At 66.4% G+C, this 56,249-nt stretch carries 52 protein-coding genes, 1 tRNA gene and 1 riboswitch (2 of these 54 cut by a window edge); of the genes, 31 read left to right on the top strand and 22 right to left on the bottom strand.

What is annotated here, in order from left to right; genetic code table 11:
• The 4 genes from QW861_RS21395 to boxB all read left to right on the top strand — a co-directional run.
• Positions 1 to 759 carry the 3' end of a benzoate-CoA ligase family protein gene (locus tag QW861_RS21395; RefSeq protein ID WP_316193457.1) on the top strand. It extends 780 nt beyond the left edge of the window, so the window shows 759 of its 1,539 coding nt (coding positions 781–1,539); its start codon lies beyond the left edge, outside the window; its stop codon occupies positions 757 to 759.
• Between the two features lie 136 nt (positions 760 to 895).
• The gene (locus QW861_RS21390; protein WP_316193456.1) at positions 896 to 1,699 is read left to right on the top strand and encodes an alpha/beta hydrolase; all 804 of its coding nucleotides are present in this window, start codon (positions 896 to 898) and stop codon (positions 1,697 to 1,699) included.
• A 95-nt stretch (positions 1,700 to 1,794) separates the two neighbouring features.
• Positions 1,795 to 3,483 (top strand): 2,3-epoxybenzoyl-CoA dihydrolase, encoded by a 1,689-nt coding sequence (gene boxC, locus QW861_RS21385; protein ID WP_316193455.1) that lies wholly within the window; start codon positions 1,795 to 1,797, stop codon positions 3,481 to 3,483.
• A gap of 118 nt (positions 3,484 to 3,601) precedes the next feature.
• The gene (boxB, locus tag QW861_RS21380; RefSeq protein WP_316193454.1) at positions 3,602 to 5,053 is read left to right on the top strand and encodes a benzoyl-CoA 2,3-epoxidase subunit BoxB; all 1,452 of its coding nucleotides are present in this window, start codon (positions 3,602 to 3,604) and stop codon (positions 5,051 to 5,053) included.
• Between the two features lie 121 nt (positions 5,054 to 5,174).
• Here the strand turns inward: boxB and QW861_RS21375 are convergent, their stop codons facing one another.
• On the bottom strand, positions 5,175 to 5,984 hold the full coding sequence (locus QW861_RS21375; RefSeq protein WP_316173221.1) for an SDR family oxidoreductase: 810 nt from the start codon (positions 5,982 to 5,984) through the stop codon (positions 5,175 to 5,177).
• A gap of 117 nt (positions 5,985 to 6,101) precedes the next feature.
• Positions 6,102 to 7,160, bottom strand: a complete 1,059-nt coding sequence (locus QW861_RS21370) for a polysaccharide deacetylase family protein (RefSeq protein ID WP_316193453.1) — start codon at positions 7,158 to 7,160, stop codon at positions 6,102 to 6,104.
• Between the two features lie 164 nt (positions 7,161 to 7,324).
• Here QW861_RS21370 and QW861_RS21365 point away from each other — a divergent pair, with 164 nt between their 5' ends.
• The 4 genes from QW861_RS21365 (at position 7,325) to QW861_RS21350 (ending at position 11,923) form a co-directional block, all read left to right on the top strand.
• Entirely contained in the window at positions 7,325 to 8,719 is a 1,395-nt protein-coding gene (locus QW861_RS21365; RefSeq protein ID WP_316187461.1) for an OmpA family protein, read from the top strand.
• A gap of 4 nt (positions 8,720 to 8,723) precedes the next feature.
• Complete coding sequence (locus tag QW861_RS21360; protein WP_315717139.1) at positions 8,724 to 9,029, top strand: hypothetical protein; 306 nt, start codon at positions 8,724 to 8,726, stop codon at positions 9,027 to 9,029.
• A 502-nt stretch (positions 9,030 to 9,531) separates the two neighbouring features.
• The gene (locus QW861_RS21355; protein WP_315751236.1) at positions 9,532 to 10,587 is read left to right on the top strand and encodes a lysylphosphatidylglycerol synthase domain-containing protein; all 1,056 of its coding nucleotides are present in this window, start codon (positions 9,532 to 9,534) and stop codon (positions 10,585 to 10,587) included.
• A 28-nt stretch (positions 10,588 to 10,615) separates the two neighbouring features.
• Positions 10,616 to 11,923 (top strand): ATP-binding protein, encoded by a 1,308-nt coding sequence (locus QW861_RS21350; protein ID WP_315717141.1) that lies wholly within the window; start codon positions 10,616 to 10,618, stop codon positions 11,921 to 11,923.
• A gap of 122 nt (positions 11,924 to 12,045) precedes the next feature.
• On the opposite strand, the gene QW861_RS21345 is transcribed toward QW861_RS21350, so the two are convergent.
• On the bottom strand, positions 12,046 to 12,561 hold the full coding sequence (locus QW861_RS21345) for a GcrA family cell cycle regulator (protein ID WP_315717142.1): 516 nt from the start codon (positions 12,559 to 12,561) through the stop codon (positions 12,046 to 12,048).
• A gap of 477 nt (positions 12,562 to 13,038) precedes the next feature.
• On the opposite strand from QW861_RS21345, the gene QW861_RS21340 reads away from it, so the two are divergent.
• The 3 genes from QW861_RS21340 (at position 13,039) to QW861_RS21330 (ending at position 16,433) form a co-directional block, all read left to right on the top strand.
• Complete coding sequence (locus QW861_RS21340) at positions 13,039 to 14,250, top strand: aspartate aminotransferase family protein (RefSeq protein WP_315751238.1); 1,212 nt, start codon at positions 13,039 to 13,041, stop codon at positions 14,248 to 14,250.
• Between the two features lie 8 nt (positions 14,251 to 14,258).
• Positions 14,259 to 15,185, top strand: coding sequence for an ornithine carbamoyltransferase (gene argF, locus QW861_RS21335; protein WP_315717175.1), 927 nt, complete (start codon positions 14,259 to 14,261; stop codon positions 15,183 to 15,185).
• A 252-nt stretch (positions 15,186 to 15,437) separates the two neighbouring features.
• Complete coding sequence (locus QW861_RS21330) at positions 15,438 to 16,433, top strand: Hsp33 family molecular chaperone (protein ID WP_315717144.1); 996 nt, start codon at positions 15,438 to 15,440, stop codon at positions 16,431 to 16,433.
• Positions 16,434 to 17,272: 839 nt separating this feature from the next.
• On the opposite strand, the gene apaG is transcribed toward QW861_RS21330, so the two are convergent.
• Positions 17,273 to 17,665: a Co2+/Mg2+ efflux protein ApaG gene (apaG, locus tag QW861_RS21325; protein WP_315717145.1), complete on the bottom strand. Its 393-nt coding sequence runs from the start codon at positions 17,663 to 17,665 to the stop codon at positions 17,273 to 17,275.
• Between the two features lie 324 nt (positions 17,666 to 17,989).
• Between apaG and QW861_RS21320 the strand changes: the two genes are divergently transcribed.
• The 3 genes from QW861_RS21320 to QW861_RS21310 are packed head-to-tail and all read left to right on the top strand — an operon-like array spanning position 17,990 to position 21,250.
• On the top strand, positions 17,990 to 19,318 hold the full coding sequence (locus QW861_RS21320; protein WP_315751240.1) for an OpgC domain-containing protein: 1,329 nt from the start codon (positions 17,990 to 17,992) through the stop codon (positions 19,316 to 19,318).
• A complete protein-coding gene (locus QW861_RS21315) occupies positions 19,318 to 20,076 on the top strand; it encodes an SGNH/GDSL hydrolase family protein (protein WP_315717147.1) in 759 nt (252 codons plus the stop codon). The genes QW861_RS21320 and QW861_RS21315 overlap by 1 nt, the downstream gene beginning before the upstream one ends.
• Positions 20,077 to 20,089: 13 nt before the next feature.
• Positions 20,090 to 21,250: a GDSL-type esterase/lipase family protein gene (locus tag QW861_RS21310; protein ID WP_315751241.1), complete on the top strand. Its 1,161-nt coding sequence runs from the start codon at positions 20,090 to 20,092 to the stop codon at positions 21,248 to 21,250.
• Positions 21,251 to 21,327: 77 nt separating this feature from the next.
• Here the strand turns inward: QW861_RS21310 and QW861_RS21305 are convergent, their stop codons facing one another.
• Complete coding sequence (locus tag QW861_RS21305) at positions 21,328 to 22,536, bottom strand: O-succinylhomoserine sulfhydrylase (protein ID WP_315751242.1); 1,209 nt, start codon at positions 22,534 to 22,536, stop codon at positions 21,328 to 21,330.
• Positions 22,537 to 22,612: 76 nt separating this feature from the next.
• A riboswitch (SAM riboswitch) is annotated at positions 22,613 to 22,692 on the bottom strand.
• 112 nt (positions 22,693 to 22,804) lie between these two features.
• Between QW861_RS21305 and QW861_RS21300 the strand changes: the two genes are divergently transcribed.
• Positions 22,805 to 23,911 carry a 2'-deoxycytidine 5'-triphosphate deaminase gene (locus QW861_RS21300; protein WP_315751243.1) on the top strand — a complete coding sequence of 369 codons (1,107 nt, stop codon included), beginning with the start codon at positions 22,805 to 22,807 and terminating at the stop codon, positions 23,909 to 23,911.
• 130 nt (positions 23,912 to 24,041) lie between these two features.
• Positions 24,042 to 25,520: an MATE family efflux transporter gene (locus QW861_RS21295; protein ID WP_315717151.1), complete on the top strand. Its 1,479-nt coding sequence runs from the start codon at positions 24,042 to 24,044 to the stop codon at positions 25,518 to 25,520.
• 4 nt (positions 25,521 to 25,524) lie between these two features.
• Here QW861_RS21295 and QW861_RS21290 read toward each other — a convergent pair whose 3' ends face one another.
• From QW861_RS21290 to QW861_RS21270, 5 genes are all read right to left on the bottom strand, one after another.
• Positions 25,525 to 25,926: an SRPBCC family protein gene (locus QW861_RS21290; protein WP_315751245.1), complete on the bottom strand. Its 402-nt coding sequence runs from the start codon at positions 25,924 to 25,926 to the stop codon at positions 25,525 to 25,527.
• 10 nt (positions 25,927 to 25,936) lie between these two features.
• The gene (locus QW861_RS21285; RefSeq protein WP_315751247.1) at positions 25,937 to 26,296 is read right to left on the bottom strand and encodes a VOC family protein; all 360 of its coding nucleotides are present in this window, start codon (positions 26,294 to 26,296) and stop codon (positions 25,937 to 25,939) included.
• A 52-nt stretch (positions 26,297 to 26,348) separates the two neighbouring features.
• Complete coding sequence (locus QW861_RS21280; RefSeq protein WP_315751249.1) at positions 26,349 to 27,188, bottom strand: AraC family transcriptional regulator; 840 nt, start codon at positions 27,186 to 27,188, stop codon at positions 26,349 to 26,351.
• Between the two features lie 77 nt (positions 27,189 to 27,265).
• Positions 27,266 to 27,838 (bottom strand): methylated-DNA--[protein]-cysteine S-methyltransferase, encoded by a 573-nt coding sequence (locus tag QW861_RS21275; RefSeq protein ID WP_315717155.1) that lies wholly within the window; start codon positions 27,836 to 27,838, stop codon positions 27,266 to 27,268.
• Positions 27,839 to 28,060: 222 nt separating this feature from the next.
• Positions 28,061 to 28,480, bottom strand: a complete 420-nt coding sequence (locus QW861_RS21270; RefSeq protein WP_315717156.1) for an SPW repeat protein — start codon at positions 28,478 to 28,480, stop codon at positions 28,061 to 28,063.
• A 230-nt stretch (positions 28,481 to 28,710) separates the two neighbouring features.
• Here QW861_RS21270 and QW861_RS21265 point away from each other — a divergent pair.
• A tRNA-Gly gene (locus QW861_RS21265) sits at positions 28,711 to 28,784 on the top strand.
• Between the two features lie 34 nt (positions 28,785 to 28,818).
• Here the strand turns inward: QW861_RS21265 and QW861_RS21260 are convergent.
• Positions 28,819 to 30,684, bottom strand: coding sequence for an AMP-dependent synthetase/ligase (locus tag QW861_RS21260; RefSeq protein ID WP_315751250.1), 1,866 nt, complete (start codon positions 30,682 to 30,684; stop codon positions 28,819 to 28,821).
• A 176-nt stretch (positions 30,685 to 30,860) separates the two neighbouring features.
• Complete coding sequence (locus tag QW861_RS21255; RefSeq protein WP_315751251.1) at positions 30,861 to 31,226, bottom strand: nuclear transport factor 2 family protein; 366 nt, start codon at positions 31,224 to 31,226, stop codon at positions 30,861 to 30,863.
• 165 nt (positions 31,227 to 31,391) lie between these two features.
• Between QW861_RS21255 and QW861_RS21250 the strand changes: the two genes are divergently transcribed.
• The 6 genes from QW861_RS21250 (at position 31,392) to QW861_RS21225 (ending at position 36,718) form a co-directional block, all read left to right on the top strand.
• The gene (locus QW861_RS21250; protein ID WP_315751253.1) at positions 31,392 to 31,751 is read left to right on the top strand and encodes a hypothetical protein; all 360 of its coding nucleotides are present in this window, start codon (positions 31,392 to 31,394) and stop codon (positions 31,749 to 31,751) included.
• A gap of 713 nt (positions 31,752 to 32,464) precedes the next feature.
• Entirely contained in the window at positions 32,465 to 32,989 is a 525-nt protein-coding gene (locus QW861_RS21245) for a hypothetical protein (protein ID WP_315751255.1), read from the top strand.
• A gap of 130 nt (positions 32,990 to 33,119) precedes the next feature.
• Entirely contained in the window at positions 33,120 to 33,308 is a 189-nt protein-coding gene (locus tag QW861_RS21240) for a hypothetical protein (RefSeq protein ID WP_315751257.1), read from the top strand.
• Between the two features lie 21 nt (positions 33,309 to 33,329).
• Positions 33,330 to 33,923: an SCO family protein gene (locus tag QW861_RS21235; RefSeq protein WP_315717162.1), complete on the top strand. Its 594-nt coding sequence runs from the start codon at positions 33,330 to 33,332 to the stop codon at positions 33,921 to 33,923.
• A 98-nt stretch (positions 33,924 to 34,021) separates the two neighbouring features.
• Positions 34,022 to 34,930: a transporter substrate-binding domain-containing protein gene (locus tag QW861_RS21230; protein ID WP_315751259.1), complete on the top strand. Its 909-nt coding sequence runs from the start codon at positions 34,022 to 34,024 to the stop codon at positions 34,928 to 34,930.
• A 141-nt stretch (positions 34,931 to 35,071) separates the two neighbouring features.
• Positions 35,072 to 36,718 carry a lysine--tRNA ligase gene (locus tag QW861_RS21225; RefSeq protein WP_315751260.1) on the top strand — a complete coding sequence of 549 codons (1,647 nt, stop codon included), beginning with the start codon at positions 35,072 to 35,074 and terminating at the stop codon, positions 36,716 to 36,718.
• A 198-nt stretch (positions 36,719 to 36,916) separates the two neighbouring features.
• Here QW861_RS21225 and QW861_RS21220 read toward each other — a convergent pair whose 3' ends face one another.
• On the bottom strand, positions 36,917 to 37,678 hold the full coding sequence (locus QW861_RS21220; RefSeq protein WP_315751261.1) for a carbonic anhydrase family protein: 762 nt from the start codon (positions 37,676 to 37,678) through the stop codon (positions 36,917 to 36,919).
• 253 nt (positions 37,679 to 37,931) lie between these two features.
• On the opposite strand from QW861_RS21220, the gene QW861_RS21215 reads away from it, so the two are divergent.
• Both QW861_RS21215 and QW861_RS21210 read left to right on the top strand, forming a co-directional pair.
• Positions 37,932 to 38,276, top strand: coding sequence for a DUF952 domain-containing protein (locus QW861_RS21215; RefSeq protein ID WP_315751262.1), 345 nt, complete (start codon positions 37,932 to 37,934; stop codon positions 38,274 to 38,276).
• Positions 38,273 to 39,367 carry a quinone-dependent dihydroorotate dehydrogenase gene (locus tag QW861_RS21210; protein WP_315751263.1) on the top strand — a complete coding sequence of 365 codons (1,095 nt, stop codon included), beginning with the start codon at positions 38,273 to 38,275 and terminating at the stop codon, positions 39,365 to 39,367. Before QW861_RS21215 ends, QW861_RS21210 begins: the two co-directional genes overlap by 4 nt.
• A 71-nt stretch (positions 39,368 to 39,438) precedes the next feature.
• Here the strand turns inward: QW861_RS21210 and QW861_RS21205 are convergent, their stop codons facing one another.
• The 5 genes from QW861_RS21205 to QW861_RS21185 all read right to left on the bottom strand — a co-directional run bounded on the left by QW861_RS21205 (position 39,439) and on the right by QW861_RS21185 (position 44,937).
• On the bottom strand, positions 39,439 to 40,734 hold the full coding sequence (locus QW861_RS21205; protein ID WP_315751511.1) for an MATE family efflux transporter: 1,296 nt from the start codon (positions 40,732 to 40,734) through the stop codon (positions 39,439 to 39,441).
• Positions 40,735 to 40,841: 107 nt separating this feature from the next.
• Positions 40,842 to 41,576, bottom strand: coding sequence for an MBL fold metallo-hydrolase (locus QW861_RS21200; protein ID WP_315751264.1), 735 nt, complete (start codon positions 41,574 to 41,576; stop codon positions 40,842 to 40,844).
• A gap of 13 nt (positions 41,577 to 41,589) precedes the next feature.
• Entirely contained in the window at positions 41,590 to 41,898 is a 309-nt protein-coding gene (locus tag QW861_RS21195; protein ID WP_315717950.1) for a DUF6460 domain-containing protein, read from the bottom strand.
• A gap of 121 nt (positions 41,899 to 42,019) precedes the next feature.
• Positions 42,020 to 43,894: an ATP-dependent DNA ligase gene (locus QW861_RS21190; protein ID WP_315751266.1), complete on the bottom strand. Its 1,875-nt coding sequence runs from the start codon at positions 43,892 to 43,894 to the stop codon at positions 42,020 to 42,022.
• Complete coding sequence (locus QW861_RS21185) at positions 43,891 to 44,937, bottom strand: ligase-associated DNA damage response exonuclease (protein WP_315751513.1); 1,047 nt, start codon at positions 44,935 to 44,937, stop codon at positions 43,891 to 43,893. The genes QW861_RS21190 and QW861_RS21185 overlap by 4 nt, the downstream gene beginning before the upstream one ends.
• 115 nt (positions 44,938 to 45,052) lie before the next feature.
• Here QW861_RS21185 and QW861_RS21180 point away from each other — a divergent pair, with 115 nt between their 5' ends.
• The 4 genes from QW861_RS21180 to pdeM all read left to right on the top strand — a co-directional run bounded on the left by QW861_RS21180 (position 45,053) and on the right by pdeM (position 51,047).
• Positions 45,053 to 45,979 carry a class I SAM-dependent DNA methyltransferase gene (locus tag QW861_RS21180; protein ID WP_315751268.1) on the top strand — a complete coding sequence of 309 codons (927 nt, stop codon included), beginning with the start codon at positions 45,053 to 45,055 and terminating at the stop codon, positions 45,977 to 45,979.
• Between the two features lie 108 nt (positions 45,980 to 46,087).
• Entirely contained in the window at positions 46,088 to 47,317 is a 1,230-nt protein-coding gene (locus tag QW861_RS21175) for an ABC transporter substrate-binding protein (RefSeq protein WP_315717947.1), read from the top strand.
• A 294-nt stretch (positions 47,318 to 47,611) separates the two neighbouring features.
• Positions 47,612 to 50,344, top strand: a complete 2,733-nt coding sequence (locus QW861_RS21170; RefSeq protein ID WP_315751270.1) for a ligase-associated DNA damage response DEXH box helicase — start codon at positions 47,612 to 47,614, stop codon at positions 50,342 to 50,344.
• Between the two features lie 49 nt (positions 50,345 to 50,393).
• Positions 50,394 to 51,047 carry a ligase-associated DNA damage response endonuclease PdeM gene (gene pdeM, locus QW861_RS21165; RefSeq protein ID WP_315751515.1) on the top strand — a complete coding sequence of 218 codons (654 nt, stop codon included), beginning with the start codon at positions 50,394 to 50,396 and terminating at the stop codon, positions 51,045 to 51,047.
• A gap of 246 nt (positions 51,048 to 51,293) precedes the next feature.
• Here the strand turns inward: pdeM and QW861_RS21160 are convergent, their stop codons facing one another.
• A complete protein-coding gene (locus QW861_RS21160) occupies positions 51,294 to 52,160 on the bottom strand; it encodes a LysR family transcriptional regulator (RefSeq protein WP_315717945.1) in 867 nt (288 codons plus the stop codon).
• Positions 52,161 to 52,257: 97 nt separating this feature from the next.
• Between QW861_RS21160 and QW861_RS21155 the strand changes: the two genes are divergently transcribed.
• Positions 52,258 to 53,178, top strand: a complete 921-nt coding sequence (locus QW861_RS21155) for a DMT family transporter (protein WP_315717944.1) — start codon at positions 52,258 to 52,260, stop codon at positions 53,176 to 53,178.
• Positions 53,175 to 53,954 (top strand): MBL fold metallo-hydrolase, encoded by a 780-nt coding sequence (locus QW861_RS21150; protein WP_315751272.1) that lies wholly within the window; start codon positions 53,175 to 53,177, stop codon positions 53,952 to 53,954. The genes QW861_RS21155 and QW861_RS21150 overlap by 4 nt, the downstream gene beginning before the upstream one ends.
• 11 nt (positions 53,955 to 53,965) lie before the next feature.
• On the opposite strand, the gene QW861_RS21145 is transcribed toward QW861_RS21150, so the two are convergent.
• The 3 genes from QW861_RS21145 to QW861_RS21135 all read right to left on the bottom strand — a co-directional run.
• Positions 53,966 to 54,745: a TIGR02186 family protein gene (locus tag QW861_RS21145; RefSeq protein ID WP_315717942.1), complete on the bottom strand. Its 780-nt coding sequence runs from the start codon at positions 54,743 to 54,745 to the stop codon at positions 53,966 to 53,968.
• A complete protein-coding gene (locus tag QW861_RS21140) occupies positions 54,742 to 55,668 on the bottom strand; it encodes a sulfite exporter TauE/SafE family protein (RefSeq protein ID WP_315717941.1) in 927 nt (308 codons plus the stop codon). Before QW861_RS21140 ends, QW861_RS21145 begins: the two co-directional genes overlap by 4 nt.
• A 96-nt stretch (positions 55,669 to 55,764) precedes the next feature.
• Positions 55,765 to 56,249, bottom strand: the 3' portion of a protein-coding gene (locus tag QW861_RS21135) for a hypothetical protein (RefSeq protein WP_315751274.1). Its footprint extends 82 nt past the window's final position; 485 of the gene's 567 nt are visible here — the last part of the coding sequence; its start codon lies off the right edge, out of view; the stop codon is at positions 55,765 to 55,767.

The following is a 56,249-nucleotide window of genomic DNA, read 5'->3' as shown; positions in this document are numbered from 1 at the left end:
CCGACCTTGTTCGCCGCGATGCTGCACGATGAGTCGCTGCGCCATGAGAAGGCCGGCAGCGCTCTGCGCATCTGCACCTCGGCCGGCGAGGCGCTGCCGGAATCGGTCGGCAGTGCCTGGAAGGCGCGGTTCGGCGTCGACATTCTCGATGGTGTCGGCTCGACCGAGCTGCTGCACATCTTCCTGTCCAACGTGCCCGGGGACATCAAATACGGCTCATCGGGGCGCCCTGTGCCGGGCTATCAGGTTCGTCTTGTCAACGAGGCCGGCCAGGACGTGCCGGACGGCGAGGTCGGCGAGATGCTGGTGCATGCACCGTCCGCCGGTGAGGGCTACTGGAATCAGCGCCACAAGACCCGCTCGACGTTCGAGGGCTATTGGACGCGCACCGGCGACAAATATGTGCGCGACGCCGATGGGCGCTACACCTTCTGCGGCCGCTCCGACGACATGTTCAAGGTCTCCGGCATCTGGGTGTCGCCGTTCGAGGTCGAGAGCGCGCTGATCACGCATCCCGCGGTGCTCGAGGCTGCCGTGGTGCCGGAAGCCGATCCGGAGGGGCTGTTGAAGCCGAAGGCCTATGTCGTGCTGCGCCCGAGCGTCGATCGCTCGACCCTGCACGAGGCACTGAAGGAACACGTCAAGCAGAAGATCGGCCCGTGGAAATATCCGCGCTGGATCGAGGTGGTGGAATCCTTGCCGAAAACCGCGACCGGCAAGATCCAGCGCTTCAAGCTGCGTGAGGGGGCGGGTCAGTAGTTGGCCCCCACTCGCGGGAGTGGTCCTGCTCTTGGTTGTCGTCATGGCCGGGCTTGTCCCGGCCATCCATTCCGCCTCGACAAGAAAGACGTGGATGTCCGGGTCAAGCCGGGCATGACGAAGGAGAGAGTGACCCGTGCAGCTTTCATCGAACGGCTTCCTCACCATCGATTCCGCCGATCTCGAATATCGCCTGATCGGTGCACGGCCCTCTGACGCTCCTTGCATCGTGCTGCTGCATGAAGGGCTCGGCTCGGTCGGGCTGTGGGGCGACTTTCCCGACAAGCTCCGGCAAGCCACCGGTGTTTCCGTGTTCGTCTATTCGCGCGCCGGCTACGGCGACTCCAGCCCGGTGTCTCTGCCGCGGCCGCTCGACTACATGCAGCGCGAGGCGTGCGACGTGCTGCCGAAGCTGCTCGATGCGATCGGCTTCTCGCGCGGGCTCCTGGTCGGCCATTCCGATGGCGCGACGATCGCGGCGATCTACGCCGGCAGCCGAGCCGATCATCGCCTAGATGGCGTCGTGCTGATCGCGCCGCATGTCATCGTCGAGGATGTCTCCGTCTCCTCGATCGCCGCCATCAAGACGACCTACGAGACATCGGAGCTGCGCGCCAAGCTGTCGCGCTGGCACAAGAACGTCGACAACGCGTTTTACGGCTGGAACGGCGCCTGGCTCGATCCGGCATTCCGGGCCTGGGATATCACCGGCGACCTCGCGTACATCCGCGTTCCCGTGGCCGTGATCCAGGGCGTCGACGACCAGTACGGCACCATCCGCCAGGTCGAGATCATCCAGGAGGAGTGCTACTGCCCGGTCGAAGTGACGATGCTGCCCAACACCGGCCATTCCCCGCATCGCGAGGCGCCGGACGCCACCTTGCGGGTCATTGCCGAGTTCGCGGCCGCGACCTTGCCGGCCCCGGCATCACGAACATGAAACAAAGTGCATGTTTCGGCTTTTTGTCGTAGACGCCAGCCATAACATGAATTATTGTGCATCTCAACGATAAGCACTCCAACGAAGGGTGACACATGGCCGGGGAAGACCGCGTGCTCGCGGGAGGCAAGACGTTCATCGATTTTCAGACCGATCCCTCCCGCTACAAACATTGGAAGCTCTCGATCGATGGCGAGGTGGCGACGCTCGCCATGGACGTCGACGAGAATGGCGGCCTGTTCGAGGGCTACCAGCTCAAGCTCAATTCCTATGATCTCGGCGTCGACATCGAGCTCGCCGATGCCGTGCAGCGGCTGCGTTTCGAGCACCCGCAAGTGAAGGTCGTGGTGCTGCGCTCGGCCAAGCCGCGCGTGTTCTGCGCCGGCGCCAACATCCGCATGCTCGCGGGCGCGACCCACGCCCACAAGGTGAACTTCTGCAAGTTCACCAACGAGACCCGCAATGGCTTCGAGGATTCATCCGAGAATTCCGGCCAGCGCTTCATCACCGTGGTGAACGGCACCGCGGCCGGCGGCGGCTATGAGCTCGCGCTCGCCACCGATCACATCATCCTCGCCGACGACGGATCGTCTTCGGTGTCGCTGCCGGAGGTGCCTCTGCTCGCGGTGCTGCCCGGCACCGGCGGCCTGACGCGCGTCGTCGACAAGCGCAAGGTGCGCCGCGACCGTGCGGACGCGTTCTGCACGACGGAAGAGGGCGTCAAGGGCAAGCGCGCCGTGCAATGGCGCCTCGTCGACGAGATCGCGCCGAACTCCAAGGTCGACGCCAAGGTCGCTGAGCGCGCCAGGGAGTTCGCGGCGGCCTCCAAGCGCAACGGCAGCGGCAAGGGTGTCGCGCTCACGCCGCTGAAGCGCATCATTGACGCGAGCAGCGTGCGTTACGGCTTCGTCAATGTCGACATCGACCGCGCCGCCCGCATCGCCACGATCACGATCACGGCTCCCGAAGCTGCGCCGCCGGCCGACATCGACGGTATGATCGCGCAGGGAGCCTCCTTCTGGCCGCTGCAGGTCGCGCGCGAGCTCGACGATGCCATCCTGCATCTGCGCATCAACGAGCTCGGCATCGCCATGCTGGTGTTCAAGTCGCATGGCGATCGCGACAAGGTGCTCGTGCATGACGCGTTCCTTGAGGCCAACAAGGCGCACTGGCTGGTCAACGAGGTCAGGCATTACTGGAAGCGGGTGCTGAAGCGCATCGACGTCACCTCGCGCACGCTGGTCACGCTGGTCGAGCCCGGTTCCTGCTTCGCCGGAACGCTCGCCGAGTTGGTGTTCGCTTCCGACCGCTCCTACATGCTGATCGGCACCATCCAGGGCGACAACCGCCCGGCGCCGGCGATCGAACTGTCGGCGATGAATTTCGGTCCCTATCCGATGAGTCACGGCCTGACCCGGCTGGAGTCGCGCTTCCTCGCCGATCCCACCGATCTCGCGCGTGTGCGTGAGCAGGTCGGCAAGCCGCTCGAAGCCGATGAGGCCGAGGAACTCGGCCTCGTGACCTTCGCGCTGGATGACATCGATTGGGAGGACGAGATCCGCGTCTTCCTCGAGGAGCGCGCCAGCTTCTCGCCGGACAGCCTCACCGGTCTCGAAGCCAATCTGCGCTTCGCCGGCCCTGAGACGATGGAATCGAAGATCTTCGCCCGCCTCACCGCCTGGCAGAACTGGATCTTCCAGCGGCCCAACGCGGTCGGCGAGGAGGGCGCACTCCGGCGCTACGGCACCGGCGAGCGGCCGCAATATGACATGGCGCGCGTGTAGTTATCATCCGTCATGGCCGGGCTTGACCCGGCCATCCGCGAGCTAATCGAGACGAACGACGTGGATGCACGGCACGAGGCCGGGCATGACCACCGGGAAGATTTCAGGGAGGCACGCCATGAACATGAACATCATGAACGTCGACTACTCGACCAAGATTCCGAACAACGTGAATCTCGCCGAGGACCGCCAGGTCCTCAAGGCGCTGGAAGGCTGGCATCCCGGCTACGTCGACTGGTGGAACGACATGGGCCCCGAGGGCTTCCAGCAGTCGCTGGTGTACTTGCGCACGGCCTATTCGGTCGATCCGCGCGGCTGGGCGAAGTTCGATTACGTCAAGATGCCCGACTATCGCTGGGGCATCCTGCTGGCTCCGCAGGAAGAGGATCGCAAGATCCCGTTCGGCGAGCACTATGGCGAACCGGCCTGGCAGGAGGTTCCCGGCGAATATCGCGCGCTGATGCGCCGCCTGATCGTGATCCAGGGCGACACCGAGCCGGCCTCGGTCGAGCAGCAACGCCATCTCGGCAAGACGGCGCCGTCGCTCTACGACATGCGCAACCTGTTCCAGGTCAACGTCGAGGAGGGCCGTCACCTCTGGGCGATGGTCTACCTGCTGCAGAAATATTTCGGCCGCGACGGCCGCGAGGAGGCCGACGAGCTGCTGCGCCGCCGCTCGGGCGATGCGGACAGCCCGCGCATGCTCGGCGCCTTCAACGAGAAGACGCCGGACTGGCTGTCGTTCTTCATGTTCACCTACTTCACCGACCGCGACGGCAAGATGCAGCTGCACTCGCTCGCGCAGTCCGGCTTCGATCCGTTGTCGCGCACCTGCCGCTTCATGCTGACGGAGGAGGCGCATCACATGTTCGTCGGCGAGACCGGCGTCGGCCGCGTGATCCAGCGCACGGTCGAGGCGATGCGCGAGGCCGGGATCGACGATCCCACCGACATCGCCAAGGTCCGCGCGCTGGGCGTGATCGACCTGCCGACCATCCAGAAGAAGTTGAACCTGCACTACACGCTGTCGCTCGACCTGTTCGGCTCGGAGGTCTCGACCAACGCGGCCAATGCCTTCAATGCCGGCATCAAGGGCCGCTATCACGAGACCCAGATCCAGGACGATCACCAGCTCAAGAACTCGACCTATCCGGTGCTCAAGCTGGTCGACGGCGAGATCAAGCGGGTCGACGAGCCGGCGCTGACCGCGCTCAACATGCGCCTGCGCGACGACTACTCGCAGGACTGCGTCAAGGGCCTGCTGCGCTGGAACAAGATCATCACGACCGCAGGCTACGACTTCCAGCTCAAGCTGCCGCATACCGCCTTCCACCGCGCCATCGGCGAGTTCAGGGACGTCCATGCGACGCCCGACGGCATCCTGATCGACGAGGGCACGTGGGCGAAGCGCAAGGGCGACTGGCTGCCGTCGGCCGACGACGGCGCCTACATCTCCTCGCTGATGAAGCCGGTCACCGAGATCGGCGAATACGCCTCGTGGATCGCGCCCCCGAAGGTCGGGATCGACAACAAGCCGGGTGACTTCGAGTACGTGAAGATCGAGACTTGATGAGAGGCGAATAGCGAGTTGCGAGTAGCGAATAGGGGAAGTAGCCTATTCGCTATTCGCTATTCGCTATTCGCTATTCGCTATTCGCTATTCGCTATTCGCTATTCGCTATTCGCCCTTCTCAGCTGTCCCATCCCGCACCCGGAATGCCCGGGTTCGCGTAGACGATGCCGCCATCGACCGCGATCGTATTCCCCACCACGTAGTCGCCCGCGCGCGAGGCGAGGAAGATCGCCGTGCCAGCCATGTCCTCGTCGGTGCCGATGCGCCCAGCGGGCACGCGCGAGGCGACCTCGTCGGCGTTGTCGCGCGCGGCCTTGTTCATGTCGGACTTGAACGGTCCGGGCGCGATCGCGGTCACCACGATGTGGTCCTTGATCAGCTTGGCCGCCATGCGCCGCGTCAGATGGATCAGGCCGGATTTGCTCGCCGCATAGGAATAGGTCTCGAGCGGGTTGACGAAGATGCCGTCGATCGAGGCGATGTTGATGACCTTTGCCGGCCGTTCGGCGCTGGCCGCCGCACGCAAGGGAGCTGCGAGCGCCTTGGTCAGGAAGAACGGCGTCTTGAGGTTGAGGTTCATCACCTTGTCCCAGCCGCTCTCCGGGAATTCGTCGAAGTCGGCGCCCCATGCCGCGCCGGCATTGTTGACGAGGATGTCGAGCTTGGGCTCGCGCTTCTTGATCTCGCCCGCGAGCGTCTCGATGCCGGCCATCGTCGAAATGTCGATCGGCAGCGCGACGCATTCGCCGCCATATTCCGTCGTCAGTGCCTTGGCGGTCGCCTCGCAGGGCCCGGCCTTGCGCGCGGTGATGTAGACCCTCGCCGCGCCATGCGCGAGCAGGCCGGATGCGATCATCTTGCCGATGCCGCGCGAGCCGCCGGTGACGAGCGCGACGCGTCCTTCGAGTGAGAACAAGTTCCTGAGCATGAAGCCTCCCTTTCCTTATGTCATGCGCGCTTGTGAGCGGGACGCGCCAGCACGTCAAGTGAGACGCAGTCGCACGAATTCGCCGCAATTCAATCGGAGGGCAACGTTATGGCGGGGCTATGCCGCGTCGATGCGGCGAAAGCCGTTCCACATCGCGGTGGCCGCGCCCGAGGTCAGCACCGGCAGCACGCGGGCGTGCTGGTAATGGCCGTTCAGCGAGACGCGCGACAGGGCCGTGAGATGATCGGCGCTTTCCGCGAAGATCATGCCGGGCCGGGTGGTGACGGCGGTCTTGTAGCCGCTCGCGGCCGCCAGCACGAATTCGCGCTGGGAAGCGGCGGCGCGGTCGCCGTAGGGGTAGGCCATGTGCAGCACCGGCCGCTGCAACTCGTTCTCGATCCGAGCACGGCTGTCGGCGATCTCGATGCGCGCCGTCTCCTCGGTCTGCTTGGCGAGATTGCAGTGACTGATCGAATGCGCGCCGATCGAGATCAATGGCTCAGTCGAAAGCGCCCGGAGCTCGTCCCAGGACAGGCAGAGCTCACGGCAGATCGAGGCCTCGTCGACGTCGTAGCGCGCGCACAGCGCGCTGATCTCACGCCGGACGTCGTGCTCGCCCGGCAGTGCGCGCAGCCAGTCGTGCAGGCGCTGGAACGTCACGCATTTGGCTGCCGGCGTCGATGCATCGAGCTGCAGCGACAGCCCGCCGATCTCGATGTCGATCGCGTCAGTCTTCGCGACCAGCCGCTCCAGCGTCACCCACCAGAGCCGGCCCAGTCCCGATGCGAAATCGCTCGTCACATAGATGGTGAACGGCGCATCGAACTCGCGCATGACAGGCAGCGCGAAGTCGCGATTGTCGCGATAGCCATCGTCGAAGGTGAAGCAGGCGAAGCGGCGCGAGAAGTCCTTCGCCACCAGCCGGCTGTGCAACTCGTCGAGGGTGATGATCTCGATGTCGTGGTCGCGCAGGTGCGACAACATCTCGCGCAGGAAATCCGGCGTGACCTCGAGGTGACAATTGGGCTGGAAATCGGCGTCGCGGTGCGGCCGCACATGATGCAGCGTATAGATCGCACCCACGCCCGAGAAGATCGGGCGCAGCCAGACATGCGCGCCGCTCAGATACAGCGCTTCCAGGCCGGCACGGATAAAGGTTTTGCGAAATCGCCTCATCTGAAATATGCGGCCCGGTGAGTGTCGGGACAAGGTTACCGACGAATGATTGAAGAAAACCTTAGCCTGCGGTCACAACGTACCGTGCGGCGCTCCTCATTTCCGGTTTGACAGGCATGCAAGGGTTTGTTTTCTCTCTGCTTCCTCGATGCGACGGATGACGAATGCGCGGACTTTTCAGGTGGAGCGGGAAATGGTGGCCTGGCGTCATTCCGCTGATCGTGCTTTGGGGCCTCGCGGCCTGGACCAGCACCGTTCCCCTGGAGAATGATCTCGCCGGACGCAGTTCGGCCGTCCTGACGGGGGCGGTGCTCGACAGGACAAGCATCACGGTGGACGGCCGCGATGTCTCGCTGCGCGCCAATGCGTTTTCCGAGGCCGGACGCCGCGATGCGGTTGCTGCGGTCGACGGCGTGGCCGGCGTGCGGCTCGTCAACGACGAGACGCGGCTGGTCCCCGAGGCCAAGCCCTTCGTCTGGTCGGCCGAGCGCGACGTCGTCCGGGTGACGCTGGGCGGCAGCGCGCCGCTGCCCGCCTTGAAGGGCAAGCTGATGGACGCGACCCGGGCGGCGCTGCCGGGCGTGGAGGTCGCGGATCAGATGGGCCTGGCACGCGGCGCGCCGGCGCGCTTCGAGGATGCGGCGCTGCTGCTGATCGGCCAGATCGCCAAGCTGAAGGACGGCAAGTTCACGATCTCCGACGGCGACGTCACATTGTCCGGCATGGCGCGCGAGCTCGGCGGCCGCGAGGCGATCGCGGCCGCGCTCGGAAAGCTGCCGGACGGCTTCAAGGTCGCCAGCAACGAGGTCAAGGCGCCGCCCTATGTCTTCCAGGCCTACAAGGACCCGGTCGCGGTCACCGTGACGCTTGCAGGCAACGTTCCCGACGAGAACATCCACGCCGTCGTCGTCGGCTCTTCATCGCGCAAATTCTTCAGCGAGAAGGTCGTCGACAATCTCAAGAACAGCCTCGGCGCGCCAACCAATTTCGTGAATGCGGTGGTGCCGGCGCTGGGCGCCTTGTCACGGCTGTCGACCGGCACGCTGGTGGTGTCCGACCGTGACATCAAGATTTCCGGTGATGCGCTTTACGACGCCGCAGCGGCCCAGATCCGGACCGGGCTCGCCAAAGATGTCCCACAGGGCTGGCAGGTGAAGGCCGACATCACGGTGAAGCCGGCAGCCGCCCCGGTCGATCCCACGGTGTGCCAGCAGCTGTTCTCCGACCTGCTCGGCAAGGCCAAGATCCGGTTCGAGACCGGCCGCAGCGACCTCGACAGGGATTCCACCGGTCTGCTCGACCGCCTCGTCGAGATCGCGTTCCGCTGTCCCTCCGCCAATGTCGAGATCATCGGGCACACCGATGCCGACGGCGACTCTGCCGCCAATCAGGTGCTGTCGCAGAAGCGCGCCCAGGCGGTGGTCGATTATCTGGTCAAGGCCGGACTGCCGGCCGACCGTTTCAGCGCGATCGGCTATGGCAGCACCCAGCCGGTCGCCGCCAACGACACCGCCGACGGCCGGGCGCAGAACCGGCGCATCGAATTCGTGGTGAGGTAACGTCATGGCCTATCTCGTTGCCTTTCACTGGGGCTGGCTGGCCGGCGCATTCGCCATCGGGCTGGCGATGGGCTGGGTCGCCGTGGTGCATCGCGCCCCGCGCGTGTCGGGCTGGCTGACCTGGCTGCTGGCGGCGCTGGCCGCCGGCCTGGTCGCGACGGCCGTGGCCTGCCTGATTCCCGGCCGGGCCGGCTACTGGCTCGAGCTGCTGCTGATCATGTTCGTGCCCTACCTCGTCGGCTGCGCCATCGGCACCTGGCTTCGGGCGCTGGTGGTGATCCGCAGCATGCGGACGAAATCGGCGGCCTGAGACCGCCGCCCCGGACTGCACCCGACGCCATCTGCCGAGACTGCGGCGGCGCGCCCGCCGTCCGCGTGCCCCGGGTCATCGCAACTGCGAGACACGAAGGTTTGACGAGGCGCGAACCTGTCAAACGCGCGGCTCGCGCTTATCGTTGAGCCATGCTGACCCGCCGAACCGCTGGGCGCCCCGGAAGCCCCGGAGATTCGCGTTCCTCACCAAAGTTTAACCTGGGGTTTGCAGGCTGGCGGGGACGTGCGCTGCCCCGCCGTCCTGCATGATGCCTTGTCCGATGCCTTTGCCTGATGTCTTGCCTCATGTGCGGCAAAACGGTGCATCGCATTTCCGCAAAGCCTGCTAAGTATATCCATGTGTACGCTTTTGTTCGCACGCTCCGTGTTCCCCAATGCGTCGAAACGCGCTACGAGGGCGTTGTATGCGCACATGATGCTGCGGCCTCCGGGGCGCGGCGTCCCCGGCCGTCGTGATCGGATCACGGTGAGAGGTGTAGATGCTTGAAGCCATACGCAGAGCGGCCACGTTCCTGCGCGAGAAGCAAGTCCTGCACAAGCTCGGCGTGCTGATCAGCATCGCTGTGATCGCGGTCGCCTGCTACGTCCTCTACCACATGCTGCGCGGCATCGACACCTACGAGGTGCTCGAGGCGATCAAGAGCACGGAGCCGCATCAGATCGCGCTCGCCGCGCTGTTCGTCGCCGCCGGCTATTTCACGCTGACCTTCTACGATCTGTTCGCGGTGCGCGCGATTGGCCACGACCACGTGCCCTACCGCGTCAACGCGCTGGCCGCCTTCACCAGCTATTCGATCGGCCACAATGTCGGCGCCAGCGTCTTCACCGGCGGTGCCGTGCGCTACCGCGTCTATTCGGCCCATGGGCTGAACGCCATCGACGTCGCCAAGATCTGCTTCCTTGCCGGCCTGACGTTCTGGCTCGGCAATGCGGCCGTGCTCGGGCTCGGCATCAGCTATCATCCGGAGGCAGCCGCCTCGATCGACCAGCTGCCGCCCTGGGTCAACCGCATGGTGGCGATCGCGATCCTGGTCGGTCTGTTGGGGTATGTCGCCTGGGTATGGACCAAGCCGCGCGTGGTCGGCCGCGGGCCGTGGACCGTGGTGCTGCCGAGCGGCCCCCTGACCCTGCTGCAGATCGCGATCGGCATCATCGACCTCGGTTTCTGCGCGCTGGCGATGTATGTGCTGGTGCCGGACGAGCCCAATCTCGGCTTCGTCGTGGTGGCCGTGATCTTCGTCTCGGCGACCCTGCTCGGCTTCGCCAGCCATTCCCCCGGCGGGCTCGGCGTGTTCGACGCCGCGATGCTGGTCGGGCTGTGGCAGATGGACCGCGAGGAGCTGCTGGCCGGAATGCTCCTGTTCCGGATGCTGTATTATTTGGCGCCGTTCCTCATTTCTGTAATCTTGCTGACGTTTCGCGAGGTTATCATCAGCACGCGGTCGAAACGGCTGCGGCAGGCCGCGCTCAGCCTCGATCCGGGCCCCCCACCGGAAGCCGCTTTTGTGAGGAAACGCAGCGATTCCGGTGCCTGACGCCAGCTCAAGGGAACAGTAGGACGAGATGGCCCTCGACGCTCCCTCCGACACGCCGCTCTCGATCTTCACCCCCTGGCCGGACCGGCTGCGCCATTCCGCGATCATCCTGCTCGCTGCGGCGCTCGCGCTTGCCGGGCTCGTGCTGCTGGACGAGCTGCTGCCGCTGCGGGCCCTGGCGGTATTCCTGTGTATTTCCGCCGCCGCCCTGGTGCCGTGGCGGCTGCATGGCGCGGTCGCCAAGCGTGAGGAGGAGCGCCACGCCAACCCGGTCGAGGCGCCGGCCGTCAGCGCGGTGGTCGAGGGCATCCCCGATCCCGCCGTGCTGCTCGACCGCGCCGGCCGAGTCATCCACCTCAATGCCGCTGCCGCGCAGCTCGCGCCGGCCCTGCGCAAGGGCGAGCTCGCCCAGTTCGCGCTGCGCACGCCGGAGATCATCACTGCGCTGCGCGAGGCGATCGCCACCACCGAGATCCGCCGTGCCACCTATCACGATCACGTTCCGGTCGATCGCTGGATGGAGCTGATCATCACGCCGGTGCCGGTGCCGACGGCGTTCGGCGGCACGGACAAATGCATGCTGATGACGTTCCACGATCTGACCCCGCTGCGCCGGGTCGAGGAAATGCGCGCCGACTTCGTCGCCAATGCGAGCCACGAGCTGCGCACGCCGCTGGCGGCGCTCTCGGGCTTCATCGATACGCTGCAGGGGCCGGCCAAGGACGATCCGAAGGCGCGCGAGCGCTTCCTCGGCATCATGCACATCCAGGCGACGCGCATGGCGCGGCTGATCGACGATCTGCTGTCGCTGTCACGGGTGGAGCTGTCGGCGCATGTCCAGCCCCACGCCATGGTCGACGTCGTCCCCATCATCCGCCAGGTCACCGACGGGCTGGAGTCGCTGGCGCGCGAGCGCCAGGTGGTGATCGAGACCAGCCTGCCGGACGTGCCGGTGACGATCGCCGGCGACCGCGAGGAGCTGCTGCGCGTGTTCGAGAACCTGATCGAAAACGCGCTGAAATACGGCGCCTCGGGCGGGCGCGTGATCGTCTCGCTGGAGCAGGCCGTCTCCGCCGAGAACGCGCCGGAGATCCGGGTCAAGGTGCGCGATTTCGGCCCCGGCATCGCGCCCGAGCATCTGCCGCGCCTGACCGAGCGCTTCTATCGCGTCGATGTCGGCGACAGCCGCGCGCAAGGCGGCACCGGGCTCGGCCTCTCCCTGGTGAAGCACATCCTCAACCGCCATCGCGGCCGGCTGCTGATCGAAAGCGTGCCGCGCAACGGTGCCGCCTTCACGGCGTGCTTTCCGCAGTCGAAGCCGGCGCGGGGCGCCTGATCGCCCGTCGCATCTGCGGCCCGGCGCGGGCCGGGCTCACGTCCATGGTCGTTGTGAGTTGAGGCCGCCGGAGATCCCAGGGCGATGCGGAGCATCCTCATCGCCCGTCGCGGCCAACTTCCTCAGCGCGTGGTCGACTTCGCCGGCTGGCGGCGGCGGTCGGCCGCGGGCTGATAGGCGACGCGCGAATGCTGCGCGCAATAGGGCAGACCGGAAAGCGCCTTGCCGCCGCAGAAGAAGAAATCCGCGCTTGAGGGATCGCCGACCGGCCAGTGGCAGGTCGCCTCGTTGAGCTCCAGCAGCGACAGCCGCTGGTTCATCGGCACGACGTTGTCGAATGCAACCGGATCGGGCTCCGCCTCAACCTCGAAAACCTGTGCGAGCGCCGTGTTGCCGCGCGCCACCGGGCGCGCCACCCGCATCATCGGCTGTGCCGGGCGGGCCGCCTTGCGCTGGCGCGGTGCCGCGGTGGCCGGGCTCTTGGCGCGGCCGGACAGGCCCAGCCGGTGCACCTTGCCAATCACGGCGTTGCGCGTCACGTTTCCGAGTTCCGCGGCGATCTGGCTGGCCGACAGTCCGGCTTCCCAGAGTTTTTTCAGTTGCTCGACGCGATCGTCGGACCAGGTCAATACGGTCATCGAACCTTTCCCTTCGCGTTGCGCCGGCCAATTCCGGGACGGCGCTGCGATGCTGTCTCAAGAAAATCCCTGGCGGCAGAATCCCTTGTCCCTCGCCGGGCACGCGCAAGGCACCCGGACGTTACGCAAACTCAGAGAACTTCGAGAGGGATCAGAACTGCCGCACGAGATGTCGTACTCGACGTTGAAAACGCTACAATATGGCGTGACTCCCGCGCAAGAGTCGGCGGCCGCAGTCCACACATTCCGTGGTTCCCTGTGGCGTATCTCGAGGCGTGTCAGGCGTCCGGAATCTCACGGGCCGGCCCCCCATGCATCAGCTGACGCGTAGTTGACTCCCACCGCTGCCCGCATACAATAGATGCACGTGCCGCCTTGAAAAGGCGGCACATTTTGTTTTCCAGGGTGGGGTCCCTGATGCGCGATGGCGCCGCGTGGCGCGTGTCTCGGCCGGCCCGTCAGCTCATGTGATCCGCCATGACCAGTGTTGCCGCTACGCATCTCCTCCCCGTATTCGCCCGGGTCGATCTTTCGTTCGAGCGCGGCGAAGGCGCGTGGCTGATCGCGACCAATGGCGACCGTTATCTCGATTTCACCTCGGGCGTCGCAGTCAATTCGCTCGGCCATGCGCATCCGCATCTGGTCAAGGCGCTGCAGGAGCAGGCGGCCAAGCTCTGGCACATGTCGAACCTGTTCAAGAGCCCGGATGGCGAGCGCCTTGCCGCGCGGCTGTGCGAGCAGAGCTTTGCCGACTACGTATTCTTCGCCAATTCGGGCGCGGAGGCGATGGAAGGCGCGATCAAGATCACGCGCAAATATCACGCCGCCAAGGGACATCCCGAACGGTATCGTATCATTACGTTCGAAGGCGCGTTCCACGGCCGCACGCTCGCCACGCTCGCCGCGACAGGTTCGGCCAAATATCTCGACGGCTTCGGTCCGCCGATGGACGGCTTCGATCAGGTTCCGTTCGGCGACATCGAAGCCGTGAAGAAGGCGATCGGTCCGCACACCGCCGGCATCCTGGTCGAGCCGGTGCAGGGCGAGGGCGGCGTGCGCACCGCGCCGCTGCCGTTCTACAAGGCGCTGCGCCAGCTCTGCGACGACAACGGTTTGTTGCTGGTCATCGACGAGGTCCAGACCGGCATGGGCCGCACCGGCGATCTGTTCGCGCATCGCTGGCTCGGCGTCACGCCGGACGTGATGTCGCTGGCCAAGGCGCTCGGCGGCGGCTTTCCCATCGGCGCCGTGCTTGCGACGGCCGAGGCCGCGTCGGGCATGACGCCGGGCTCGCATGGCTCGACCTTCGGTGGCAATCCGCTGGCGGTCGCCGCGGCCAACGCCGTGCTCGACGTGATGCTGGCGCCCGGCTTCTTCGATCACGTCCGCAAGATGTCGTTGCTGTTGAAGCAGAAGCTCGCCGCCGTTCTCGATCGTCATCCCGACATCATCTCCGAGATCCGCGGCGAGGGCCTTCTCATCGGCGTCAAGGCGGTGGTGCCGTCGGGCGATCTGGTCACGGCGCTGCGCGATCAGAAGCTGCTCACCGTCGGCGCGGGCGACAACGTCGTGCGCTTCCTGCCGCCGCTGATCGTCAACGAATCCGAAATCGAACAATCGGTCGAGATGCTCGATCGCGCCTGTGCGGCGCTGTCGGGCGCGCCTGCCAAGCAGGCGGCCGCATCATGAGCAAGACCATGGGCAATACGCCGCGTCATTTCCTCGATCTCACCGAGATGCCGGTGGAGGAGCTGCGCAACGTGCTGGCGCTGTCCAGCGCGATGAAGAAGACCTTGAAGGCGCGCGAGCCGGCGAAGAAGCCGCTCGAGGGCAAGGTGCTGGCGATGATCTTCGACAAGCCGTCGACGCGCACGCGCGTGTCGTTCGACGTCGGCATGCGCCAGCTCGGCGGCGAGGCGATCATGCTGACCGGCACCGAGATGCAGCTCGGCCGCGGCGAGACCATCGCCGACACCGCGCGCGTGCTGTCGCGCTATGTCGACGCCATCATGATCCGCATCCTCAGTCACGAGGCGCTGCTCGAGCTTGCCGCGCATGCCACCGTGCCCGTGATCAACGGCCTGACCCGGCGCTCGCATCCCTGCCAGGTGATGGCCGACGTGATGACCTTCGAGGAGCATCGCGGCTCCATCGAGGGCCGCACCGTGGCCTGGACCGGCGACGACAACAACGTGCTGGCCTCCTGGGCCCATGCCGCCGAGCGCTTCAAGTTCCGGCTCAACGTCGCCACCCCGCCGCAGCTGTCGCCCGGCAAGCCGATGAAGGATTTCATCCGCGCCACCCGGGCCGACATCCATCTCGGCCACGATCCGGAAGTCGCTGTCGCCGGCGCCGACTGCGTCGTCACCGACACCTGGGTGTCGATGGGCGACAAGGATGGCGAGCATCGGCACAATTTGCTCAAGCCCTATCAGGTCAATTCCAAGTTGATGTCGCTGGCGAAGCCCGAGGCGCTGTTCATGCACTGCCTGCCGGCCCACCGCGGCGAGGAGGTCACCGACGAGGTGATCGACGGCCCGCAGTCGGTGGTGTTCGACGAAGCCGAGAACCGCCTGCATGCGCAGAAGGGCATCTTGGCCTGGTGCTTCGGCGAGCGGGCTTAGGGTTCGACGGCGCAATTTCACCGGTGTCGTCCCGGCCTTGAGCCGGGACCCATACCGCGTGATCGAACTGATTTGCAGCTGTGGCCGTTGCTCGGCGTAGTTGGAGCGATCGTGGTTCGTCGGTTACGGCTTAGCGTCGGCGACTACCACCGGCGTTCCTCGATAGCATCCGCGGTATGAGTCCCGGCTCAAGGCCGGGACGACAGCCGGGGATGCCCTTCCATTCGTTTCAATCATCCCCAAATACGCCCCATGACAACCAATCCCCCCGACACCGACATCAACCTCGATACCAGCCGCGCCCCCTCGGCGGTGCCGGTCGACGACGCCGTGCTGCCGTTCGAGGTCGCGGCGCTCGATCTGCGCGGGCGACTGACCCGCATGGGCCCGGCGCTCGACGACATTCTCACCAAGCACGCTTATCCCGCGCCCGTGGGCAAGCTGCTCGGCGAGGCCATCGTGCTGACGACCTTGCTCGGCTCCGCGCTGAAATTCGACGGCCGCTTCATCCTGCAGACCCAGACCGACGGCCCGGTGTCGTTCCTGGTGGTCGACTTCCAGGCACCCGACCGCCTGCGTGCCTATGCCCGCTTCGACGAAGCCCGGCTGGCTGAGGCCAAGGATTCCGGCGGCCTGCTCGGCAAGGGGCATCTGGCGATGACCATCGACCAGGGCGCCGACATGAGCCGCTACCAGGGGCTGGTCGCGCTCACCGGCGGCAGCCTGGAGGAGGCCGCTCATGAATACTTCCTGCGCTCCGAGCAGATCCCGACCCGCGTGCGCCTCGCCGTCGGCGAGGAGTGGAGCGGCGGCAAGCACCGCTGGCGTGCCGGCGGCCTCCTGACGCAATTTTTGCCGCAGGCGCCGGAGCGCTTGCGCCAAGCCGACCTGCATCCCGGCGATGCGCCCGAAGGCACCGAGCTGCATGCGATCGAGGAGGACGAGGCCTGGGTCGAGGGCCAGTCGCTGGTCGCGACCGTCGAGGATATCGAGCTGATCGATCCCGCGCTGTCGGGCGAGCGGCTGCTGTATCGCCTGTTCCATGAGCGCGGCGTGCGCGTGTTCGACCTCGTGCCGCTGCAGGCGCGCTGTTCCTGCTCGCGCGATGCGGTTGCCAACATGCTGAAGAGCTTCTCGCCCCAGGACCGCGCCGACATGGTCAAGGACGACAAGGTCGTCGTCACCTGCGAGTTCTGCTCCTCGGTCTATCACTTCACCCCGCACGAAGCCGGCGTGACGGAGAACTGACTCTGTCGCGCTCGCTCCGCGCGTCGTACCGATCGTGGTCGAGCGACAACCCTCCGTACGTCATCGCGAGCGCAGCGACGCGATCCGCAGTCGCTGCGACAGCTCTGGATCGCGTCGTCGCTTCGCTCCTCGCGACGACGCTTGATAGGCTGCGTCGCACGGCGTCGGAGAAAACGTCGGGAGTTCGTGTGCGCCGGCGATCTCGATTAGTTCGTTGTTGAAAATCGGCTTTCTCGCTGATCGACGCCACATCCATGCCCGTCGCGTTGATCTGTCGCAGCAACAAACCGCTTGTGCCGTCGGGCAAATCACTGGCACATTTCCGCGCGTCTTGCTGCCGCACGAGGGGCGTTTCGCGACCGTCACGGACCGTTGGCAGCGGGACGCGATGGGCATGCATGGCCGCAGCGTAGTCAGTCTGCGCGGACGAACGGCGATGCACGTACGGTCAAGTCGCGCGGTCCTGATATCCCGATGCTGATATCAACTCACGCTGAAGCTCCGCTTCGCGTTGAGGATGGTGGCCAACAAGCCCGGCGCACCAGGGAGAACGCGAAGCAGCCGTTAAAACCGTCGCGCAGGGAGGGCCGGGTCGTTCCGGCTGGACCTGTGGTACCTGCCGCCTGCATTTTTTTCTGCAGGCGGGCCGCAGGCCTCAGCCGAGGCCCGGCCTTCCCTGCGCCCTCTATTTGCAGAGGGCGGGTGAATGGACAAGGCTCGGGCGCGGGATGCGTCGCGAGAACGATTTCGTGCGGCGCGGGTGCAGGATCTGTCGTATTGCAGCACAAGAGACAGCGAGCAGACGAGACTTGGGGCAGTCGGACTGCATGCCTTCTCAGCTAGTTCAACACCCGCTTGCCCTCGGGGCTGTCGAGCGAGAAGGCCGGCACGGCGATGTCGAAGTGCTCGCCGCTCTCGCTCTCCATTTGATACGAGCCGGCCATGAAGCCGGACGCGGTGGTGAGCGGGACACCGGAGGTGTATTCGAAGCGCTCGCCCGGCGCGAGCACCGGCTGCTCGCCGACCACGCCCTCGCCGCGGACCTCCTGCTGCCGGCCGATCCCATCGGTGATGATCCAGTGCCGGCTGCGCAGCCGCACCGTCTCCTCCCCGCTGTTGGTGATGACGACGGTATAGGACCAGAACCAGCGGCCATCGGCCACCGACGACTTCTCAGGCAGGAAGTTCGGTTCGACGGTCACTTCGATGTGGCGAGTCACGGCGCGATACATGGTGGCATTGTAGCGGAAACCCGCGCCGGAACCAATCGCGACGCCATCGTGCTTTCAACACAGTTCCGCATTATGGCACAAGAATCGCGGACTTTGTCGGCCGTACGCGCGATCCGTTCCTTGGACTCGGATCGGGCGCGGCAGGCAGCACCCTGGGGGCGATCGACCTGTCCTGCGTCGTGCGATCGCCCACCAACCGTCCGCCAAGGTCGAAAAACTGGGCGCGGCCCAGCTGATAAGTCCTTCATCGCTTGCGTAAAATCTGCGCAGCCCTACATTTCCCCTGCCGGGCCTCGAAGGCTGGCAGCCTTGACGCGGTGCCTGATGACGTCGATTGTCGATCGCCCTGCCGGACCGTCCGCCCCCGCCGCCAGCGCCGCACCCGCGCCGGCTGCGGAGACTGCCGCCGCGGTGAGCGCGGCTGCATCTGCATCTGCCGTCGCGGCGGCGCCGGCCGTCACCGCTGCACCCGCCACCACCGCTGCTCCTGCGATCACCTTCCCGGCGGTCGGCGAGCGCGAGCTGCGGCTCGACCTGTTTCGCGGGCTGGCGCTCTGGCTGATCTTCATCGACCACCTGCCGCCGAACCTGCTGACCTGGTTCACGATCCGCAACTACGGCTTCTCCGACGCCACCGAGATCTTCATCTTCATCTCCGGCTACACGGCGGCATTCGTCTATGGCCGGGCGATGCAGGATGCCGGCTTCATCGTCGCCACCGCGCGCATCCTGCGCCGCGTCTGGCAGATCTACGTCGCCCACGTCTTCCTGTTCACGATCTTCCTTGCCGAGATCTCCTACGTCGCGACCAGCTTCGAGAACCCGCTCTACACCGAAGAGATGGGGATCATGGACTTTCTCAAGCAGCCGGACGTGACGATCGTGCAGGCGCTGATCCTGCGCTTCCGCCCCGTCAACATGGACGTGCTGCCGCTCTACATCGTGCTGATGCTGTTCCTGCCGCTGATCCTGTGGCTGATGCGCTGGCGTCCTGACGTCACGCTCGGGCTCTCGGTCGTTCTCTACGCACTCACCTGGGAGCTCGATCTCTATCTGACGGCCTATCCGAACGGCTTCTGGGCGTTCAACCCGTTCGCCTGGCAGCTCCTGTTCGTGTTCGGGGCCTGGTGCGCGCTCGGGGGCGCCCAGCGCATGTCGCGCATCATCAACTCACCGATCACGCTCGGGCTCTGCGTCGCCTATCTGGTCGCGGCCTTCTGCGTGACCCTGACCTGGTACATTCCGCAGCTCGGCCATCTGATGCCGCGCCGAATCGAGCAGTGGATGTATCCGATCGACAAGACCGACCTTGACGTGTTGCGTTTCGCGCATTTTCTCGCACTCGCAGCACTCACCGTGCACTATTTGCGCAAGGATTGGCCGCTCTTGAAGTCGCCGTGGCTGCGTCCGCTGATTGTTTGTGGGCAACACTCGCTCGAGATCTTCTGTCTTGGCGTGTTTCTGGCGTTTGCGGGCCACTTCGTCCTTGCCGAAGTGTCCGGCGGCGCCATGATGCACGCGGTGATCAGCCTTTGCGGCATCCTCATCATGTGGGGGGTGGCGTCGTTGATTTCGTGGTACAAGCGTGAGGCCGATAAGGGGGCCGCGCGAAAAGGTGCGCGCAGCAACGCCGATCTGGCGGGAGGGGGCTGATGAAGTCCGTCTCGTGGTTAAGGTTGGGTATCGCAGCGCTGGCTGTTTCGCTGGCGGCCTCCGCGCGCGCGGAAGATGCGCCGCAGAACTGCGAGGTGCCGGCCTACCTGCTGACAACCGAGAGCCCGCTCCCGAAGGTTGCAGACGCCGTCAAGAATGGCCGCACGCTGGATATTCTCGTCGTCGGAAGCCGCTCATCCTCCATTGTCAGCACCTCCGACGCAAATGCCTACCCCGCCCGTCTGCAGGCGGCGCTGAAGGACAAGCTGCCGGCCGTCACCGTCAATCTCAGCGTCGAGCTGCAGCCCAAGAAGACGGCCGAGGAGGTCGCGGGCAATCTCGTTAAACTGGTGGAAGGAAAACGGCCTAATTTGGTCATCTGGCAGACCGGCACGGTCGACGCCATGCGGTCTATCGATCCTGATGAGTTCCGGCAGGCGGTCGACGACGGTGTGGCGACGCTGCAGAAGGCGGGAGCTGACGTCGTCTTGATGAACCTGCAATACAGTCCGCGGACGGAAACATTGATCTCCGTGCCGCCCTATGTCGACAACATGCGTGTGGTGGCGCAGCAGCGCGACATCCCGCTGTTCGATCGGTTTGCCATCATGCGGCAGTGGAACGAGCAGGGCGATTTCGACCTGTTCAATCCGACGCACGGGGTCGAGCTGGCCAGGCAGGTTCATGACTGCATCGGCCGGGCGCTGTCGAAGTTCATCATCGACGCGGCGCATATCGGGCCGGCGCAGCAGAACTAGGATTATGTCGTTCATGACGTCGAATGAGTGTCACCGCGTATCCGGGACATGGGAGAAGCTTTCGGCCGTTGCGGTCATTGCCATCGCCCTCGCGCTGAGCCCGCAGAAGGTACGGGCGCAGAGCGCAGCGCCGGCTGCACCCGCCGCGCTTTCCGATGTGAAGAGCTCCGGTCCGAAGCCTCCGTTGATCAGCGAGCTGCGACCGAGCATCGGTCACATCACATTGGCGCAGGCGAACGATCAGATGCGCGGGCCGATCGCCGCGGTGCGCCCGGCGGCCACGACCTCGCCGCCCGCGGCGACGACCGCGCCGGCCATGACCGATGCACAGCCGCCGGCTGCAGCCGGGCAGGCCGTCGCGGCCACGCCGCCGCAATCGCGCAGCATCACCGAGCGGGCGATCGACAAGGTCAAGCAGGTCGCCAAATCGGCCACCGACATCTTCAACCGCGTGCCGTGCCTGCCGCCGAAGGGTGTCGCCAAGAAGAACTTCATTTCGCTGCCGCACGTCGCCAACAAGCTCGCCTCCGGCCTGCCGGTCGTGATCGTCGCCTTCGGCTCATCGTCGACGCAGGGCTTTGGCGCGAGCGCGCCGGACTACACCTATCCGAACCGGCTCGCCGCGCAGTTGCGCCGGCAATATCCCATGGTCGACATCAGCGTCATCAATGCCGGCGTCGGCGGCGAGGATGCGCCGGAGATGATGAAGCGACTGGAGACGTCGGTGATCGACCGGCGTCCGGATCTCGTGATCTGGCAGGTCGGCACCAATGCCGTGCTGCGCGATCTCGATCCGGCCGAGACCGCCAGGCTGGTCGAGGATGGCGTCGCCAAGATCCAGGCGGCGGCCTCCGATGTCGTGCTGGTCGACCTGCAATATTCGCCGCGCGTCAACGAGCGCTCGGAGAACGCCAGCCGCATGAACAAGCTGCTCGGGCGTATTGCCGAGCTGCATCACGCCGGCATCTTCCCGCGCTTCGAGGTGATGCGCGACTGGCACGAGCGCCAGGCGATCCCGATCAACGAGTTCGTGATCTCGGACGGCCTGCACATGAGCGATTGGGGCTATGCCTGCTTCGCCCAGTTGCTCGGCGACGACATCATCCGCTCGGTCGGCCAGGTCAAGCTCGGCATCAACGCACCGGCCGAGGTGCCGACCTATCGGCCGATGTGATCGAGGGCGAGTGGGGAACAGCGAGTAGCGAATAGGGAAAGAGATCCTACTACTCGCTACTCTCTATTCGCCATTCGCTACGCCGCGCTGAGGGCGGCGTCGAGATCCTCGATCAGATCGTCGGCATGCTCGAGCCCGGCGGAGAAGCGGATGAAGCCCTCGCTGATGCCGAGCTCGGCGCGCGCCTCCGGCGTCAGCCGCTGATGCGTCGTCGTCGCCGGGTGCGTGACCAGCGTCTTGGCGTCGCCGAGATTGTTGGAGATGCGCGCGAGCTTCAGGCCGTTGAGCGTACGGAACGCAGCCGCCTTGCCGCCCTTGACCTCGAAGCCGACCAGGGTCGAGCCGGCGCGCATCTGCTTGCGGACGGTTGCCGCCTGCGGATGGTCCTCGCGGCCCGGATAGATCAGCCGCGAGATCTTCCGATGCGCGGCGAGGAAGTCGGCCACCTTCGCCGCCGTCTCGGTCTGCGCGCGCACGCGCACCGCCAGGGTCTCCAGGCCCTTGAGCAGGACCCAGGCGTTGAACGGCGAGATCGACGGGCCGGTCTGGCGCATGAAATTGTGGATGTGCTCGGCGATGAACGCCTCCGACGACAGGATCACACCGCCGAGACAGCGACCTTGGCCGTCGATGTGCTTGGTCGCGGAATACACCACGACGTCAGCGCCGAGCGCGAGCGGGCTCTGCCAGATCGGGGTGGCGAACACGTTGTCGACGATCAGCCGCGCGCCATGGGCGTGCGCGATCTCGGCGATGGCGGGGATGTCCATCACGTCGAGCGTCGGATTGGTCGGGCTCTCCAGGAAGAACGACTTGGTGTTGGGTCTGACCGCCTTCTGCCACTGGGCGAGGTCGAGCCCATCGACCAGGGTCGACTCGATGCCGTAGCGCGGCAAGAGATCCTCGACCACGTAGCGGCACGAGCCGAACAGCGCCTTGGCCGCGACGACGTGGTCGCCGGCACGGAGGGGAGCCAGGATTGCCGTGGTGACCGCGGCCATTCCGGTTGCGGCCGAGCGGCAGGCCTCGGCGCCCTCGAGCTCGATCATGCGGCGCTCGAACATCGCCGTGGTGGGATTGGAGAAGCGCGAATAGATGAAGCCGGGATCCTCGCCCTTGAAGCGCGCCTCGCATTCCTCGGCGGTGGCGTAGACGAACCCTTGGGTGAGATAGAGCGCCTCGGCGGTCTCGCCGAATTCGGAGCGCAAGGTGCCAGAATGCACCAGCCTCGTTTCGGGACGATAGTGGGCGAACGACGCCGGCGCCTTCGCGGGGGACTTCGACATGTGACCTCCATCGTGGCCACCGCCTTGAGCGATGGGCACAAAAAAACCGGCCTGGGACAAAACCTCAAGGCCGGGATCACATTCGTCCCCGGCCTGTTTAGCGACTTATTTAACGTGGCTGCAAGCCGGCCGGCTCAAATCACCACGGGATAAGTCGTGCTCATAGTCGCAACCGGCCTTTCCGTCAAGCCAGCCATCGGATAACCGGTCAAAAGACCCTATATTGGCTCCATAAGCCGCCGTTCCGGCGCCTGCAAAGGATCAGGTCTTGCCGTTTTCGCTCAGCCCCGACGCCCACGGCATCCTCCCCGATCGCATGATCGTGGCGATGACGGAGGCTGGCCTGATCATCCCCGAATATGATTTCGTCGAGAGCCAGATCCAGCCGGCGAGCCTCGATCTGCGGCTCGGCGACGTCGCCTATCGCGTGCGTGCGAGCTTCCTGCCCGGGCCGGGCGCGACGGTCGCCGAGCGCATCGACGAGCTCAAGCTGCACGAATTCGCACTTGCCGACGGCGCGGTGCTGGAGACCAACTGCGTCTACATCGTGCCGCTGTTGGAGAGCCTGGCGCTGCCCAAGGACATCGTCGCGGCCGCCAATCCGAAAAGCTCGACCGGGCGGCTCGACGTGTTCACCCGCGTGATCGCCGACGGCACGCGACGCTTCGACATGATCGGCGCGGGCTATCACGGCCCGCTCTATGCCGAGATCAGCCCGAAGACGTTCCCGGTCCTGCTGCGCGAGGGCTCGCGCCTGTCCCAGGTTCGCTTCCGCTATCGCGACGCGGTCCTGTCGGAGGACGAACTGATCGCGCTGCACCAGGCCGAGCGACTGGTGGATCGCGACGATGCCGATCTCACCGGCGGCGTCGCGCTTTCCGTCGACCTGTCCGGCAGCAATGCGAACGGATATGTGGGCTATCGCGCCAAGCGCCACACCGGCGTCGTCGACGTCGACCGCCGCGCCGGCTATCCGGTCGAGGAGTTCTGGGAGCCGATCAAGGCACGTACCGACGGCAGCCTCATTCTCGATCCCGGCGAGTTCTACATCCTGGCCTCCAAGGAGGCCGTGCAGGTGCCGCCGGACTACGCCGCGGAGATGGTGCCGTTCGATCCGCTGGTCGGCGAATTCCGCGTCCACTATGCCGGCTTCTTCGATCCCGGCTTCGGCTATGCCGGCGCCGGCGGGCAGGGCTCGCGCGCGGTGCTCGAGGTGCGCTCGCGCGAGGTGCCGTTCATCCTCGAGCACGGCCAGATCGTCGGCCGTCTCGTCTACGAGAAGATGCTGGCGCGGCCGAATGCGATGTATGGCAGCCGCATCGGCTCCAACTACCAGGCCCAGGGCCTGAAGCTCTCCAAGCATTTCCGTCTCTGAGCGCGGCTGCGTCTGCCGCGCACCCCCAATGCGCCTGCCGCACAGGGCGCGCGCCAGCGCCGTGCTAGGAAAGCGAGAGCAATCGAACGATAACACGGCCGCGGCCTGCGCGGCCGAGCGGGGAGCTGAGATGTCCGAGATCGGCCTGGCCGACAATCCGGTCGGCGAGGGGCGTGCGTTGCCGCCCCCCGAGAAGCCGGTCCGGAATAAGCTCGTCGACGGACCCATCCTGCGCACCCTGCTGTCGCTGGCCTGGCCCAACATCATCGCGAACACGGCCGGCACCTGCGTCGTCATCGCCGAGACCTCCTATATCGGCCGGCTCGGTATCGAGGCGCTGGCGGCGATGGCGCTGGTGTTTCCGCTGGTGATCCTGACCATGACGATGTCCGGCGGCGCGATGGGCGGCGGCGTGGCCTCGGCGATCGCGCGCGCGCTCGGCGCCGGCGACGCCGAGCGGGCCTCGACGCTCGCCACGCACGCGCTGCTGATCGCGCTATTGTTCGGCGCGACCTTCATGATCGGCATGCTGGCGTTCGGCCCTGCCTTGCTGGAGGTGCTCGGCGGCCGCGGCGCGGTGCTGAGCCATGCCACGGCCTATCTGCAGATCTTCTTCGGCGGCGCGATCCTGCCCTGGCTGATGAACTCGATGGCCGGCATCCTGCGCGGCACCGGCAACATGAAGCTGCCGTCGTTCATGATCCTCAGTTCGGCGCTGCTGCAGATCGTGTTGGGCGGCACGCTCAGCCTGGTCCTCGGGCTCGGCATGCGCGGCGTCGCCGCCGGCGCGCTGCTGGCGTTCTGCGTCAGCATCTCGGTGATGGGCTGGTACCTGTTCTCCGGCCGCGCGCGCGTGCGGCCGAAGCTGCGGGGTCTGAAGATCAGCGGCGCGATGTTCGCCGACATTCTCAAGGTCGGCGCCGTCGCCTGCTTCTCGCCGCTGCAATCCGTGCTGTCGATCGCGATCTTCACGCATATGCTGGCGTCGTTCGGCACCGCCGTGCTCGCCGGCTACGGCATCGGCGCGCGGCTCGAGTTCATGATGACCACGGTCGCATTCTCCGTCGGCATGGCCTCGGTGCCGATGGTCGGCATGGCGATCGGTGCGGAGAGAATCGCGCGCGCCCGCCGCATCGCCTGGACGGCGGGACTGGTGTCGTTCGCGTCGGTGGGCGCGCTGTCGACGCTGATCGCGATCGTCCCGCAATTGTGGGTCGACATCTTCACCCAGGACGAGAGCGCGCGCAGCGCGGGCCGGCACTATCTCCAGGTCGCGGCGCCGATGTATGCCTTCATCGGCCTGGCGATCTCGATGTATTTCTCCTCGCAGGGCGCCGCCAGGGTGCTCGGTCCGGTGCTGGCACAGACGGTGCGGCTGGTGTTCATCGCTGCGGGTGGCAGCTATCTGCTGAGCCGTGCCGCGACCGAGGGCGACTTCTTCATGCTGGCGGCGTCCTCGATGGTCCTGCTCGGGGTGCTGACGCTCGCCAGCGTCATGCTCACCCGCTGGGGCCCGAAGCCGGCCGCAGCGCTGGAGCTGCGCCCGGCCGTGCTGACGGCCGGACGCGGCCTTGACTCGCGCGGGCCGCCGCCGGCGCGTATCGGCTGAGCCGCTATCCGCGCAGCCTGCCCAACGTGTCCTGCATCGCGCGCGCGCCGAGCTCCATCTGCTGATCGATATAGGGTGCGATCTCGTGCGGCAGCACGTCGGTGGTCCAGATCACCCGGCAGCGCACCTCGCCTTCCGGGATGATCTGAAACGACGCACTGTGCTGGCTGATGCGTTCGTTCTTGATGGCATAGACGAGGCGCCGGCGTTGATCGTTGCAATCGACCAGCTGCTCGCGCGCCACGCTGCCGTTGGCGAAGCTGACAATGCGGACGTCGCCGTCGAGCGTGGTGCCGGTGACGAAGCCGGGCGCCACCCTGGTATGAACAGCGCCGAAATCCCGCACTGCGTCCCACACTGCACCCGCCGGGGCTGCGATCGGAATGTCCTTCTGGATGGATGCCATGGGCTTGACCTCACGGACACACGGCTTCGATGTTGTTGCCGTCGGGATCGATCAGGAAGGCGGCGTAGTAGGTCGGACTGTAGTCCGCGCGCGGCCCGGCGCCGCCATTGTCGCTGCCGCCGGCCTTCAGCCCCTCGCTGTGGAATCTGGCGACGGCCGCGTGGTCCTGGGCGCGGAACGCGATATGGGCGGCGCCCTTGCTGGCGCCCTTGTCGACATACAGCCACAGCGCCGGCTCCCCCTTCGGGCCGATGCCCGCCGACGCCTCGTCCTTGGAGCAGAGGATGTGGCCGAGCGGCGCCAGCGCCGATGTGTAGAAGCGGACGCTGGCGTCCAGATTGCCGACCTTGAGGCCGATATGATCGTACATCGATGATCTCCATGCTTCGCATGCGGCTGCCGCACGCGCTGGGATCATCCAATCAATGGCGGCTCAGATGGTCTTGGAGAATCTTGCGCTCGCCGCGCGAGACCTTGCGAAACTTCGCCGGCGACACGCCGGCAGCGCGCGCGAAGGTGCGGGTGAAATTCGACAGATCGGCAAAGCCCGAATCATAGGCGATGGTGGTGACCGGCGTGTCCTCCTCGCTGAGACGCCGCGCGGCGCGCCGCAAGCGGGAGCGGATCAGATATTGATGCGGCGTCACGCCGATCGTCGCCGCGAACAGCCGCAGGAAATGGAACGGGCTGACGCCGGCTTCGTGCGCCGCAGCCGCCAGGTCGATGTCGCGCTCCGCATTGTCGTCGATCCACAATGCGCTCTCCACCGCGCGCCGGCGATCGCGCAGGCTCGGCGTCGCCGCCCGTTCCTGCCGGCCCGTGGCGGTCGCGACGAAGCGGCTGGCGATGATCTGTCCAACCTCGTCCAGACCGAGGTCCTGCTCGCGCGCGGCGACGGCCTGCGCGAGCTCACCGAGGACCATGAGCTCCGGCAGCGGCGGCATCGCGCCAGCCCGCCAGGCCTGGCTGTCGCAGCCGATCTCGTCGATGAGCGCATCATCGAAGAAGAATGACAGGCATTCGTCGCCGCAGACGTGATCGTGCGTGCACATGAACTCATCGCCGGGATGGCCCACCAGCAGCGAGCCGGTGACCAGTTCGAAGAAGCGGCCGCGGTGCCGGCAGCCGAAGCTTCCCTTGCGCACATAGGACAGCGAGTAGCCGGCATACTGCTCGACATAGGGACGCTCGCCAGGGACCGCTGCACAGCGGAACTCGGACACGGTGACGTCGCGGCTTTCGAACAGGATGGTGGTGGTCATCCTGTAAATCTAGCGCATTGCGGCGGAAAGAGGAGGGCGTCGTGCGAGATAATATCGCGCGACGCGCGAAGGCGGGCTTACAATGCGCGCGGCCTGTCGATGGCGAGAAACGCGTCGAACAACGTCAGGCCCGCATGAGGCTTTGCGCCTTCGAGCGACAGCAGCCGACGCTTGGAGACGATGCCGCTGTTGGGCGACGGCTTGTCGAGTCCGTTGCCGATGTCACGCACGCGGTGACAGGGAACGATCAGCACGAGCGCATTCCTGCTCAGCGCCTGCGCGATCGAATTCAGCGCCTTGGGAACGTGCAGTTCGTCCGCGATCGCGTCGGCGGTGCGCGTCTCGCCGCGCGGAATGGCGCGAATGCAATCATAGACGCGCTGGTTGAAGGCCGTGACGCCGTCGAGGTCGAGCGCAACGTCGGAGAAGTCGACATCCTGCCCGCGCAGCATGGCCGCGATGCCTTCGATGGCGAGTTCAGTATTCGAACACGGGCGCTGCTCCCGTGCGTCGGGAAACTGGCGAAACAGGCGTCGCCGCGTCTCGATTTCCCGTGCTTCCGGCAATTGTACGCCGGTGATTCCGACATCGCTCCACGCAATGCCGCAACGGCCGAGGGCCGTATCAAAGATCGTATACCCACGCCCCATGACGCCACCCCAACCCCACACCACATCATATCATCGTCACGATCGCCCGCATCAACTTTGTTTACAAAGTGTTAACAGCGTGACCTGACCGGGGCGGGTTTGCCCTGATTTGGGTGATGGTTGTCAAGCGTGCCGTTGCGATCGCTGTCTGCGATCTCTGTCATCGCAACGCGATCGCGGGAGGAGGCGCTGCGCGCGGGCGACGCGCGATCGGCCAAGCCGCTACGGCCGGCTCACCAATGCAGGGCCATCGCCGGCGAAATCGGGATCATGCGCAAGCCACAGTTCGAGCAGACTCAGGAAGGTCACGGTGATCCCGATGGCGATGCTGACATGCATCGCCGACGTATGCACGAATCCGAGCAGCCATGGGGCTGCAACCAGCCACACTCCAAGCGCGACCTTCAGCCACTCCTCCCAATCGGCAAACGCAAGAAGGCCGCCGAGCGAGAGCACGATGACGGCAGCCCCCGCCAACTCAGCGTTGATGCGGCCGACGCTGCCGACGAAGCCGAACAGCCAGGGCGCGACGGCCAGGAACAGACCGCAGCCGAGGGTGTAAAGGTCGAGCGCCGACGGACCCGACATCACGGCGAGGGCTTTCGAGGGGGCGGTCTGAGACGCGGGGCTGTGGCTTTGCATGATGTGAGCTCCCATGACCTTCACGGCGTGGCGAAACAGGGAGAGGCGCCGCTTCCAACGGGCAAAAGCGCGATCGGCCCGATCCGTTCCGGAGCCTGCGGTTGCGGCCGATCACGATCGGGAGATCAGGCCGGTGGTAGAACTCTTGCGTCCGCCCCCCGCGGCCTTGGCGGTCTCGCGGCAACAAGCCGCTTGGCGAAACGCATGGTCTCGGCTAAGCATTGGCTAGCGCGGGCGTAGTTCAATGGTAGAACGGCAGCTTCCCAAGCTGCATACGAGGGTTCGATTCCCTTCGCCCGCTCCAATGCCGCAATGTCCTGCTGCGGTGCCCTGCAAGATCAGCTTCGTACGATAGCCGACGGCCGCGAAGCTGACGGGCGTTTTGCATAGATCGCCTCGATTTCCTTCGCAAAGCTCCGCTCGATCGCCGGACGCTTGTTCTTCAACGTCGGCGTGATCAGGCCTTCCTGCACGGTCCACGGCTCCAAGGTCCAATGCACCGCCTTCGGCGTCGCGTAGGACGGATAGGCCTTCGCGGCTCGCGCAATGTGGCGCAGCAGGGAGGCCGCTTCGGCCTCGTTGCCGCGCTGGCCGTGCGCCGCGAGCCTCGCCTGCTGCTCAGCCCAGCCCTTGGCGTTGAGCACGACGATCGCGGTCAGGAACGGCCGGTTCTCGCCGATCACGATGGCCTGCTCGAACAGCGGATCGGTCAGGATCGCGGTTTCCAGATCGGCGGGCGCAATCTTCTCGCCGGTCGAGGTGACGAGGATGTCCTTGATCCGACCGGTGATGGTGATGCGTCCGCTGTCGATGCGGGCCTGGTCGCCGGTGTGCAGCCAGCCGTCGGCTTCCCTGGTGAGCGCGGTCTCCTCCGGCCGGTGCCAATAGCCGAGCATCACGTTCGGGCCGCGCACCATCAACTCGTCATTGTCGCCGATGCGCACCTCGATGCCCGGCAGGGCGCGGCCGACGGTGCGCGGGTCGTTGTCGTCAGGCGTGTTGACGCTGACGACGGGCGATGTCTCGGTCATGCCGTAGCCCTGCAGCACCTCGAGCCCGAGCGCCAGGAACAGCCGCACCACCGGCTCGGCGATCGGGGCGCCGCCGCTGACGGCGACGTGCAGCCGTCCGCCGAATCGAGCCAGTACCTTGGCGGCGACCAGGCGTTGCAGCAGCGGCCACGCGATACGGTCGAACGCCGAGAGTCTCGTCCCGCGCCCATGCTGCGCATCGAAGCGACGGCCGCCGATCGCGATGGTCAGGTCGAGCAGCACCCGTTCCAGCGGGTTTGCGATCGCGCGGTGATGCATGATGACCGAGTAGATGCGCTCATAGATGCGCGGCACGGAGATCAGGATGGTCGGACGGACCTCCACCAGATCTTCGGACAGCTGCTTCACCGAGCGCGCATAGGCGACGCAGGCGCCGATGGCGATCGGGTAGTAGTAGCCCGCGGTGCGCTCGAACGTGTGTGACAGCGGCAGGAACGACAGGAATACGTCGTCGGTATCGGCCGCCAGCCGCTGATGAATGGCCTTGAGGTTGGAAACGACGTTGTCGTGCGACAGCATCACACCCTTGGGTCGGCCCGTCGTGCCCGAGGTGTAGACGATGGCGGCGAGGTCGTGCGGCGCGATGGCGATCCGGGTGCCGGGAGGCGTGGCATCGCCGGGCGCCTTCAACCACGCCTCCAGATCGACGAGGCGCGGATCGCCGGTCGGCGGGGTCGTTTGCCGGTCGGCGCAGACGATCCGTCCCAGGTCGGGCAGGGCCTCGCCGACCGCTGCGATCTCATCCCAGCGTGTGTCCGAATCGACCAGCAGCAGCCGGGCACCGGAATCGGCGAGGATGTAGGCGATGCTGTCGGCATTATCGACGGCATGCATCGGCACCGGCACCAGGCCGAGCGAGAGCGCGGCCTGGTCAATGGCGAGATGCGCGATCCCGTTCGGCATCAGGATGGCGACACGCTCCCCCTGGGCGAAGCCCTCGGCCGCGAGCGCTCGCCGCCATCGCTCGACGACGAGATCGATCTCGCGCCAGCAGAAGCTCGCCCATCGGCCGCTTCCTGCGTCGAAATGTCGGTAGGCCTGCTTGTCCGGGCTCCGTTCGACGCGCCAGCGCCAGAGTTCGGGCAAGGTGGTGATACCGGCCAGCGTGTCGGCCGCCATGGCGTGATCATCGATGGGATTTGAGTGCTGCACGCCCGTCTCCGGCGATCCTGAACTCCGTCGCGAAGCAGAAGCTCTGCAGCGGCGGACCGGGTCCGACGTTGACGTAGCGCAATCACCACGAGACAGATCGTGCGTCTGCGCATGGGAGCCCGGCAATCGCGGCAGGCCGACCCCGCTGTGGGAGGTCGGGCGGATCGGGGCGTCCGTCAGGCGCCCTGCGGGACCTTGTCGAGAAACCCGGTGACGCGCCGGATGCGGCCGTCGGCCAGCTCGACGAAATCCGTGCCCAGGATCGGGGCTTCCGCATTCTCGGGGCCGAGCTCCCAGGAAAAGCGGAGATGACGACCGTGGCCGTCCGCGGAGCCGATCAGGCGAAAGCGGAAGTCGGGAAAGCGCTGCTGCACGCCCGCGACCAGGCCGTCCACGGCATCGCGTCCTTCGCCGCGCATCAGCGGGTCGACATAGAGCGCATCCGCGGTCCAGTGACGTGCGAGCAATGCGCCGCGCTGCGCGGCATCGCGTTCGTTCCACAGCGCGATGTAGCTCTCGGCGATCTCGGTCGGGTTGGTCATCGGTGCTCTCCATGTTGTGAACGATGAGGAGCCCATCATCGCGCCCGGCGCGCAGCGAATCGATTACGTCGAAGGTCATCTCATCCGGAATGACAGAACTGTAAGTTGCCGCCCGTTTGCGCGAGGGCTACGCCACGCGCAGAGGCGGTGCGGGGAATGCGTCTCATGATGTCCGACACTTGGAAGTGGATTGCCGTCGCAATTTGTCTGGTGCTGTTCACGGCGGATACCGTGCTCAAGCCGCAGGACAAGCCCAATCGCATGGTGTTCTTCGAGCTGCATCGCGGCGGGAGCCCGACGATGATCGGCATGATGCGCGACGACCTCGTCAAGCTGCCGGGACGCGGCGCCAGCCGCATCCGCGATGCGCTCGCGCGCGGCGAGACGTTAACGGTCTGGCAATATGAATTAAGAAAGATTGAAGACGGCAGCTATCAGGAGGTGCCGGAGCGGCAGATCCAGCTCGGCGCCGCCGATGCGCCGCTCGTCACCTTTGGTGCACGGATTCGGCTGCCCGATAATTAGTTCGGTCCAGACGGCGAAAGCATCGGGAGGCAGATCGTCTCCCCGGCTGCCAGCGCGATATCGGCCCGACCTCGCTCCATCTCCCGATCCAGACGGCGCGGTGCGAGGAGAGACCCTGCCGCGCCCGCTTGCGGCGCGGGGGCTCGGCCGAACGGTCCAACCTTGTGATTGCATCCGTCGCATCTCCGGATTTCGGCCATGCCGTCGGGGCTGGCGGAAGCCCGCACCCGCGATCGTGATCGCACGAGCACCCCTGGGCCGGCGATGAGCGGGCGAGCGTCCCGCCGTCACTGGGCAGCGGGGCGCGTGTCGCGCGGAAGCTCGGCCCCGGGTTTCTCCGGAGTGTCGTTTGTGCCGCCGTGACGCCGCTGCCGCGCCGATGGGCGAATCATGCCGGGCCTCTGCCTTGCTCGTGGCGCCACCGCCATGTCCGGAACCAGCGTTGGTCCATTTTCGGTGGTAGCGACTCATTGGTGCAGCGGGCTTGCAACACTCGCGGTGAATTTGGCTTTCGCAGCTGCGCTCTCCTGGACAAAAACACGATCTCGAAACACGCTGCATTTGCGATTTGGATTTGGCTTTCGCGTTCCGGTTCTGCGGATGGGGTCGTGATTGCAAGGTCCACCGCAGTCCAAGCATCACAAGAAGCGCATCACACGAAGCGTGCCAAAGTCGGTCAGATCGGTTTTCGCCGGGTTGCACTGGGGCTCGACATGAAATTCTGGACGGGATTGCTTGCGGTCGTTCTGTTGCTGTCGGGGGTCGGCGCCAGCCAGGCCGTGGTCCGGATCGCCGATGACCGCGGTGGCCGGATCGGAACCTATGTCGACAAGTACCAGGGCCTGCGATCCTCCGGTGAGTATGTGATCATCGACGGGCTCTGCGCATCGGCCTGCACCATCGTGCTTGGGGCGATCCCGCACGAGAAGATCTGTGTCACCTCGCATGCCAATCTCGGCTTCCACGCCGCCTGGGATTTCGGCGCCAACGGCCGCGCCGTCACCAATCCCGAGGCGACCCAGATGCTGTACTCGATGTACCCTTCGCCGATCCGCCGCTGGATCACCCAGCGCGGCGGCCTGACGCCCCGGATGATCTTCCTGAAGGGCAGGGAGCTGCAGGCAATGTACAAGCCCTGCTATATGGATGCCCAGGCGTCCTCTCCGGCCTCCTCGCACGTCGTGCCCAATGCACCGACCATCTCGCCGGCTGCCGCCAAGGCCTCTGCCTCCCATTGATCACACTGAGGCACTAGTCGCTTCGGGTGATCGCGGCCCGACTGCGGCGCTTGCCTGGACCGGCTGCGGGGCTTATCTGGAGCGAGAGGGGTGGGCCGCTTGGCCGGCTCCGGCCGATGAGTACGCCATCATGCAGCCTCTTTCAGCGCCCCAAGAGATACCGTCCGCATCGCGAGCCCGGCGTCCGGCCTCTGCTCCGGCCCTCGCGGCGGGGATCGCGGCGATCGGGCTCGTCGTCGGCGCCGTGACGATGTGGGTGCAGTACGGGACCGCGGTGTTCTTCGAGACCATCGCGGCCGGCTGGCAGGCCTGCTTCTGAGAGACAGTGAAGGAGCGCGCAATGCCGTCCAATGTCACCCGTCCGCTGGTGATCGTCGGAGCCTTCGCCGCCAGCCTGGTGGTCGGGTTGTCGCTGATGTTCCTTGTCATGGGCGGCGGCCGCAACATCGCGGCGCCGGCCGCGATCGGCGGCCCGTTTCAGTTGACCGACCAGAGCGGTGCCGTCGTCACCGAGAAGAGCCTGGAAGGGCGGCCGACGCTGATCTTCTTCGGCTTTACCCATTGCCCGGACGTCTGTCCGACCTCGCTGTTCGAGATCTCCGAGGTGTTGCGGGCGATGGGCAAGGATGCCGACAGCGTCAACGCCTATTTCGTCTCGGTCGACCCCGAGCGCGACAATCCGGCCGCGATGAAGGACTACCTCTCCAGCTTCGACCCGCATCTCAAGGGCCTGACCGGCGATCCCGAGGTGCTGGCGAAGGTTCTCACCGAGTACCGGGTCTATGCCAAGAAGGTCCCGCTGAAGGACGGCGATTACACCATGGACCACACCGCTTTGGTGTATCTGATGGACCGCAACGGCCGGTTCGTCGCGCCGTTCAACCTGAAGCGGACGCCCGAGGAAGCGGCGGCGGATCTCAAGAAATACCTCTGAGCGCGTTAACGCTCCAGCCGGGCGGCCGCCTCCGGGCCGAATCCAGCCTCGAATTTGCGCATGGATGGTCTATAAGGCGCTGACCATCGGGACCGCTGATGCCGACCGTCTTGTCAAAGCCCGTGAAATCCGCGCCTGCGGCCCGCGCCGCCATTGCCGGCGCGCTGCTGTGCTTCGGCCTCGCGGCAGCCGGCTCGGAGGCGCGCGCCCAGGCGCCCGTGAGGCCCGCCGTCGAGGCGGCGCCGCAGGCCGTCCCTGGGTTCTGGGACCCGCGACGCCGGCCGGAGCGGCCCGATCTGTCGCGCCTCACGGTGATTCGGTTCCTGACCGAGACCGACTATCCTCCGTTCAACTTCACCGGTCCGGACGGCAATCCGGCCGGCTTCAACGTCGATCTTGCCAGGGCGATCTGCGACGAGATCAAGGTGACCTGCACCGTCCAGATGCGCCGGTTCGAAACCCTGCTCGACGCGCTGTCCTCCAACCGCGGCGATGCGATCATCGCCTCGATCGCGGTGACGCCGCAGATGCGGGCGCGGGCCGATTTCTCCGATCCGTATTACCGGGCGCCCGCGCGTTTCGTGTCCCGCCGCGACGCCGTCATGACCGAGATCCGCCCCGAATTTCTCGAGGGCAAGAAGATCGGCGCCGTCGCCGGCACCGCGCACGAGGCTTACCTCAAGGCGATGTTTACCGACGCCGAGATCAAGAGCTATCCGAACGACGAGGCGCTGCGGCAGGCGCTGCGCCGGGCCGAGGTCGACCTGATCTTCGGCGACGGCATTTCGCTGGCGTTCTGGGTCAATGGCACCGATTCCGGCGATTGCTGCGCCTTTTCCGGTGGACCTTTCGTCGAAAGCCGCTATTTCGGCGAGGGCGTCGGCATCGCCGTGCGCAAGGGCAACGACCTCTTGCGCCAGGCGCTGAACTGGGCGCTGTTCCGGGTCTGGGAAAAAGGCCGCTACACCGACCTGTGGCTGCGCTACTTCTCGATCAGCCCGTTCTAGCGCTTGCCGTCGTTCCGGGGCGCGTCGAAGACGCGAACCCGGAACCTCGAGATTCCGGGTTCGATGCTTCGCATCGCCCCGGAATGACGGGTATCATGACCTCTGTTTTGCACTGACGTCTTCGGAGAAGTCTTTTTCACGATGTCCACGATCGATCTCGTCCCAACCAGCCCGAGCGACCTGCGCGCGCTTGCCGAAAACTCCAACGCCTGGCCGTTCGAGCAGGCGAAGGCGATCGTCAACCGGCTGAAGAAGAATCCGAAGGACGAGGTGCTGTTCGAGACCGGCTACGGTCCGTCCGGCCTGCCGCATATCGGCACCTTCGGCGAGGTCGCGCGCACCACCATGGTGCGCCACGCCTTCCGCGTGCTGACCGAGGACAAGATCAAGACCCGCCTGATCGCCTTCTCCGACGACATGGACGGCCTGCGCAAGGTGCCGGACAATGTGCCGAACAAGGAGATGCTGGCCACCCACCTCGGCAAGCCGCTGTCGCGAATCCCCGACCCGTTCTCCAACGAATATCCCTCGTTCGCCGCGCACAACAATGCGCGGCTGCGCGCCTTCCTCGACCGGTTCGGCTTCGACTACGAGTTTGCCTCGTCGACCGAGTACTACACCTCCGGCAAGTTCGACGCGGCGCTGCTGCGGATGCTGGAGCGGCTGGAGAAGGTGATGGCGATCATGCTGCCGTCCTTGCGCGAGGAGCGCGCGGCGAGCTACTCGCCGTTCCTGCCGATCTGCCCGCGCACCGGCCTCGTGCTGTACGTGCCGATCGTCGAGCACGACGCCAAGGCCGGCACCATCTCCTATGACGATCCCGAAACCAGGGAGCGCATGACCGTTCCGGTCACCGGCGGCCATTGCAAGCTGCAATGGAAGCCGGACTGGGCGATGCGCTGGCATGCGCTGGGCGTCGACTATGAAATGGCCGGCAAGGACCTGATCGACTCGGTGAAGCTGTCGGGCAAGATCTGCGCGGCGCTCGGTGGCACGCCGCCGGAGGGCTTCAACTACGAGCTGTTCCTGGACGAGAAGGGCCAGAAGATCTCGAAGTCGAAGGGCAACGGCCTGACCATCGACGAATGGCTGCGCTACGCCTCGCCGGAATCGCTGTCGCTGTTCATGTATCGCGAGCCCAAGGCGGCGAAGCGGCTGTATTTCGACGTCATCCCCCGCAACGTCGACGATTACCAGCAGTTCTTGGAAGGCTTTCCGAAGCAGGACGCCAAGCAGCAGCTCGGCAACCCGGTCTGGCACATCCATTCCGGCAAGCCGCCGAAGGCCGACATGCCCGTCACCTTCCAGCTGCTGCTGACCCTGGTGTCGTCGTCGAACGCGGAGAATGCCGAGACGCTGTGGGGGTTCATCGGCCGCTACCGGCCCGGCGTGACGCCGCAGACCCATCCCAAGCTCGACGCGATGGTCGGCTACGCCATCAACTACTATCGCGACTTCGTGGCGCCGACCAAGACCTTCCGCGAGCCGACCGAGGGTGAGCGCGTGGCGCTGCAGGACCTGCGCGATGCGCTGTCGAACCTGCCGGCTGACGCGACGGCCGAGGACATTCAGAACGTGGTCTACGAGATCGGCCGCCGCGAGCCGTTCCTCGACCACGCCAAGAAGGGCAAGGACGGCCGCCCCGGTGTCTCGCTCGACTGGTTCAACATGCTCTACCAGGTGCTGCTCGGCCAGGAGAAGGGCCCGCGCTTTGGGTCCTTCGTCGCGGTCTACGGCGTGAACAATGCGGTGGCGATGATCGACGGGGCATTGGCACGCAGCGCGTGATTGCCAAGCTCATCGCGCCACCAAAGGTGTCGTCCCGGCCTTGCGCCGGGACCCATAGCCACCGGACACAATTTGGCGGAGGGTCTCCGCCACCTTCCAAAACAATCCAGCTTCCGCGGTATGGGTCCCCGCCTTCGCGGGGACGACAGCGGAGTTTGTGGCGGCCGCTTCAGCTCGAAGCCGCCGGAGCCGAATGAACTACACCCCCTGCAGCACGAAGCGGCGGTCGAGCTTCTGCACCGGGCGCGCGTTCATCGGATACAGCTTGGCGAATTTCGCCACGTCCGCTTCCGCGACCGAGACCGGCTCGCTCAACAGCAGCCATTCGACCACCTCTGAGCAGGGCGGCGTCGTCAGCGAGCCGGCATAGCGATAATAGGAGCGGCGTGCCGGCAGCATCATGTTGGGGTTGATGCGCGGATCGGCCTTGACCGCGGGACCCTCCTTGTCCGGCATCGTCGCGACGATCTGCGCGAAGGCGGGGTTGGGACGCCCGGTGGTCATGAGCACACCGACGACGGCGAGGCCGCCGGAGGCGGCGCGGTGCACGAAATGCGCCTCCATCGGATAGTTCTTGCCGCCGATCTGGTGCTCGCTCGGACGATGGAAATGCACCTGCAGCAGCTTGTAGGTGGTGCCCTCGAGCTTCATGGTGCTGCTGCCATCGGCGAAGTTGAGCTGGATGGTGTGGCCGTTGTTGACGATGGTGTCGGCGGTCCTGGCCCAGTTCAGCCTGAAGTCGGGCAGCTGGGCCCGGGTCGAGTGCTCGATGTCGATGGGCGATTGCTGGGTGCCGACGCCGCAGACCTTGTTGGCCGCGTCGAGATCGCCCCATTTGGCCGGCCCGGTCGCGCCCTCATAGCTCCAATGCGGGGCGCCTTCGGCGGCAAAGCCCGGGGTAGCGCAGACGGGGCAGAGAGCGAGCCCCGCAAGGGCCTTCAAGACGTGGCGGCGGTCCATGACAATCTCCAAAGGTTCAAGCGTGGGCATGATCGGTTGCGAATCGCGCGCAACAGGAAAGCCGAATCAGGTTAACTCTTGCTGAGGAACCGGTTGCATCCCCGCGAGCTCGCATCACTCGGATACAACCTGAGCGGGTCGGCCGCCGGACTGTCCTGGGCAAACGATGCTTGAGTTCGCTGCCCCCTGCCGATACGGTCGGCCGCTCCCGAAAACATCAGCAAACTCAAGCTCAAGCCAGGACCGCGCAAAGGTGCCCAAAATCTACAAAATCTGCTCAGCTTCGGCCTGGCGCGAGGCGGAGCGGCTGGGCGTCTACCGTGGCAGCGCGGACGATCTGCGCGACGGGTTCATCCATTTTTCGACCGCCTCCCAGGTGCCGGAGACGGCGCGGAAGCACTTTTCGGGGCAGAGCGCGCTGTTCCTGGTCGAGGTCGAGGCGGACGCGCTCGGCGATGCGCTGCGTTGGGAGCGTTCGCGCAATGACGAGCTGTTCCCGCATCTGTATGGCGAGCTCGATCTCGGTGCCGTGACCGGCGTTCACCAGATGCACAGCCGTGCCGATGGCGGCCACGACATTCCGGACCTGAAGCCGTGATTCGCGCCTTCGACCAGCTTTCGCTGCCGCTGCTCCGCTGGCTCGACGCTGAGGACGCGCACCGGCTCGCCATCCAGGGCCTGAAGCTGCTGCCGGCGATCAAGCCGCGACCGGATGATGCCAAGCTCGCGGTGCGCGCCTTCGGCCTGAACTTCCCGAATCCGGTCGGCATGGCCGCCGGCTTCGACAAGAACGCCGAGGTGCCGGACGCGCTGCTGCGGCTCGGCTTTGGCTTCGTCGAGATCGGTTCGGTGACCCCGCGGCCGCAGAGCGGCAATCCGCGCCCGCGGCTGTTCCGGCTGGAGCGCGACGAGGCGGTCATCAACCGCATGGGTTTCAACAATGACGGCGCCGAGATCGTGCTGCGGCGCCTGGCCGGGCGCGCCCACCAGGGCGGCATCGTCGGCGTCAATGTCGGGGCCAACAAGGATTCGGTCGACCGTGTCGCCGACTACGTCCGGCTGATCGAGACCTTCGCGCCGGTGGCGAGCTATTTCACCGTCAACATCTCCTCGCCCAACACGCCGGGCCTGCGCAACCTGCAGCAGGCGTCTCAGCTCGACGAGCTGCTGTCCAAGGTGCTCGAGGCGCGCGACCGCGTGCGGCGGAAAGCCGGCGATACGCCGGTCCTGCTCAAGATCGCACCCGATCTCAGCCTCGCCGAGCTCGACGACGTCGTCCATGTCGCCCGCTCGCGCGGAGTCGACGGCATGATCGTGTCGAACACGACACTCGCCCGGCCCAGCTCGCTGCGCGAGCAGTTGCGCGCCAAGGAGCAGGGCGGCCTGTCCGGGCGGCCGCTGTTCCGGCTGTCGACCCGCATGGTGGCCGAGACCTTCGTGCGCGTCGAAGGTGCGTTCCCGCTGATCGGCGTCGGCGGCATCGACACCGGCGGCGCCGCGCTCACCAAGATCCGCGCCGGCGCCAGCCTGATCCAGCTGTATTCCTCGCTGGTCTACAAGGGCCTCGGCCTGGTCGAGAGCATCAAGGCCGACCTGACCTCGACCCTGCTGCGCACGGGACGCGATTCGCTGTCGGAGATCATCGGTGCGGACGCCGCGACGATCACCGCCGAGGACTGGCCGGTTTAGATGCGCTTGATCTTCGGCGAAGAGTGTAGGGCGAGCGAGGTCGCAAAGCGCGCTGCGCGATACAGCGCCCCCTACAAACTCTCTTTGTTGCCGAACGACGCCCGCAGCAGCGCCGGATAGCGTGCGGCCTGGAAGCCGCCGCGCGCCGCGTAGAAGCTGAGCATCGCGATCCACAGGCCCGTATTGCCGAAGCCGCGCAGCGCCAGCCAGGTGCCGAGGAAGACGACCAGCGCCGCCACCATGAGGTTGCGCATGTCGCGCGCCCAGGTGGCGCCGATATAGACGCCGTCGAATGCGAAGGCGAACACCGACAGCAGCGGCGACGCCACCACGAACGGCAGATAGTCGCGCGCCGCGCGGCGCACCGCATCGCTTGCCGTCATCACGTCGATCAGCACCGGCCCGAACAGCGCGAAGATCGCGGCCACCGCGAGCGCGAAGCCGAAGCCCCAGGCGAGCACCAGCCTTGTGGCGCCGGAAAAGGCGCCGCGGTTGCGCGCGCCGAACGCATAGCCGCAGAGCTGCTCGGCGGCGTTGGCGAGGCCGTCGAGGAAGAACGCGGCCACCAGCAGGAAATTGTTCAGCACCGCGTTGGTGGCCAGCGTCGTGTCGCCGGCGCGCGCGCCCTGTGAGGTGAAGAACAGGAAGGCGACGATCATCGCCGCAGTGCGGATCATGATGTCGCGGTTGACGGCCATCATGTGCATCAGCTTGGCGCGGTCGAGCAGCGCCGCGCGCGACATCCGGGCGTCGGCCTTGACCAATCGGCGCGCCAGCACGAGGCCGATCGCGACACCGACCGTCTCCGCGATGACGGCGGCAATCGCCGCGCCGGCGATGCCGGCCTGCAGCACCTGGACGAACAGGATGGTCGCGGCCATGTTGATCAGGTTGATCGCGACCTGAATGGCCAGCGCCAGCCGTGCGCGCGCCAATCCGACGAGCCAGCCGAGCAGCACGTAGTTGGCGAGCGCCAGCGGCGCCGACCAGATCCGGACCATGAAGTAGGTGCGGGCCGCGCCGAGCACGGCGTCGCTGCCGCCCATGAGGTCGAAGATGATTGCCCCCAGCGGCAGTTGCAGCGCGATCAGGCTGACGCCGATCAGCGCGGCCAGCGCCAGGCCGCGGATCAGGACCATCAGGATCTCGTCGGTCTCGCCAGCGCCGAGCGATTGCGCGGTGAAGGCGAGCGTGCTGGCGCGCAGGAATGCGAACAGCCAGAACAGGCAGTCGAAGATCACCGAGGCCATGGCGACGCCGCCGAGCATGGCCGCTTCGCCGAGCCGGCCGATCGCCGTGGTCGAGACGATGCCGATCAGCGGCGTCGTCAGGTTGGCGATCATCGCGGGACCCGCGATGTCGAACACCTGCGCGGTCGTGACTTTGGCTGAAGCGGTCAAGAATGGCCCGTTGATTGGCGGAGCGCGCGGCACGCGCGTTCCTGCCGTTCTTAGCGGCCTTTCGCGCCTCCCGGCTAGAGGTCGATGCTCATGCCGTCATGCGCGGCCACATGGCCGATGCGGTCCAGCCGGCCCAGCATGTCGTCGCTCATATGGGTGAGCACCAGCCGCTTCGGCCGGATAGCATCGAGATGCGCCTCCAGCACCGCGAGGCTGAGGTGGTTCTTCACCGCCTTGTCGTAGGTGTAGGCCTCGGCGATCAACAGGTCGGCGTTGCGGCCGAGCGGGATCAGGCTCTCCGTCCATTCGGTGTCCGCGGTGTAGGCGACGACCTTGCCCTCCGCCTCGATCCGGTAGCCGAGAAACGGCCCGCCCGAACTGCCGTGGACGACTGGAAACGGCGTCACGCAGACCTCGCCGAAGCGCGTCGTCTGCTCCGGTTCAAGCTCGATCACGGACAGCTCGAATTTCCGCGGCGTGCGCGACGAATGCTCGAACAGCGCTTCCATCACCTGCGTCAGCCGCGCCGTGATGCCGGCGGGGCCGGCGATCACCAGCGGCAGCGTCCGCTTCGAAAACTGCGCGTCGAGCAGCAGGAAGGGAAGCCCGGCGAAATGATCGCCATGGAAATGCGTGATCAGGATCAGTTCGATGGCGTTGCTGGCGATGCCGAGCCGCTTCAGCGCCGGCAGCGACGAGGCGCCGCAGTCGATCAGAAGGTTCGTCTGCGCGCCGGTCAGATGGAAGCAGGTGTTGGAGTTGCCGCCCGAGCCGAACGCGTCACCGCAGCCGACGAAGCGGAGCTGCATCGGCTGTGGCTCTCTATCGGCCGCGCGGGGCGAACAGCCGCGACAGGAGCCAGACCGGGATCACGATCACCGCGCCGAGCAGGAAGTAGCGCCACAGCCAGTTGAAGGCGTCGAAGCCGAGCTCGTAGAGCCGGATGAACAGCAGCCGGATGCTGTGCAGGATGTTCAGCGGATCGAAGCCGATCGCCGACAGCACGACGCCGACCAGGATCGACAGCAGTACCAGCCGGAACGCCACCGACAGCGGCGAGCCGCCGAGAAAACGGTACAGGCCATCCGAGCTGCGGGCGCGGGCCGGATAGTCCCTGACGTCGTTCGACATGGCATCGTCTCCAGGCGGGTTCGTCGGATTCGCGATCCCGATTATAAGGCACGGCAGGGCAGGTGGGGAACCCGGCTCAGCGCCGCAAGCCTGTTACCGGCAATTAATGTTCCCGGCGCTGTCACGCCGGCGCCTCGCTCTTCAACATCCGCTCCAGGGTCTCCAGCCGGTCGGCCTCGCGCGGCGGCTTGTCCCAGCGCAGCCGGCTGATGCGCGGAAAGCGCATCGCGATGCCGGATTTGTGCCGCGGCGAGCGCTGCAGGCCCTCGAACGCCACTTCGAGCACGAGCCCCTGCTCGGGCTCGTGCACGACATGCCGAACGGGACCGAACTTCTCGGTGGTGTTGCGGCGGACGAAGCGGTCGATCTGCAAGAGCTCCTCGTCGGTGAAGCCGAAATAGGCTTTGCCGACCGGCACGAGCTGATCTCCGCCGTCTCCCGCCGTCCAGACACCGAACGTGTAGTCGGAGTAATAGGAGGAACGCTTGCCGTGGCCGCGCTGAGCATACATCAGCACGGCATCGATGATGTGCGGATCGTGCTTCCACTTCCACCATTGTCCCTTGGGCCGGCCGGGCAGATACAGCGCGTCGCGCCGCTTCAGCATCACGCCTTCCACCGCGTCGGCATCGTCTCCTGCGCCGGCAGATGCGGGATTGGCGCGCGCGGCCTTCAGCTCGTCCCAGGTGGAAAACGCGATGGTCGGCGACAAGTCGACACGCGGTTCGTCGAGTCGCTTGATGAAAGCCTCGAGCCGTTCACGCCGCTCGGCGAACGGCAGCTCACGCAGATCGTTCTCCTCGTCGCCGAGCAGGTCGTAGGCGCGCAGGTGGATCGGGTACTCCTTCATCAGCTTCGGTGACACCGTCTTGCGGTTCAGCCGCTGCTGCAGCACGTTGAAGCTCTGCACGCGGTGATCGCGCACCACCAGCAGCTCGCCGTCGAGCGCGCCGGGCAGGTGCAGCGACGGCAAAAGGTCGGGAAAACCAGCGGTGATGTCCTCGCCGCTGCGCGAATACAGCCGCGTGACGATGCGGCCATCGGTCTCGCGGCCGCTCACCGCCTGCACGCGGATGCCGTCCCACTTCCATTCCGCGATGTAGTCGGCCGCGTTCATGCCGGCGAAGTCGTCGTCCTCGACGGCATGCGCCAGCATCACCGGCCGGAACGGCGCGGGATCGCGATTGACCGGCTTGTCGCCGCGGCCTTCCAGCCAGGCGAACAGGTCGAGATAGGGCGGCGACAGCCCCGGCCATATCAGCTCGACCTCGTGCGGGTCCTTGTCGCCGAGCGCGGCCGCTGCGGTCTTGGCCAGGCGCGCGGAGATGCCGATGCGCAAAGCGCCGGTGACCAGCTTCAGCAGTGCCCAGCGCCCGGTCTCGTCGAGCTCATCCAGCCATTGCGCGAGTTGCCGCGGCATCTCGGTCTTGCCGAGGGTGCGCAAGGTGGTGACAACCTCGGTCAGCGTCGGCGGTGGCGGGTCGTTGTGGCCGGGTGTGGGGTCCCTCGTGAGACCGCCCGTGGGGTGCCCCCCTCCCTGCCCCTCCCCCACAAGGGGGGAGGGAACGGAGAGAGCGGCTGTGGGGGACGAGAGACGTGAAGGGGGAGCGATGCTCGATGCAGACCGAGACAGCAACTCCGAACGCGTCAGCGCTCCCTCCCCCCTTGTGGGGGAGGGGTGGGGAGGGGGGTACCCAGGAACGAGCTGCTGATGATGCGCCCTGTCCTTCGGCCACATCAGCGCGACGGTCTCCGAGAGATCCCCCACATAATCATACGACAGCGCGAACAGCACCGGATCGGTGCGCGCGGCGATCAGGTCGCGGATCAGCGCCGGCTTGGCGTGCTTGAACGACAGCGCGCCGGTGAGCGCACCAAGCGCGTAGCCGCGATCGGGATCCTCGACCTCGCGGAAGTACGACGTCAGCAGCCGCAGCTTGTTGTTGCGGCCGGGCTCATAGGCGAGGCGGTCGAGCAACTCGGCGAAGCGGTTCATGCCTCGGCGTCCTCCGTGGCCACCACCTCGCTTTCCTCCTCGTCGCCGTAGCCGACCAGATCGAGCGGCCGGGCCGCGAGTCCCTTGGCTTGGCACCAATGCACCAGCGCGTCCTCCTGCCCATGGGTGACCCACACCTCGCCTGCGCCGGTCGCGGCGATGGTGGTGGTGAGCCCGTCCCAGTCGGCATGATCCGAGATCACCAGCGGCAGCTCGATGCCGCGCTGCCGGGCCCGGGCGCGCACCCGCATCCAGCCCGAGGCGAAGGCGGTGACGGGATCGGGAAAGCGGCGGGTCCACAGATCGGAGGTCGCACTCGGCGGCGCCAGGGTGATGGTGCCGGCAAGCTCGGCCTTCTTGACGCCCTTCACGGGCCGGAGCTCGCCGAGCGCGATTCCCTTGTCTTGATAGTAGCGCGTGATCTTGTCCATCGCGCCGTGCAGGTAGATCGGCCGATCATAGCCGGCCTCGCGGATCAGCGCGATGACACGCTGCGCCTTGCCGAGGGAGTACGCGCCGACCAGGTGCGCGCGCTCGGGAAACAGCACCACCGAGGCCAGCAGCTTGTTCACCTCCAGCGCCGCGTCGCCGTGACGGAACACGGGCAGGCCGAACGTCGCCTCGGTGATGAAGACGTCGCATTGCACCAGCTCGAACGGTGCGCAGGTCGGATCGCGCGCATCCTTGTAGTCGCCGGAGGCGACGATGCAGGTGCCGCCGCAGGACACCTTGATCTGCGCCGAGCCCAGCACATGGCCCGCAGGGTGGAAACTGACGGTGACGTCACCCAGCCTGATCCGCTCGCCATAGCCGATCGCCTGCGTGGAGCCTGCAAAGTTGTCGCCATAGCGCAGCCGCATGATGTCGAGCGTTTCCTGGGTCGCCAGCACCGCGCCGTGGCCGGGGCGGGCGTGGTCGGAATGGCCATGGGTGATCAGCGCCCGCTCGACCGGGCGCACGGGATCGATGTGAAAGCCGCCGGCCTTGCAGCAGAGGCCGGACGGAACGGGCAGCAGAATGTCTTGCGGACGCATGTGGGTCATATAGGTCATGCAAGACGCGTTTTCAGGCCGTGCCCGTTTCCATCTCGTCATGCGCGGGCTTGACCCGCGCATCCATCTCCTCGATGAGAAGTTCGCATTGACGACGATGGTTCCCATGCCCCACCGCCTGTTCCTGTCCTCCGGCGATCTGATCGCCGACCGCCGCTACGAGTTCGCCCGCGACCTGCAATTGAAGGGCGACCTGGTCGCGGCCGCCGAGGTGATGGAGCAGGCCATCGAGGTCGCCCCCAACTTCGCCTCGGCCTGGTTCGAGCTCGGCAAGATCCGTCTCGGTCTGGGCGAAACCGACAAGGCGATCTCGGCCTTCCAGAACGCCTATGCCGCCGATCCGGATGATCGTCACGGCGCCGCCGTGCATCTGATGCAGCTCGGCGCCGCGCCGCTGTCGGACATGCCCAAGGCCTATGTGCAGTCGCTGTTCGATCAGTATGCGCCGCGCTTCGAGGCCGAGCTGACCGAGCGGCTCAACTACCGCGCGCCGGCGATCCTGTTCAAGGCGGTGCTCGCGGTGCGCGCGGCCGAGCGCAAGCCGGCCTACTTCAAGCGCGCGATCGATCTCGGCTGCGGCACCGGGCTGGGCGCGGCGGCGTTCGCCAAGAACGTCGACAGCATCATCGGCATCGACCTGTCGGCCGGCATGATCGCGGAGGCGCGCGCCACCGGGCTCTATGCCGGGCTAGAGGTCGACGACATGACCGCAGGGCTGCAGCGCCAGGACGATGCGTCTGCGGATCTCATTCTTGCTGCCGATGCGATGGTCTATGTCGGCGACCTCGGCCCGGTGTTGCGCGAGGCGCAACGTGTGCTCAGTCCGGGCGGACTGCTGGCCTTGACCGTCGAGACCCATGACGGCGACGGTGTCATTATGGGCAAGGGGCTGCGCTATGCCCATGGCGCGGAATATGTCCGTGGCGTGATCGCAGCCGCGGGATTGAAGCTGGCCCATCTCGCGCCGGCGTCGCCGCGGACCGAGGAGCAGTTGCCGGTGCGCGGGCTGGCCGTGGTCGCGGCCAGGACTTGAGTCTAGACGCTATTGAATGCGCTGCACGCGGCGTCCAATGCGGCAACTTCGCTCTTGCCGCAGCTCTCCCGATGCCAAAAAATGTCGGCAGTCTAGGGAGAGACAAAAATGAAAAAACATCTGACGCGGCGCGATTTCTGCGCCACCGCGCTTGCGACCATCGGCGCCTCGACGATCGCTTCGCCCTATGTCTGGGCCGCCGAGAAGAAATATGATGCCGGCGCCAGCGATACCGAGATCAAGATCGGCCAGACCATTCCGCATTCCGGCCCCGGTTCGCTGTATGGCGTGCTCGGCCGTGTCGGCGAGGCCTATTTCCAGATGCTCAACGAGCAGGGCGGCATCAACGGGCGCAAGGTCAAGTTCCTGACGATGGACGATGCCTATAGCGCGCCGAAATGCGTCGAGGCGACGCGGCGGCTGGTCGAGCAGGACGAGGTGCTGGCGCTGTACGGCTCGCTCGGCACCGCGCCGCAGACCGCCGTGCACAAATACCTCAACTCCAAGGGCGTGCCGCAGCTCCTGCTCAACACCGGCGCCTCGAAGTGGAACGACCCCAAGAACTACAAATGGACCATGGCCGGCCTGCCGCTGTATCCGACGGAGGCGCGCATTCTCGCCAAGCATGTGCTGAGCGTGAAGCCGGAAGCCAAGATCGGCATCCTCTATCAGAACGACGATTTCGGCCGTGACTTCCTGGGGCCGTTCAAGAAGGTGCTGGCCGACGCCGGCGGCAAGGCGCAGGTCATCATGGAGCAGACCTATGATCTCACCGAGCCGACGGTGGACTCGCAGCTGATCAACCTGTCGAAGTCGGGCGCCGACGTGTTCTACAACATCAGCACGGGCAAGGCCTCGTCGCAGTCGATCCGCAAGGTGGCCGAGCTCGGCTGGAAGCCGCTGCAGCTGCTGTCGGCGGGCTCGACCGGCCGTTCGATCCTGTCTGCCGCCGGCCTCGAGAATGCCAAGGACATCGTCGCGATCCGCTATTCCAAGGACGCCGGCGTGCCGCAATGGAAGGACGATCCCGACGTCAAGGGCTTCGAGGCGCTGCGCGCCAAGTACCTGCCCAACATCGATCCCGACAACACCATCGCCTATGCCGGCTACGGCCAGGCGGTGTCGATGGGTGAGATCCTGCGCCGCTGCGGCGACACGCTGACCCGCGAGAACGTGCTCAAGCACGCCACGACACTCGCCGGCTTCCACTCGCCCTTCTTCCTCGATGGCGTCAATTACGCCTACACGCCGGACGACTACACGCCGATGAAGACGCTCTACATCTCGATCTTCGACGGCAAGGACTGGAGCATCTCCGAGAAGCCGATGACGGAGTAGGCGTGGCGCTGCGTCTCAGTCGTCGTTGCGAGCGAAGCGACGCAATCCAGACTTCCTTCGCGGACGCAGTCTGGATTGCCTCGTCGCTTCGTTCCTCGCAAAGACGATGGTGTCAGGGATGCAGCCCGAACCTCTGCTGTCGTCCCTGCGAACGCATAGCCACCGGCTCGGGTGGGACGATGACCGGCAGTTGCGTCTCACCGACCGATCCCGCTGCATGGGTCGCCGCGCTCGCCGGGACGACAGCAGAGGGCGGGGAGGCAGGCCGGTGCAAGTACTGCGGCCCTCGACGAAATGCGCGGGACTGCATACCTGTCTCTGGTGCCGCCCCGTACCTCACCAGCCTCGAATGAGCCCAGCGCCCCGCTGCCCGACCATTTCACCGAATGGTTCGCGGCGCGCGGCTGGGCGCCGCGCGCGCATCAGCTGGCGCTGCTGGAGAAGGCTCGCGCGCAACGCTCGGCGCTGCTGATCGCCCCGACCGGCGCCGGCAAGACGCTCGCCGGGTTCCTGCCGACCCTGGTGGAGCTCGGCTCCGCCGTCGCGCCGAAGCATCGTTCTGTTCTTGCCAAGACATCCGCTCTCTCCACTCCCGCTCCCCTTGTGGGGGAACGGCGGGGAGGGGGGCCTCCGGCGGCGGTGTCGATGGTGACACCCGGCACCGAGCCGAATGCACTGGTCGAACTCGCGAACACGGAAAAGAGCAAGCAGACGGCGAACCGCATCCCGCGACCCGCCGGCCTGCACACGCTCTACATCTCCCCGCTCAAGGCGCTCGCGGTCGACATCGCGCGCAATCTCGAGGCGCCGATCTCCGAGATGGGCCTGCCGATCAAGGTCGAGACCCGCACCGGCGACACGCCGGTGTCCCGCCGGCAGCGGCAGCGCCGCTATCCGCCGGACATCCTGCTGACCACGCCGGAGCAGATGGCGCTGCTGCTGTCGTCCGACGATGCGCCGTTCCTGTTTTCCTCGCTGAAGCGCGTCGTGCTCGACGAGCTGCATGCGCTGGTCACCTCCAAGCGCGGCGATCTCTTGTCGCTCGCGCTGGCGCGGCTGTGGCGGCTTGCGCCGGACATGCGCATGATCGGCCTGTCGGCGACCGTCGCCGAGCCGGAGCAGCTCGCGCGCTTCCTGGTGCCGCAGCCGTGCGGCGGCATATCCGCGGCCGACGTCGTGGTCGCCGGCGGCGCCGCGCCGCCGGTGGTCGAGATGCTCGATACGCAGGAGCGGCTGCCGTGGGCCGGCCACAGCGCGCGCCATGCGCTGGCCGAGATGTACGAGCTGATCAAGCGAAACAAGACCACGCTCGTGTTCGTCAACACCCGCAGCCAGGCCGAGATGCTGTTCCAGGAGTTCTGGCGCATCAACGACGACAATCTCGCCATCGCCCTGCATCACGGCTCGCTCGACGTCGCGCAGCGCCGCAAGGTCGAGGATGCGATGTCGGCCGGCAGGCTGCGCGGCGTCGTCTGCACCTCCTCGCTCGATCTCGGCGTCGATTGGGGCGACGTCGATCTCGTGATCAATGTCGGCGCGCCCAAGGGCTGCTCGCGGCTGATGCAGCGCATCGGCCGTGCCAATCACCGGCTCGACGAGGCTTCGCGGGCGGTGCTGGTGCCGGCCAACCGCTTCGAGGTGCTGGAATGCTCGGTCGCGATCGATGCCATCGCCGACAATGCGCAGGACACGCCGCCTTTGCGTACTGGCGCGCTCGACGTGCTGGCGCAGCACGTGCTCGGCTGCGCTTGCGCCGAGCCGTTTCTCAGCGACGAGCTCTATGTGGAGGTCATCACGGCGGCCCCCTATGCGTCGCTGTCGCGCGCTGATTTCGACGATGTCGTCGACTTCGTCGCCACCGGCGGCTATGCGCTGAAGACTTATGAGCGGTTTGCCCGCATCAAGCAGGATGCGAGGGGACGCTGGCGCGTCGCCAATCCCAAGGTGCGGCAGAGCTATCGCCTGAACGTCGGCACCATCGTCGAGGAGGCGATGCTGAAGGTGCGGCTGGTGCGCTCGCGCGGCGGGGCCAAGGGCACGACCGGCGCGATCGCGCGCGGCGGACGGCTGCTCGGCGAGATCGAGGAGGCGTTCATCGAAGGCCTCACCCTCGGCGATACGTTCGTGTTCAGCGGCGAGATCGTGCGCTATGAGGCGCTGGCCGAGGACCAGGTCTATGTGTCGCGCGCCAATGATTCCGATCCGAAGGTGCCGTCCTACATGGGCGGCAAGTTTCCGCTGTCGACCTATCTCGCCGAGCGCGTGCGCGGCCTGCTCGACGACCGCACCGCCTGGAGCGCGTTGCCGGAGCAGGTGCGCGACTGGCTGTCCTTGCAGAAGGACGTGTCGCGCATCCCGGCCCGGCGCGAGCTTTTGGTCGAGACCTTCCCGCGCTCCAACAAGCACTACATCGTCTGCTATCCGTTCGAGGGCCGGCTCGCGCATCAGACGCTCGGCATGCTGCTGACGCGCCGGCTCGAGCGGGCGCGCGCCCGGCCGCTCGGCTTCGTCGCCAACGAATATGCGCTTGCGGTGTGGGGGCTCGGCGACATGTCGCTGATGGTCAAACAGGGGCGGCTCGATCTCGCCGCGTTGTTCGACCCGGATATGCTTGGCGACGATCTCGAGGCGTGGCTCGCCGAATCCGCGCTGATGAAGCGCACGTTCCGCTCGTGCGCCATCATCTCCGGCCTGATCGCGCGGCGGTCGACGACCGAGGAGAAGACGCGCCGCCAGGTGCTGTTCTCGACCGATCTGGTCTATGACGTCCTGCGCCGGCATCAGCCCGATCACATGCTGTTGCGCGCGGCGCGCGCCGATGCCGCCACCGGCCTGCTCGATCTGAAGCGGCTCGGTGATATGCTCCAGCGCATCGAGGGACGAATCACCCATCGGGAACTCGATCGCGTCTCGCCGCTGGCGGTGCCGGTGATGCTGGAAATCGGCCGCGAATCCGTCTATGGCGAGGCCGCCGACGAGCTCCTGGCCGAGGCTGCCGAGGAACTCGTGAAGGAAGCGATGGGGTAGATCGACAAGCGAGGCGGACTTGCGGGGGACTTTCTGCGCATCGGGCATGATGGACGTCGCCGGCACCGCGCTGCGCGTCGATCTCTCCGGCGCGCTGGTGTGGGACGAGCAGCGTCTGCTCGTCGTCTCCGATCTGCATCTGGAAAAGGGCTCGAGCTACGCGTCGCGCGGCACCCTGCTGCCGCCGTTCGATACCGTGGCGACTCTCAATCGCCTCACAGCCGTGATCGCCCACTACAATCCGCGCATCGTGATCGCGCTTGGCGACAGCTTTCACGATCGCGATGCGCATACGCGTCTCACCGGCGACGACCGCGCCTGCATCGCCAACCTGCAGGTCGGCCGCGACTGGGTCTGGATCACGGGCAACCACGATCCGGCCCCGCGCGGCATCGGCGGCGAGCTGGCCGACGCGGTCACGCTCGGCGCGGTGACGTTCCGTCACGAGCCCTCCGGCGCGCGCGGCGAGATCGCCGGCCATCTGCATCCGAAGGCGCGCGTCGCGACACGAGCGCGCACGCTGGAGCGGCGCTGCTTCGTCTGCGATGGCGAGCGCGCCGTGATGCCGGCGTTCGGCGCCTATGCCGGGGGCCTGAGCGTGCGCGACGCGGCCTTCGCCAAGCTGTTTCCGAAGCGCGCCTTCATCGCGCATGTGCTGGGAGATAGACGCCTGCACAGCATCGCCGCGGCGCGGTGCTATTAGTTGGATGATGGAAATTCATTAGTTGGATGAGTGATCAGAGGTCGAACGGATCATTCGAAGTTGGACTGATCATGCCCGCCGCGCGCATCGCTGTGCTCTCTCCCTCGCTTGCGGGGGAGAGTTGGAGAGGGGGCGCCAAGCGCAGCGCCGTCGGAACGGCCCCTCCCTAGCCCTCCCCCGCAAGCGGGAGAGGGAACGCAGCGTCCTCGTGGCGTCATGGTCGCCGGAGCCGCGGACGAATGCCCGTCAGGCCGCCTTCGCCTGCACCTTCTCGCAGAACTCGGCCAGCCGGTCGGCCAGGCGCAGCGTCGCCGGGCTGGCGTCGGGCGAGGCGACCAGCGCGACCTCGGTGCGCTCGATCGGCGCAAAGCCCTCGCGGGCGGTCAGCACGCGGTGCTCCGACTGCACCGACATCTCGGACAGAATGCTCAGCCCCATGCCGGCGGCGACCGCGGCCTGGATGCCGGCGAGGCTCGACGAGGTGTAGGCCATGTGCCAGGCGCGTCCCTCGCTCTCCAGCGCATGGATCGCGCGGGTGCGATAGATGCAGCCGAGCGGGAAGCCGATCAGCGGCAGCGAGCGGGCCTCGAGGTTGACCGGATGGCTCTTGCTGGTCACCCAATAGACCTGCTCCGGCCATGCCGCGATCGCTGCGTGTGCGTCGTCGGCACCGCGCTTGAGCAGCGCCAGATCGAGATCGCCGCGCTCGATGTCGCGCTTGAGGTTGAGGCTCTGGTCGGCGCGCACGTCGAGCCGCAGATCGGGGTGGGCGCGCGAGAACGCGGCGAGCAGCTTGGCGAGCCGGTAGGCCGCGAAATCCTCGGGGATGCCGAGCTTCACCGCGCCGTCGGGTCCGGGCCGCGCCACGACGTCGCGGGCCTCCTCGGCGAGCGCGAGCAGGCGGCGGGCATAGGACAACAGCCGTTCGCCGGCCTCGGTCGGCGTGACCTCGCGGCCGTCGCGGTTGAGCAGCGTCTGGCCGAGGTCGTCCTCCAGCCGGCGAATCTGCTGGCTGATCGTCGACTGCGTGCGGTGGACGCGCTCGCCCGCGCGGGTGAAGCCGCCGGCCTCGACCACCGAGACGAAGCTGCGCAACAGGTCCAGATCGAGCACTCGGGACCTCCATTCGGAAAACCACTGAGTGTCAGTCTATCATTTAATTTCCAAATGGGAAAGAACAGCCCTACACCGGCGGCGAAGGAGACCTCCGATGTCGTCCGTATCCTCCGTTGCCGTGAGCCCCGAGAAGTCCAACCTGCTGCCGCTCGAAATCGGCCTGTTCTGCCTGTTGTGGAGCTTTGCCTTCGTTGCCGGCAAGATCGGGGTGACTTATTGTCCGCCGCTGCTGCTGCTCGCGGCGCGGTTCTCGCTCGCTGGTGTCCTCATTCTTGTGGTGCCGGCGGTCCGGGGCGAGCTGCGCATGAGCTGGCGCGATGCGGCCGTGTTCGCGATCATCGGCATCGCCAACAACGCGCTGTATCTCGGTCTCGGCTACACCGGGCTGCAGACCGTGTCGGCGGGGCTCGGCGGCCTGATCGTCTCGGCCAATCCGGTGTTCACCGCGGTGTTCGCGGCGCTGCTGCTGGGCGAGCCGCTGACCCTGCGCAAAATCTCAGGCCTCGCGCTTGGCACCATCGGCGTCGCCATGATCGTCTGGCACCGTATGTCCGTCGGCACCGACCAGCTCGAAGGCATTCTCTATACGCTGGCGGCGCTGGCCTCGATCGTGACCGGCACCATTCTGTTCAAGCAGCTCGCCCCGCAGGGCAGCCTGTGGGTCGGCAACGGCATCCAGAACCTCTCAGCCGGGCTGGTGTTATGGCCGGTCGCGCTCGGCGTGTCGCACGTGGGCGAGATCGTGCCGAATGCGCAACTGATCGGCGCGTTCGCCTTCCTCGTGCTCGGTGGCTCGATCCTGGCCTATGTGCTCTGGTTCCATCTCTTGAAAGTATGCGGCGCGACCGCGGCCAGCGCCTATCATTTCGTGATGCCGCCGCTCGCGATGATCTTCGCCTTCCTGGTGCTCGGCGAGCACGTGGCGCTGCAGGACCTGCTCGGCGTCGTTCCCGTCGCGCTCGGGATCTATCTGGTCACGCGGGCGCCGGCCCGTACCATTGGAGCATCGTCATGAGTGTTGCGATCACCCTGATCGGCGGCCCGACCGCCCTTATCGAAATCGATGGCTTCCGCCTGCTGACCGATCCCACATTCGATGCTCCCGGCCGCTATGAATTGCCGCATGTCGTACTGGAGAAGCTCACTGGACCAGCGATGACCGCTGAGGCGATCGGGGAGGTCGATGCGGTGCTGCTGAGCCATGATCAGCACTCCGACAATCTCGACCATGGCGGCCGCGCCTTCTTGAGACGCGCACCGCGCGTGCTCACGACGGAAGTCGGCGCAAGCAGGCTCGGTGCGCTGGCGGAAGGATTGGCGCCGTGGCAGACGACGCAGCTCAGCAAAGGCGGCAGGACATTGACGGTCGCGGCGACGCCGGCGCGCCATGGTCCCGCCGGCATCGAGCCGCTCGCGGGCGATGTGATCGGCTTCGTCCTGATCCCGCAGCACGGCGCGCCCGTCTATGTCAGTGGCGACACGGTGTTCTATGACGGCGTGGCGGAGGTGGCGCGGCGTTTCAAGCCTGGCGTCGTGATGCCCTTTGCCGGAGCGGCGCAGACACGCGGGCCGTTCCACCTCACCATGGACACCAACGACACGATCGAGACCGCGCGTGTGTTTGCCGAGGCCGCCATCGTTCCGGTTCACACGGATGGCTGGGCGCATTTCCGCCAGAGCGCGCAGGACCTGCGCAAGACCTTCGATGCGCTCGGGTTCGGTGCGCGGCTGAAGCTTCTGGAGCCCGGTGTTCGGACGGTGATCGCCTCGCCACCCAGCTCCTCCCACTGACGAGAAAAAGATCAATCCCGACGGAACACGATCGACGCCATCCATCCCGTCATCAGCGCCATCGCGGCGGTGACGAGGCCGTAGACGAAGCCGCTCTGCCGCGCCGAGTTCGCGACGAACTGCTCGAAGCCGACCTTGACGATCTCGAACGCAGTCTCCGTCTTGGTGACCAGCGCGCCGTCGGCGAGCAGCTTGATCTCGACCTCGTAGGTGCCGATCGGCACCGCAGCGGGGAGCGGAATGCCGGTGCGGAACAGCGTCGGCGTGAGGAAGGTCACCGCGGACGTATCCTCGCGGTACAGGCCGTGCTGCGATTGCAGCCGCACGAAGGCGCTGCGGAACGCGTCGTTCGGGACCACGTCGGCATAGTCGGGACCGACGCGCTGGGTCAGCAGCACGTTGTTGAGTCCAAGCTGCTGCCGGCGCAGCACCTCGGGCGCGGCCATCGCATCGAACTGGCGGTTGGCGAACAGCGCCAGATAGCCGGGCACCTTGAGGAACTGGCGCGAGTCGGTGTTGATCCAGATGCCGAATTTGCGCTCCTTGCGCCGCGTCACCATGTCGGCCCGCGGGCCCCGGACGGTGACGACGAGGTCATAGGCGGTGCGACCCGGCGGGGTCTGGGTGTCCTTCTCGACCGAGCCGAACAGCACCAGCTCCTCCCCGGAATAGTTCGGCGTCACCGTCACGCGATGGTTGGAGACCGAGACGATCAGCCGCTCGGCGCGCGCCGATGCGGCGCCGGCAAGCAGCAGCATGAACGTGAGGCTGGCGAGGCGGAGCGGCGTCATCTGCTGATCTCGGTCTCGCGGATCGTGAACAGGTCGTCGGGCTTGATCACGAGCTCGATCGCGAACCGGATGCCGACGGCGAGGATCAGCAGGCCGAGCAGCAGCCGCAGCTGCTCGCCGCGGATCATCTGGCCGGCGCGGGCCCCGAACTGCGCGCCGGTGACGCCGCCGACCATCAGGATCAGCGCCAGCACGGCGTCGACCAGATGATTGCTCATCGCGTGCAGCATGGTCGCGATCATCATGGTCGCGAGCGTCAGGACCATCGAGGTGCCGATGACGGTCGAGGTCGGCACGCGCAGCAGGTAGATCAGCAGGGGCACCAGAATGAAGCCGCCGCCGATGCCCATCACGGCGCCGAGGAAGCCGATGATGAGGCCGATGGCGATGACCGGAATGACGGAGACATAGATCTTCGAGCGCTTGAAGCGCATCTTCAGCGGCAGGCCATGGATCCAGACATGGCTGCCCGGACGCCGCACGGTCGCGACCGCGCCCTGGCGCGCCCGCATCATCGCTCGCAGACCCTCCCAGAACATCGTGCCGCCGACGCTCGTCAGCAGGACGACATAGGACAGCGCGATCATCAGATCGAGCTGGCCGAGCGACCGCAACAGGGTGAAGGTGGCGACGCCGAGTCCGGTGCCGAGCGCGCCGCCGATCATCAACACCGCGGCCAGCGAGGGATCGATGGCGCGCCGTCGCCAATAGGACAGCGCCCCGGAGAACGAGGAGGCGGCGATGTGGCTGGAGACCGAGGCGACCGCGACCGCGGGGGTGATGCCGACGAAGATCAGGAGCGGCGTCATCAGGAACCCGCCGCCGATGCCGAACATGCCGGAGACGAAGCCGACCGCCGCGCCCATCGCCAGCAACAGGAAGATGTTGACCGGGATGTCGGCGATCGGAAGATAAATCTGCATCCGCGCGGCCTCTGCGATCCTTCGAGCGAGCATCCCGCGCATGCGACGCAGGATGCCAAGCTCCTGCATAACCGAAAATGGCAGCGAAGGGATCAGTCATTCCCGCCCGAAGTCGACGTCACATCCACCGACGCCGAACGTGGGGGTCTGGGCGCTCCGCACGCCGAGCGCCGAACCATCGAGGCCGTAGCGGGTCTGCCCGCCGGCAAAGGCGAACACGCAGGCGCTGGCGCAGAAGCCCGGACGGATGCGGCCGGCATTGTCGGCCACGCCGACGGCGGTAGCGAGTCCGTGGGCGCGGATGACCTCGCCCATCAGCACCCCCTGGTCGAGGTTGCCGCCGGGCGAGGACAGCAGGATCACGTCGCCCGGCTTGAGACGGGCCTCGCTGATCCGCTCGCGCAGCCAGCCGGCCGCCGCTGGTCCGATGGGGCCGCTGACGGCGAGCACGGTGCGCCTGTCGCCCAGCCCGGCAAGCGCGGGGTCGGCGACCAGCGCCGCCGACAGACTCGGCGAGATGTACTGATCCTTCCAGAACGACCAGGCGTCGGGTCGCGACAGGTCGCGGTAGGCGCGAATGC

The sequence above is a fragment of the Bradyrhizobium sp. SZCCHNRI1029 genome, from assembly GCF_032487555.1.
Classification (GTDB): Bacteria; Pseudomonadota; Alphaproteobacteria; order Rhizobiales; family Xanthobacteraceae; genus Bradyrhizobium.
This window is presented reverse-complemented; position numbering and strand designations above follow the sequence as displayed.

Bases quoted from the DNA above. Each gene is read 5' to 3' on its own strand.
- QW861_RS21360 (WP_315717139.1), top strand. From the start codon at position 8,724: ATGGCCTATCTCGTTGCCTTTCACTGGGGCTGGCTGGCCGGCGCATTC.
- QW861_RS21315 (WP_315717147.1), top strand. From the start codon at position 19,318: ATGAAGTCCGTCTCGTGGTTAAGGTTGGGTATCGCAGCGCTGGCTGTT.
- apaG (WP_315717145.1), bottom strand. From the start codon at position 17,665: ATGTATCGCGCCGTGACTCGCCACATCGAAGTGACCGTCGAACCGAAC.
- QW861_RS21350 (WP_315717141.1), top strand. From the start codon at position 10,616: ATGGCCCTCGACGCTCCCTCCGACACGCCGCTCTCGATCTTCACCCCC.
- QW861_RS21190 (WP_315751266.1), bottom strand. From the start codon at position 43,894: ATGAACCGCTTCGCCGAGTTGCTCGACCGCCTCGCCTATGAGCCCGGC.
- QW861_RS21270 (WP_315717156.1), bottom strand. From the start codon at position 28,480: ATGCAAAGCCACAGCCCCGCGTCTCAGACCGCCCCCTCGAAAGCCCTC.
- QW861_RS21340 (WP_315751238.1), top strand. From the start codon at position 13,039: ATGACCAGTGTTGCCGCTACGCATCTCCTCCCCGTATTCGCCCGGGTC.
- QW861_RS21310 (WP_315751241.1), top strand. From the start codon at position 20,090: ATGACGTCGAATGAGTGTCACCGCGTATCCGGGACATGGGAGAAGCTT.
- QW861_RS21220 (WP_315751261.1), bottom strand. From the start codon at position 37,678: ATGGACCGCCGCCACGTCTTGAAGGCCCTTGCGGGGCTCGCTCTCTGC.
- QW861_RS21180 (WP_315751268.1), top strand. From the start codon at position 45,053: ATGCCCCACCGCCTGTTCCTGTCCTCCGGCGATCTGATCGCCGACCGC.
- boxC (WP_316193455.1), top strand. From the start codon at position 1,795: ATGGCCGGGGAAGACCGCGTGCTCGCGGGAGGCAAGACGTTCATCGAT.
- QW861_RS21255 (WP_315751251.1), bottom strand. From the start codon at position 31,226: ATGACCAACCCGACCGAGATCGCCGAGAGCTACATCGCGCTGTGGAAC.
- QW861_RS21295 (WP_315717151.1), top strand. From the start codon at position 24,042: ATGTCCGAGATCGGCCTGGCCGACAATCCGGTCGGCGAGGGGCGTGCG.
- QW861_RS21345 (WP_315717142.1), bottom strand. From the start codon at position 12,561: ATGACCGTATTGACCTGGTCCGACGATCGCGTCGAGCAACTGAAAAAA.
- QW861_RS21330 (WP_315717144.1), top strand. From the start codon at position 15,438: ATGACAACCAATCCCCCCGACACCGACATCAACCTCGATACCAGCCGC.
- QW861_RS21280 (WP_315751249.1), bottom strand. From the start codon at position 27,188: ATGACCACCACCATCCTGTTCGAAAGCCGCGACGTCACCGTGTCCGAG.
- QW861_RS21290 (WP_315751245.1), bottom strand. From the start codon at position 25,926: ATGGCATCCATCCAGAAGGACATTCCGATCGCAGCCCCGGCGGGTGCA.
- QW861_RS21230 (WP_315751259.1), top strand. From the start codon at position 34,022: ATGCCGACCGTCTTGTCAAAGCCCGTGAAATCCGCGCCTGCGGCCCGC.
- QW861_RS21195 (WP_315717950.1), bottom strand. From the start codon at position 41,898: ATGTCGAACGACGTCAGGGACTATCCGGCCCGCGCCCGCAGCTCGGAT.
- QW861_RS21200 (WP_315751264.1), bottom strand. From the start codon at position 41,576: ATGCAGCTCCGCTTCGTCGGCTGCGGTGACGCGTTCGGCTCGGGCGGC.
- QW861_RS21140 (WP_315717941.1), bottom strand. From the start codon at position 55,668: ATGCAGATTTATCTTCCGATCGCCGACATCCCGGTCAACATCTTCCTG.
- QW861_RS21245 (WP_315751255.1), top strand. From the start codon at position 32,465: ATGAAATTCTGGACGGGATTGCTTGCGGTCGTTCTGTTGCTGTCGGGG.
- QW861_RS21320 (WP_315751240.1), top strand. From the start codon at position 17,990: ATGACGTCGATTGTCGATCGCCCTGCCGGACCGTCCGCCCCCGCCGCC.
- QW861_RS21145 (WP_315717942.1), bottom strand. From the start codon at position 54,745: ATGACGCCGCTCCGCCTCGCCAGCCTCACGTTCATGCTGCTGCTTGCC.
- QW861_RS21275 (WP_315717155.1), bottom strand. From the start codon at position 27,838: ATGGGGCGTGGGTATACGATCTTTGATACGGCCCTCGGCCGTTGCGGC.
- QW861_RS21150 (WP_315751272.1), top strand. From the start codon at position 53,175: ATGAGTGTTGCGATCACCCTGATCGGCGGCCCGACCGCCCTTATCGAA.
- QW861_RS21370 (WP_316193453.1), bottom strand. From the start codon at position 7,160: ATGAGGCGATTTCGCAAAACCTTTATCCGTGCCGGCCTGGAAGCGCTG.
- QW861_RS21355 (WP_315751236.1), top strand. From the start codon at position 9,532: ATGCTTGAAGCCATACGCAGAGCGGCCACGTTCCTGCGCGAGAAGCAA.
- QW861_RS21185 (WP_315751513.1), bottom strand. From the start codon at position 44,937: ATGACCCACATGCGTCCGCAAGACATTCTGCTGCCCGTTCCGTCCGGC.
- boxB (WP_316193454.1), top strand. From the start codon at position 3,602: ATGAACATGAACATCATGAACGTCGACTACTCGACCAAGATTCCGAAC.
- argF (WP_315717175.1), top strand. From the start codon at position 14,259: ATGGGCAATACGCCGCGTCATTTCCTCGATCTCACCGAGATGCCGGTG.
- QW861_RS21170 (WP_315751270.1), top strand. From the start codon at position 47,612: ATGCGCGGGACTGCATACCTGTCTCTGGTGCCGCCCCGTACCTCACCA.
- QW861_RS21365 (WP_316187461.1), top strand. From the start codon at position 7,325: ATGCGCGGACTTTTCAGGTGGAGCGGGAAATGGTGGCCTGGCGTCATT.
- QW861_RS21155 (WP_315717944.1), top strand. From the start codon at position 52,258: ATGTCGTCCGTATCCTCCGTTGCCGTGAGCCCCGAGAAGTCCAACCTG.
- QW861_RS21235 (WP_315717162.1), top strand. From the start codon at position 33,330: ATGCCGTCCAATGTCACCCGTCCGCTGGTGATCGTCGGAGCCTTCGCC.
- QW861_RS21305 (WP_315751242.1), bottom strand. From the start codon at position 22,536: ATGTCGAAGTCCCCCGCGAAGGCGCCGGCGTCGTTCGCCCACTATCGT.
- QW861_RS21285 (WP_315751247.1), bottom strand. From the start codon at position 26,296: ATGTACGATCATATCGGCCTCAAGGTCGGCAATCTGGACGCCAGCGTC.
- QW861_RS21250 (WP_315751253.1), top strand. From the start codon at position 31,392: ATGATGTCCGACACTTGGAAGTGGATTGCCGTCGCAATTTGTCTGGTG.
- QW861_RS21240 (WP_315751257.1), top strand. From the start codon at position 33,120: ATGCAGCCTCTTTCAGCGCCCCAAGAGATACCGTCCGCATCGCGAGCC.
- pdeM (WP_315751515.1), top strand. From the start codon at position 50,394: ATGGACGTCGCCGGCACCGCGCTGCGCGTCGATCTCTCCGGCGCGCTG.
- QW861_RS21375 (WP_316173221.1), bottom strand. From the start codon at position 5,984: ATGCTCAGGAACTTGTTCTCACTCGAAGGACGCGTCGCGCTCGTCACC.
- QW861_RS21225 (WP_315751260.1), top strand. From the start codon at position 35,072: ATGTCCACGATCGATCTCGTCCCAACCAGCCCGAGCGACCTGCGCGCG.
- QW861_RS21175 (WP_315717947.1), top strand. From the start codon at position 46,088: ATGAAAAAACATCTGACGCGGCGCGATTTCTGCGCCACCGCGCTTGCG.